This is a genomic window from Sphingomonas aurantiaca (assembly GCF_003050705.1).
GTDB lineage: Bacteria > Pseudomonadota > Alphaproteobacteria > Sphingomonadales > Sphingomonadaceae > Sphingomonas > Sphingomonas aurantiaca.
In genome coordinates this window covers 286,788-339,061 of record NZ_QAOG01000005.1, presented here as the reverse complement: position 1 = coordinate 339,061, position 52,274 = coordinate 286,788, and the positions used below count along the sequence as shown (strand labels likewise).

The 52,274-nt window shown below is 62.3% G+C and carries 44 protein-coding genes, 1 tRNA gene, 1 rRNA gene and 1 pseudogene (1 of these 47 only partly in view); 25 read left to right on the top strand and 22 right to left on the bottom strand.

From position 1 onward, the window contains the following. Positions 1 to 207: 207 nt before the first annotated feature. The 4 genes from rrf (at position 208) to C8J26_RS15675 (ending at position 1,105) form a co-directional block, all read left to right on the top strand. Positions 208 to 322, top strand: a 5S ribosomal RNA gene (rrf, locus tag C8J26_RS15690). An 81-nt stretch (positions 323 to 403) separates the two neighbouring features. Beyond that, a tRNA-Met gene (locus C8J26_RS15685) sits at positions 404 to 480 on the top strand. Between the two features lie 7 nt (positions 481 to 487). Then, positions 488 to 907, top strand: coding sequence for a hypothetical protein (locus C8J26_RS15680; RefSeq protein ID WP_107959178.1), 420 nt, complete (start codon positions 488 to 490; stop codon positions 905 to 907). 3 nt (positions 908 to 910) lie between these two features. Further along, positions 911 to 1,105 carry a hypothetical protein gene (locus C8J26_RS15675; RefSeq protein WP_107959177.1) on the top strand — a complete coding sequence of 65 codons (195 nt, stop codon included), beginning with the start codon at positions 911 to 913 and terminating at the stop codon, positions 1,103 to 1,105. Between the two features lie 186 nt (positions 1,106 to 1,291). Here C8J26_RS15675 and C8J26_RS21195 read toward each other — a convergent pair. Then, positions 1,292 to 2,095 (bottom strand): annotated as a pseudogene (locus C8J26_RS21195) (recombinase family protein); the annotation flags it as partial. Between the two features lie 2 nt (positions 2,096 to 2,097). Continuing rightward, positions 2,098 to 2,244: a hypothetical protein gene (locus C8J26_RS20940; RefSeq protein WP_156359562.1), complete on the bottom strand. Its 147-nt coding sequence runs from the start codon at positions 2,242 to 2,244 to the stop codon at positions 2,098 to 2,100. Positions 2,245 to 2,442: 198 nt separating this feature from the next. Here C8J26_RS20940 and C8J26_RS15655 point away from each other — a divergent pair, with 198 nt between their 5' ends. Beyond that, on the top strand, positions 2,443 to 3,114 hold the full coding sequence (locus C8J26_RS15655; protein WP_146168867.1) for a hypothetical protein: 672 nt from the start codon (positions 2,443 to 2,445) through the stop codon (positions 3,112 to 3,114). Here C8J26_RS15655 and C8J26_RS15650 read toward each other — a convergent pair. The 3 genes from C8J26_RS15650 to C8J26_RS15640 all read right to left on the bottom strand — a co-directional run bounded on the left by C8J26_RS15650 (position 3,067) and on the right by C8J26_RS15640 (position 8,822). Beyond that, the gene (locus C8J26_RS15650) at positions 3,067 to 4,074 is read right to left on the bottom strand and encodes a hypothetical protein (RefSeq protein WP_107959173.1); all 1,008 of its coding nucleotides are present in this window, start codon (positions 4,072 to 4,074) and stop codon (positions 3,067 to 3,069) included. The genes C8J26_RS15655 and C8J26_RS15650 overlap by 48 nt on opposite strands. Positions 4,075 to 4,704: 630 nt before the next feature. After that, positions 4,705 to 7,860 (bottom strand): DEAD/DEAH box helicase, encoded by a 3,156-nt coding sequence (locus tag C8J26_RS15645; protein WP_107959172.1) that lies wholly within the window; start codon positions 7,858 to 7,860, stop codon positions 4,705 to 4,707. Then, positions 7,860 to 8,822 (bottom strand): aminotransferase, encoded by a 963-nt coding sequence (locus C8J26_RS15640; RefSeq protein WP_208631415.1) that lies wholly within the window; start codon positions 8,820 to 8,822, stop codon positions 7,860 to 7,862. The genes C8J26_RS15645 and C8J26_RS15640 overlap by 1 nt, the downstream gene beginning before the upstream one ends. Positions 8,823 to 9,279: 457 nt before the next feature. On the opposite strand from C8J26_RS15640, the gene C8J26_RS15635 reads away from it, so the two are divergent. Genes C8J26_RS15635 through C8J26_RS15620 form a run of 4 tightly spaced genes read left to right on the top strand, consistent with a single transcriptional unit; the run spans position 9,280 to position 13,028 of the window. Continuing rightward, positions 9,280 to 9,849, top strand: coding sequence for a hypothetical protein (locus C8J26_RS15635; RefSeq protein WP_146168866.1), 570 nt, complete (start codon positions 9,280 to 9,282; stop codon positions 9,847 to 9,849). Continuing rightward, the gene (locus C8J26_RS15630; RefSeq protein ID WP_107959169.1) at positions 9,846 to 11,234 is read left to right on the top strand and encodes a 7-cyano-7-deazaguanine synthase; all 1,389 of its coding nucleotides are present in this window, start codon (positions 9,846 to 9,848) and stop codon (positions 11,232 to 11,234) included. The genes C8J26_RS15635 and C8J26_RS15630 overlap by 4 nt, the downstream gene beginning before the upstream one ends. After that, positions 11,225 to 12,406, top strand: a complete 1,182-nt coding sequence (locus C8J26_RS15625; protein WP_107959168.1) for a helix-turn-helix domain-containing protein — start codon at positions 11,225 to 11,227, stop codon at positions 12,404 to 12,406. Before C8J26_RS15630 ends, C8J26_RS15625 begins: the two co-directional genes overlap by 10 nt. Further along, a complete protein-coding gene (locus tag C8J26_RS15620) occupies positions 12,381 to 13,028 on the top strand; it encodes a PIN domain-containing protein (RefSeq protein ID WP_107959167.1) in 648 nt (215 codons plus the stop codon). The genes C8J26_RS15625 and C8J26_RS15620 overlap by 26 nt, the downstream gene beginning before the upstream one ends. A 408-nt stretch (positions 13,029 to 13,436) precedes the next feature. Here the strand turns inward: C8J26_RS15620 and C8J26_RS15615 are convergent, their stop codons facing one another. The 4 genes from C8J26_RS15615 to C8J26_RS15595 form a co-directional block, all read right to left on the bottom strand. After that, complete coding sequence (locus tag C8J26_RS15615; protein WP_107959166.1) at positions 13,437 to 14,366, bottom strand: DUF2971 domain-containing protein; 930 nt, start codon at positions 14,364 to 14,366, stop codon at positions 13,437 to 13,439. Positions 14,367 to 14,787: 421 nt separating this feature from the next. Next, positions 14,788 to 15,720, bottom strand: a complete 933-nt coding sequence (locus C8J26_RS15610) for a restriction endonuclease (protein ID WP_107959165.1) — start codon at positions 15,718 to 15,720, stop codon at positions 14,788 to 14,790. Positions 15,721 to 16,835: 1,115 nt separating this feature from the next. Further along, positions 16,836 to 17,234 carry a VOC family protein gene (locus C8J26_RS15600; RefSeq protein ID WP_056679234.1) on the bottom strand — a complete coding sequence of 133 codons (399 nt, stop codon included), beginning with the start codon at positions 17,232 to 17,234 and terminating at the stop codon, positions 16,836 to 16,838. Positions 17,235 to 17,285: 51 nt separating this feature from the next. Then, positions 17,286 to 17,984 (bottom strand): glutathione S-transferase family protein, encoded by a 699-nt coding sequence (locus C8J26_RS15595; RefSeq protein WP_056679237.1) that lies wholly within the window; start codon positions 17,982 to 17,984, stop codon positions 17,286 to 17,288. A 129-nt stretch (positions 17,985 to 18,113) separates the two neighbouring features. On the opposite strand from C8J26_RS15595, the gene C8J26_RS15590 reads away from it, so the two are divergent. The 4 genes from C8J26_RS15590 to C8J26_RS15575 all read left to right on the top strand — a co-directional run bounded on the left by C8J26_RS15590 (position 18,114) and on the right by C8J26_RS15575 (position 23,274). Continuing rightward, positions 18,114 to 18,689: a TetR/AcrR family transcriptional regulator gene (locus C8J26_RS15590; protein ID WP_107959163.1), complete on the top strand. Its 576-nt coding sequence runs from the start codon at positions 18,114 to 18,116 to the stop codon at positions 18,687 to 18,689. 244 nt (positions 18,690 to 18,933) lie between these two features. Beyond that, complete coding sequence (locus C8J26_RS15585) at positions 18,934 to 19,422, top strand: YfiR/HmsC family protein (protein ID WP_167398865.1); 489 nt, start codon at positions 18,934 to 18,936, stop codon at positions 19,420 to 19,422. 2 nt (positions 19,423 to 19,424) lie between these two features. Further along, positions 19,425 to 21,464 (top strand): TonB-dependent receptor plug domain-containing protein, encoded by a 2,040-nt coding sequence (locus C8J26_RS15580; RefSeq protein WP_107959161.1) that lies wholly within the window; start codon positions 19,425 to 19,427, stop codon positions 21,462 to 21,464. Next, positions 21,454 to 23,274 (top strand): methyl-accepting chemotaxis protein, encoded by a 1,821-nt coding sequence (locus tag C8J26_RS15575; RefSeq protein WP_107959160.1) that lies wholly within the window; start codon positions 21,454 to 21,456, stop codon positions 23,272 to 23,274. The genes C8J26_RS15580 and C8J26_RS15575 overlap by 11 nt, the downstream gene beginning before the upstream one ends. A gap of 664 nt (positions 23,275 to 23,938) precedes the next feature. On the opposite strand, the gene C8J26_RS15570 is transcribed toward C8J26_RS15575, so the two are convergent. The 4 genes from C8J26_RS15570 to C8J26_RS15555 form a co-directional block, all read right to left on the bottom strand. Beyond that, positions 23,939 to 26,281: a xanthine dehydrogenase family protein molybdopterin-binding subunit gene (locus tag C8J26_RS15570; RefSeq protein WP_107959159.1), complete on the bottom strand. Its 2,343-nt coding sequence runs from the start codon at positions 26,279 to 26,281 to the stop codon at positions 23,939 to 23,941. Beyond that, entirely contained in the window at positions 26,278 to 27,267 is a 990-nt protein-coding gene (locus C8J26_RS15565) for an FAD binding domain-containing protein (protein WP_107959158.1), read from the bottom strand. The genes C8J26_RS15570 and C8J26_RS15565 overlap by 4 nt, the downstream gene beginning before the upstream one ends. Further along, complete coding sequence (locus tag C8J26_RS15560) at positions 27,264 to 27,782, bottom strand: 2Fe-2S iron-sulfur cluster-binding protein (protein WP_107959157.1); 519 nt, start codon at positions 27,780 to 27,782, stop codon at positions 27,264 to 27,266. The genes C8J26_RS15565 and C8J26_RS15560 overlap by 4 nt, the downstream gene beginning before the upstream one ends. A 251-nt stretch (positions 27,783 to 28,033) precedes the next feature. After that, entirely contained in the window at positions 28,034 to 30,427 is a 2,394-nt protein-coding gene (locus C8J26_RS15555; RefSeq protein ID WP_244185344.1) for a TonB-dependent receptor, read from the bottom strand. Between the two features lie 210 nt (positions 30,428 to 30,637). Between C8J26_RS15555 and def the strand changes: the two genes are divergently transcribed. From def to C8J26_RS15540, 3 genes are read left to right on the top strand one after another with little or no spacing between them, the layout of a single operon-like run. Next, on the top strand, positions 30,638 to 31,180 hold the full coding sequence (def, locus tag C8J26_RS15550; RefSeq protein ID WP_107959156.1) for a peptide deformylase: 543 nt from the start codon (positions 30,638 to 30,640) through the stop codon (positions 31,178 to 31,180). Beyond that, a complete protein-coding gene (locus C8J26_RS15545; RefSeq protein WP_107959155.1) occupies positions 31,180 to 32,472 on the top strand; it encodes an APC family permease in 1,293 nt (430 codons plus the stop codon). Before def ends, C8J26_RS15545 begins: the two co-directional genes overlap by 1 nt. Beyond that, entirely contained in the window at positions 32,430 to 33,323 is an 894-nt protein-coding gene (locus C8J26_RS15540; protein ID WP_107959154.1) for a TauD/TfdA dioxygenase family protein, read from the top strand. The genes C8J26_RS15545 and C8J26_RS15540 overlap by 43 nt, the downstream gene beginning before the upstream one ends. Positions 33,324 to 33,428: 105 nt before the next feature. Here the strand turns inward: C8J26_RS15540 and C8J26_RS15535 are convergent, their stop codons facing one another. The 5 genes from C8J26_RS15535 to C8J26_RS15515 form a co-directional block, all read right to left on the bottom strand. Further along, positions 33,429 to 34,133: a phosphate/phosphite/phosphonate ABC transporter substrate-binding protein gene (locus C8J26_RS15535; RefSeq protein ID WP_244185343.1), complete on the bottom strand. Its 705-nt coding sequence runs from the start codon at positions 34,131 to 34,133 to the stop codon at positions 33,429 to 33,431. Between the two features lie 110 nt (positions 34,134 to 34,243). Next, a complete protein-coding gene (locus C8J26_RS15530; protein ID WP_244185342.1) occupies positions 34,244 to 35,257 on the bottom strand; it encodes a fatty acid desaturase in 1,014 nt (337 codons plus the stop codon). Between the two features lie 72 nt (positions 35,258 to 35,329). Beyond that, entirely contained in the window at positions 35,330 to 35,899 is a 570-nt protein-coding gene (locus C8J26_RS15525) for an alpha/beta hydrolase (RefSeq protein ID WP_167398864.1), read from the bottom strand. Between the two features lie 279 nt (positions 35,900 to 36,178). After that, positions 36,179 to 37,603: a M20/M25/M40 family metallo-hydrolase gene (locus tag C8J26_RS15520; RefSeq protein WP_107959151.1), complete on the bottom strand. Its 1,425-nt coding sequence runs from the start codon at positions 37,601 to 37,603 to the stop codon at positions 36,179 to 36,181. Between the two features lies 1 nt (position 37,604). Then, positions 37,605 to 39,908, bottom strand: coding sequence for a TonB-dependent receptor (locus C8J26_RS15515; protein ID WP_167398863.1), 2,304 nt, complete (start codon positions 39,906 to 39,908; stop codon positions 37,605 to 37,607). 314 nt (positions 39,909 to 40,222) lie between these two features. On the opposite strand from C8J26_RS15515, the gene dinB reads away from it, so the two are divergent. Both dinB and C8J26_RS15505 read left to right on the top strand, forming a co-directional pair. After that, positions 40,223 to 41,317 (top strand): DNA polymerase IV, encoded by a 1,095-nt coding sequence (gene dinB, locus C8J26_RS15510; protein WP_107959149.1) that lies wholly within the window; start codon positions 40,223 to 40,225, stop codon positions 41,315 to 41,317. Continuing rightward, positions 41,314 to 41,913 carry an alpha-ketoglutarate-dependent dioxygenase AlkB gene (locus C8J26_RS15505; protein ID WP_107959148.1) on the top strand — a complete coding sequence of 200 codons (600 nt, stop codon included), beginning with the start codon at positions 41,314 to 41,316 and terminating at the stop codon, positions 41,911 to 41,913. Before dinB ends, C8J26_RS15505 begins: the two co-directional genes overlap by 4 nt. A 135-nt stretch (positions 41,914 to 42,048) precedes the next feature. Here the strand turns inward: C8J26_RS15505 and C8J26_RS15500 are convergent, their stop codons facing one another. The 3 genes from C8J26_RS15500 to C8J26_RS15490 all read right to left on the bottom strand — a co-directional run bounded on the left by C8J26_RS15500 (position 42,049) and on the right by C8J26_RS15490 (position 43,614). After that, entirely contained in the window at positions 42,049 to 42,231 is a 183-nt protein-coding gene (locus tag C8J26_RS15500) for a hypothetical protein (protein ID WP_056024507.1), read from the bottom strand. Further along, complete coding sequence (locus C8J26_RS15495; RefSeq protein ID WP_235532437.1) at positions 42,182 to 42,352, bottom strand: NAD(P)-binding protein; 171 nt, start codon at positions 42,350 to 42,352, stop codon at positions 42,182 to 42,184. Before C8J26_RS15495 ends, C8J26_RS15500 begins: the two co-directional genes overlap by 50 nt. A 158-nt stretch (positions 42,353 to 42,510) precedes the next feature. Next, positions 42,511 to 43,614 (bottom strand): aldo/keto reductase, encoded by a 1,104-nt coding sequence (locus C8J26_RS15490; protein ID WP_056024510.1) that lies wholly within the window; start codon positions 43,612 to 43,614, stop codon positions 42,511 to 42,513. A 95-nt stretch (positions 43,615 to 43,709) separates the two neighbouring features. Here C8J26_RS15490 and C8J26_RS15485 point away from each other — a divergent pair, with 95 nt between their 5' ends. The 3 genes from C8J26_RS15485 (at position 43,710) to C8J26_RS20670 (ending at position 45,446) form a co-directional block, all read left to right on the top strand. Then, on the top strand, positions 43,710 to 44,597 hold the full coding sequence (locus tag C8J26_RS15485; RefSeq protein ID WP_107959147.1) for a LysR family transcriptional regulator: 888 nt from the start codon (positions 43,710 to 43,712) through the stop codon (positions 44,595 to 44,597). 388 nt (positions 44,598 to 44,985) lie between these two features. Continuing rightward, positions 44,986 to 45,123, top strand: a complete 138-nt coding sequence (locus C8J26_RS21190; RefSeq protein ID WP_208631414.1) for a VOC family protein — start codon at positions 44,986 to 44,988, stop codon at positions 45,121 to 45,123. 29 nt (positions 45,124 to 45,152) lie between these two features. After that, entirely contained in the window at positions 45,153 to 45,446 is a 294-nt protein-coding gene (locus C8J26_RS20670) for a VOC family protein (protein ID WP_208631413.1), read from the top strand. 304 nt (positions 45,447 to 45,750) lie between these two features. On the opposite strand, the gene C8J26_RS15475 is transcribed toward C8J26_RS20670, so the two are convergent. Beyond that, positions 45,751 to 46,158: a response regulator gene (locus tag C8J26_RS15475; RefSeq protein ID WP_107959146.1), complete on the bottom strand. Its 408-nt coding sequence runs from the start codon at positions 46,156 to 46,158 to the stop codon at positions 45,751 to 45,753. 234 nt (positions 46,159 to 46,392) lie between these two features. Between C8J26_RS15475 and C8J26_RS15470 the strand changes: the two genes are divergently transcribed. From C8J26_RS15470 to C8J26_RS15455, 4 genes are all read left to right on the top strand, one after another. After that, positions 46,393 to 47,934 (top strand): PAS domain-containing protein, encoded by a 1,542-nt coding sequence (locus C8J26_RS15470; RefSeq protein WP_107959145.1) that lies wholly within the window; start codon positions 46,393 to 46,395, stop codon positions 47,932 to 47,934. 411 nt (positions 47,935 to 48,345) lie between these two features. Further along, complete coding sequence (locus C8J26_RS15465; protein WP_107959206.1) at positions 48,346 to 50,172, top strand: DUF885 domain-containing protein; 1,827 nt, start codon at positions 48,346 to 48,348, stop codon at positions 50,170 to 50,172. A gap of 368 nt (positions 50,173 to 50,540) precedes the next feature. Beyond that, positions 50,541 to 51,077 carry a J domain-containing protein gene (locus C8J26_RS21185; RefSeq protein WP_107959144.1) on the top strand — a complete coding sequence of 179 codons (537 nt, stop codon included), beginning with the start codon at positions 50,541 to 50,543 and terminating at the stop codon, positions 51,075 to 51,077. A gap of 344 nt (positions 51,078 to 51,421) precedes the next feature. Continuing rightward, a protein-coding gene (locus C8J26_RS15455; RefSeq protein ID WP_107959143.1) for an SDR family oxidoreductase crosses the window boundary here: on the top strand, positions 51,422 to 52,274 show its 5' portion. 149 nt of this gene lie beyond the right edge of the window; 853 of the gene's 1,002 nt are visible here — the first part of the coding sequence; the start codon lies at positions 51,422 to 51,424; the stop codon falls past the right edge of the window.

Here is a 52,274-nt window from a genome sequence, read left to right as displayed (position 1 = left end):
ATGACAACACTGGGTTCGCCCAGCACGTCAGACGATAGTGCGGATGATTAAGACGACGCCAGATTGCCAATCCCCTCGCCGTCGAGGGATTGGTCGAACACACTACAAACCTTGCACGGTATCGATTTTAAAACCCTCAAGCTTCGCCGCAAGGCGACGCTCGAGGGACCCAGATATTCACGTACGCATGTCGCACCGGCTCCATTGCCTGGTGGCTATAGCGTCGGTGTCCCACCCGATCCCATTCCGAACTCGGCCGTGAAACCCGACTGCGCCAATGGTACTATCGCTCAAGCGATGGAAGAGTAGGTCGTCGCCAGGCATTGAAGCCCGTGCGACATGCAAACACACGAATTCAAAACCCATTCACAATTGTCTCATACCCCTTCGCTAACGCGAATGTCGCGGGGTGGAGCAGCCCGGTAGCTCGTCAGGCTCATAACCTGAAGGTCACAGGTTCAAATCCTGTCCCCGCAACCATCTTGACTTGTCGAACCTCGGAAGCATCCGCTCCCGGGGGTTTCTTTTGTCTGGTCGGCTGGCTGATCAGAAGCATCGCTGCAAGCTCACCGGTCATTTCCACCTGCAATGCCCCATCGACCGATGTCAGCACGATGCGTCCGATAAGTCCGCGGATTACTTCCTGCGCCTCCGTGCGGCTGGCCTCGTTGGTGCAGGCAGACAGCAGATTCTCGACGCTGTGCCGGTAGATCTGCGCGAGCCGCGTATGGAACATCACGGGTCCAGACGGTTCGGCACTAGCGCCCAGAATTTCCTCCAGCGCTACCTTGCGTTGGCCCAAACGGCTCAGCTCCTCACGTACCAGCGATGCATCGACCCCCTTGACGATGGCGGCGGTCAGCCGCTCGATGCCCGAGATGATGCCTTTAAGTTCGTGGCGGTGTGAACCATGATCACGCTCGCGTTCGCGGGCGAGCCGATTGCTCTCGGCGACATATTTCTTGACGAACGCTTCGACCACGTCGGGCTGCAGCATGTCGTCCTTCAGCGGTGCCAGCACCTGCTCTTCGAATTCGCCGATACGCATCGTCAGTTTGTTGGTGCAGCCGGCGTCGGCGGAGTTGGTGTTCGCGTGACAACCTGAACGGAGCTTGCCGACCTTGCCATAGTTTGACCCGCACACTCCGCACATAACCTTACCCGTAAGCAGGTACTTCGGGCGTTGCTTGGCCCATAAGGGCGTCACATCGGAGCCGTGCGGACATGCAGTCTGCTCCTGGCGCGCCTTCACCTGTCCCCATAGCTCGTCGCTCACGATGCGCAGATGCAGGGCTTCGGCAGTCTTCTTCACTCCCTCGGCCGTCGCGAAGGCGTGTCGCTTGCCGGTTTCCGGATCCTTGCGGAACGTCTGACGCTGATGCTCGGGGCGACCGACATAAGCTTGGTTGTTGAGGACGCCGGTGCCTCGCTTCTTGTTGCCGTTGATCGTGGAGGCCGACCATTTGCCGCCCCGTGGGCCGGGTACGCCGCGACGGTAGAGGTCGGCTGCGATGGCCTTGGCAGAGCGGCCCATGGCATATTGTTCGTAGATCGACACGATGTGCGCTGAACCGGACGCATTGACCTTGAGGTACCCCGGGATGCGGTCGCCGCGTGCATCGAGCTGAAAATCCAGTTCGTAGCCATATGCTCGCCAGCCGGCATTGAGACCTTTCATGTGCCTATCGGCAAGCGCGTCGCGCGTCTTGCGCGACGTCGCCGAGATCTGCTCGGCGTTCATCGTCCCTTTCATGCCGACGTGCAGCCGCGTGATCTCCCCTTCCGCTACCGTCACCAGGCGGATACCGAGGAACTGCAACCGCTCGTAAACCTTGGCGGTATGTGATTGTCCACGCGATAAGCGGTCGAGTTCGTCCGCCAGCACGACATCGACTTCACGCCGTCCGCAGGCGGCCAGCAGTGCCTGAATGCCCGGACGGTTCAACGTTGCGCCAGAGATGGCCTCGTCGGCCCACGCACCGATCTCCTGCCAGCCGGCCTTGGCAAGATACGCCCGCATGTTGCCCTTCTGCACCGCGATGGTCTCTCGCTTTTGCATGTCGGTCGAATAACGGGCGTATAGCGCAACTCTCATCACTACATCTCCGTGTCGGTGCGGCTGTGCTCGCCAAGATGAGTCCGGGCGAGGTCGCGCGCAAGCAGCCGTGCCAGCGCCAGTGCCGCCTTCTGGCGGGCAGGTTCGGCAGGGAGGAGCGGCGGAGTAAGGCGGGGATGGTGTGCCATCCAACAGCCCAAACGAAAAAAGCATCGATCAACCCACGCGAGTCGTGGCCGAAAACGCAGGACCAGCAGCCGAAATCGGCCGCCGGTCCGATAGCGTCACATCCCCATGCCGCCGTTCATGGCTCGCGTCGCCATCAGGCTCAACTTCGTCTTTGGTGGGGTCCACGTTGCACGGTCGAACAAGGCGCGGCCATCAGCATGCCGACGACCGAGGCGGATCAAATCCTCATCGCGGTAATCACGGCCATCACCGTCCACCCGGTACCGCGCGATAAGGCGGCCTCCCGATCCGCGGAGCGCGAGCGTTTCCGCTGTGGTCATCGCACCGTCGGCGTCGATCTGGGACGAGTGGAACCGCACTCGCTCGCCCGAATGCGCGACCTGTGGCTCGAACGCGGCAAGTTCCTTCGGCTCGAAACCGGCGCGGCCGTGAGCACCAAGATAGATTATTGGCGGCGCCGGTCGAGCATAATGGGTTCGGCATTTCTGCAGTGCCGACACGGCCTGTTTGAGCGCGGCGCTGATCAAGTCTTCGCGGGCCTGGCGCTCCAACCACCTCACCGGATCTGTCGCAGTACCGCCTTGCGGGTGCGCGAAGCCACGGTCCGCTGCGCGCTGTACGGCGAGACGGCTGCTTGCAGCGATTTGGCCGTCGACCAACGAGTCGTTGAAGCGGTGCAGATCAAGATCGAGTTTGGTGCCACGATTTGCCGATACAGCGCGCCGCGCCGCATCGCGCACCTGATCGTGCAGCGCCTGCGGGCGCAGCTGTGGCTCGTTGCGGGCGCTCAGGTGCGCGAGACCGACGTGTCCCAGCGCGTGCTACGCGCGCTCCTGGGTTACCATGAGGATTCGGACATCTCCGGCTGAGGCAGTGCGGTCGCATCCAACCGCCCAGTTGATGAGAATCATGCGCGCGCTGTCGACGACCGTCGCTGCGTGTTCCTCTCCAGCCGCCATGGCATCGAAGTGGCGGCCTGCCGCGCCTGTGAGGCCTTTGAGCTGCATGCGCCAGCCACGCTGGCTCACCGTATCGCAGATGTACTGGATCGTCAGATTTGCAGCCTGCTCTTCCCAGCTGTTCGCGCGGCTTTTTGACGTCTTCATTGAGCTTAGTCGGTCCAGCTGAGCTATGCCGGTGGACGTCAACTCTTCCAACAGCAACGGCTCAAGCACCCGTTCGAAGTTCTTCTGTGGGAAGAGACGCGTCGATGCATCGCGCTCTGCTGCATCAGCGCGCCGCCACCACTCGCCATCCGAGCAAGACGAGGGCGCGATGATGCGACCGGCTGCCACATCAGCCGTGCGCGCAGCAAGTGCGCGCTGGTCCGCGGAACCGCTGTCTGGCAGGCCTGCCACCCCGGCCAGTTCCCGGTCGAGCCACGTATCGCCGTCGAACATCGCCTGCAGCAGTGCCGCCGACACCACGCAGTTGCGAACATCGTAATTACGCGAATTGTAGGTCGTACCGCGTAGCAGGTGCGGTACACCTAGTGCGGTAGCTATCGTATGAGCGAGATGGGCGCTTTGCCCAGTGGCCGGCTGCTCCGGATCGTCGCGTATTTCCTCGATCGTCATGCACCACGATGCCAGCACCATCCGCGCGCCATCCAGCGTGCTCGCCGCATGTACAGCGCCGTCGTCGATCTGGCGCGCAATGCCGGCGGCAATTCGGTCCGTCAGCCGATAGTCGATACACGGGTCATTTTGAGCATCGTCGAAGGCGTTGCACAAGTAGGCGTAGGCGATGCTTGCAGCCGTCTTCATCAGCTTCGCCGACGTCGTCGGCTCCTTTACGCCAGCGTTGTTATTGCCGATCGTATCCATCATTGTCTCCGTTCGTCCACGGAGCCTGACTCGGCATATGCTGACGATTGATTAAATGCGCCTGCCCGCCATTGATCAGCACGCCTTCAACATCGTCGAACCCGAGTCTCGCAGCACCAACGAAGGATCTAGTGCAAAAGGATCGAGGAACCTACGCACGTGAAACGCGCGCACGATACAGCGGCGGTGCGAGCGCTCGAAATTTGGAAGCGGAAAGGCCGTTTTTGGTGGAAAGCGGCCTGTCCGCTATCGGGCAGCGATCCACGTAAACGGACGTTCGTTCAGAAGGTGGGGCAGGGTGGCGAAGGGCCGGTTCCTGGTGGATAGCGGCCCGTCCGTTTTCGGGCGGCCCGTCGCTGTAAGCTGCCATTCGTTCAGGTGGCGGGGCAAAGGCCGGAGGTCACTCCCTGGTGGATTGCAGCCGGTCCGCTTTCGGGTGCTGAGATGGCGTAAGCGGCATGTCGTTCAGACGTCGCCGGCCGACAGCTGTGCGTCCTAATCCCGGTCGTTCACGGACCACGCGACCTAATCCGAATTCTGCCAATCCTTCAGTTCGCGTTGATCATCCCCGTCAACGTCACGAGGATCGCGGGGAGAGATGTCGCGGGTCACACCGGGCGCGCCACCCGCGGTTCAACCCGGGCGGAAAACCCGCTCGACCGACGCTTGGCCACCCCCCACGCGCAGCTCGAAATCGCTGCGAAACCGATTGACCCGCCCAAGCCGCGGATCGACCGTCACAGCAAGCTGGAAGCCGGCCGGATCAAGCCATTCGGTCTCATGGCCGCGCGCGATCGGGATGACCGAATAGCGCCCGCGACCGCCGTCGGTCCCGGTCAGCCGCGCCTGGGTGTCGAGCAAGGCTGCGGCCGGACGGACGCGGAACCCGAAGCCACGATCGCCCTGCAACAAGGCCCCGATGCTCTCGAACACATCGATCCGCGCGGTCGCATCCAGGTCGCCATAGCCATTGGCCCCCGCGATGATCGCACGGATCTTCGCCGCTACCGCGTCGAACCGGCGGCCGACCAGGGGCGTGAAGCCATAATGGTAGAGCCGGCGGCGCTCGGCCGGGTCGGGGTAGATCGTCTCAACAACACCGACACCGCGCTTGATGAAGGCGGCTTCGAGCCAGGCTTCGCGCGCGGCCGACACCGCGGTGAACGTAGTCGCCCACAGGGCCTTCAGCGCCTCCTCGGCGCGCGGCCGCGTCATCTCCGTTTCTTCGATTCGGGCGATCTCCTCGAGCGCGGTCAGGACGACGCCGTCGAGCTCATCCATCACATCGGCGAGCCGCGCGCGATCGTCGGTCGAGCCAGTGCCGGCATCCTCGCTCACCGCGCCCGGCGCCGTCTTCTCGAGCCATTCCAGGAAGTCGTCGGGCTGCACGCCCAGCAGCCGATTGGCCTGGGTCCAGATCCGGTCGAGCAACAGCGCGAGCGGGCCGTCGACCGCGTCGGCGTCTTGCTCCTCGATCAGAAGCTGCTCGCGCAAGATGTCATAATCCTGCTCGCGCTCGCGCATCTGCCGCCGCTGGGTGCGCTCATCGCCTGCCGCGGTCGACGAGATGTCGCGCGGCAGGGCGACCAGGGTCATGCCTTCAATCCCGCGCGCGGCCCCCGGCCTGCCGGCCCGCCCGGCGAGATTGCGGAACTCGGATGTTGAGAAACGCGTGATGATCTGCTCCTCCTTCGCCGCGTCCCACGACCGGCGCTTGAGCGACGTCAGGAAGATCAAGTCGAAGGGCAGGTTGACGCCTTCGGTCAACGTCGCGGTCGCGACCGTGATCGCGCAGATCTTCTTGTCGATCATCTCGATCATCAGGCGACGCAGCCGCTGCGGCATCTGGCCGTGGCTGGTTGCGATGCCCCGTTCGAGCAAGAACAGCTCGAACGAGTCCGGCCCGCAATAATCAAGGCAAGCCGCGCGCGCCTCCCCATACCGCGCCAGCAGATCGTCGGTCGGCGGCGTAAACCCGACCAACGCCTGCCAGGCCTCCAGTTCGAGCGCTTCCTTGAACCAGCGCATCGTCTGCTCCGGCTCCTGCGCGACCGAGATCAGGATCCGCTGATCCTCCTCGACGAGATGGAGCGCGGTCCAAAGGACGTTCAGGCAGTTGTACCGGTTGAGGCTGTTGCGCCACTGCGCCTTCAGCTGCGGCATTGGTGCGAAGCGCAGCGGCAGATAAACCGGGTCTTCCTCGCCGCGGAGGTAGAGCCTGCGCCCGTTCATCAGGTCGAGCAGAATCTGGCCGGGCGCCCCGGGCCGCGCCTCGAGCACGCCGATGACCTGACGCGTGCTGCGATAGCGCACGCCGACCGCCTGCGCGTCGGCGCGCCCCTCGATCCAGCGCGCCACCGGACCAGACGCGCCGCCCGCAACCGCGGTCAGCGCAATCCGGACGACGTCCGGACGCTGAGACAGAACACGCGACACCAAGGTCTCAAGTCGGATCGAGCGGTTGTTGTGGTCCGAGAAGCTGACCCTGACCACCTCGGTCGGCTCGGGCACCACCTGGTGCGCCTCATCGACGATCAGCAGCGCGAGGCGCGCCGTCAGCAGCGCACCCAGATAGCGAAGCAGCGCTTCCGCTTTCTCGACCGTGACGATCAGCACCACCGGCTCTTCGCTGGTGAGCCAATAGTCGGTGATGCCCCAGTCGGCGCCCCCGTAGAGGCCGGTCACGATCACATCGCCACGGAGTTCGGCGCTGAGCTTCGCCTCGACCTCGCCGGCGAGCGCGCGCGACGGCACGATGTAGAGGGCCAGCGGCCCAAGCGCGGTGTCCCGCTCGCGCAGCAGCAGTTCCTTGATGATCGCCATATTGGCTACGAGCGTCTTGCCCGAACCGGTCGGCGTGCAGAGCGCGAATGACGTCTCGTTCAGCAGCCGGTCGAGCCCGTGGATCTGCGAGACCCACAGGATGCCGCGACCCCGGCTGAACTGCTCGCGCGCATAAGTCAGCAGCTTGCCCTCGCGCTCGGGCCGTAGAGCGGCCAGCGCACGCAGCGGTTTATAGATGCTGGCGGCGATGAACCCGTCCGCCACCTGGCGGAGTAATCCGACGACGAGGGCCGCATCATCGCTGAAGGTCCGCGCCGCCATGGCGTCGAGCGCGTGCAGCTTGGCCATCGCAGTCTCCAGGCGAACGTCGTCGCCCCGGCGCAGGCAGTCGGCGACGAGCCCAAGAGAACGGATGAGCTCCACCGTGAACGCCCAGGAGACGCCGCGCTCGGCATCCTCGCCCGCCATCGCGTCTAGCAGGAACCGGCCAGCGCCGCGCCCGGTTAGATCGCCATTGGCGCGCCAGAATTGGGCCGCCCTGCGCAGCACCTGATCGAAATTCGCCTGTAGGAACGCTGCGTAGAGCTGGACGCCGTCATGCTCGGAGTCGATCTCGGCGAGTAGCCCCGTAGCCATCGCGGGCAGGCCGCCAAGCTGATAGGCTGCCGCCGCCAGCAGCTCAATCGGCACGATGCGGCGGATGCCGTCGTCGGCCCGCGACAGCCATTCGAGGATCTCGCCGGTGCGGCGAAAACAGTCGATGGCGCGGGTCGAGCCCGGCCCCTCGATCGAGCGAAAGATATGGGCAGCATGCAGGAGCCGCCGTGCGTCGCTGAGCTGCTGGACCGACTCGCGTTCGCCCCACGCGATCGTCGGCACTTGCCACGTCGTCTGGAGGCAGCGCACATAAGCGCGCGCCTGCGGGCGGGTTAGCTCGTTCTCGATTCCCAGCGACTGGCGGACCTCGTCCGCCAGCGCGAGGCGGTCCGCGTCCCGTTCGGGCATTATTTGCCTTCCCACAATGAAGCGTACAGCTGGGCGATGAGATCCTCGCCGCCATTGAGGATCACCTCGACGACCTGAAGATCATATCCCGCGGTGTAGTCCGCCGGCAGCTCTTCCCAGTCGATCAGACAGTCGCCGTCGCCGCGCCGCCTAGCGCCGTTCCCCACGATCAGGACCATATCGGTCCGCTCAGGCTTGTCGCCATCGCCCAACACGGCATGGTCGATCGAATAGATGGCCGAAGCATGTCCCTCGGGATCCTTTTCCTCAAGCAGCTTCTGCAGCTGGCGTAGGCCCCAGGGGATCGGGGAATCGCGATTGATCCCGTACCAGATGCCTTTGCCATTATGCTGGGAGACCCCGGTCTCCTCGTCCTCGACCTTTGGGCCGTACAGGAGCGACGCGACCGCCGACTTGGTGAGAGACAGGCGCCATTTGCATTCGCCGACGATCATCCGCGCGACCTCGCCGTCGGGGTTTAGGGAGATGCCCACGAAATCCGTACCGTGGCGCCCGTAAATTTCCCGCTCGCGCCCGGGGTCGGCCTTCAGCGCCCAGAGATAATTTTCAACGTCATCATGTTCTCGGAACAGGAAGATCGGAACTACCCAGGCGTGGCCGCCGACGAACTTGCCCTGGTAGGCTTCAGTAACCAGGCCGGCCATCACCTCGCCGAACAGGCCGCGCTTGGCCGTATTGGGCAGGCAATTGGGATAGCAGACCTCGGCCGGCCGTCCGCCGTCAGGATGCAGGTCGATGCCCAGCTGATCGTGAAAATATCCACGCGCGTCGAGATGGGCAGACTCGAAATAGGGGCGTAGCGCGGCTGCCAGCGTCGCATCGCACGCGCTGATCTGCTCAAGCAACAGATGCCCGTAGGTTCCGTTCGCCTCGATCGAGCCCAGCGGCTTGAGCCAAGTGTTCAGCGCTGCCATCGGCGGCGTAACGTTGTGCAGGGACATGACGGCCTATCATTTAAAAGACTGTGCTAGAATCCGCGTCTTAGTATTCGATCCAGAATGGAGGCTTCTAAGTCTCGCTCGCGAAGAGGAAGCCGAACAGCCGACCGAGCCAGCCAGAAACGTCCGGTCTGTGACTGTCTCGCACGCGCTCGTCGATTTAAATCGTGCAGCAGCGGCCCCCGATTGCATTTTGCCATAAACGTCGACGCCCCCATTCAACGCTCCTGAAACTTGCTCATACTGACCCCTGCCAACGCTCTATTAATGTGACTGACGCGGAAACAAGCGCAAGGCAACTACCTCCTGCAAAGCACCATCAAATTGTGTTCCGCGAAGTCACAGGCAACCGCACGCTCGCGGTGGTCGCGGCGTTACGCTACGCAATGACAGGTCTACATAGTAAGGCTATTGACAATGTCAGGTTTTGGCAACATGTAGGCTGATAGGAGGGAATCCTATGAGCGATGGTCCGTACCGTTCGTTGCCGATGTCACCTAAGTGGAAACAGGCTGCCAAGCGCGCCTATCTGTCATCTTTCTCGGCGCCTGAGATTTCCGAAGCCCTCCAGCAGGCGGTGGAGCGCGACTGCCGCGCAGAGCTCTCTGCCGGCCTCGTGCGACGCGTGACGGCGTTGGTCATTGGCCCGGAAAACCCGGGGCTCTTCCGGGATTTACCAACTGCCGATCTTAACGCGCTCCACCGCGACTGTTCTTCGACCATGGAGCACGGGCTCGTGAGCAACGCGATCGACGCTCTGCAGGACGGGCTTCGTGGGCAACCAGCACTGCAGCGGGCGGCGGAATCCAGCGTCTCGGATCGCCTGCTCGCCGGCAGCCGCCAGATTGAGGAGCACATGCACCGCGAAGCCCCCGATCAAAGAGCACGAACCACGCGCTCGCGGCTCCAAGACGCGTATGGCGGCGTCGATGTGTCCGGTGTTGCTCGGTCACTGTTGCGTGCACCCGACGCGCCGACGCGGACCGCCACCGTCGTCTATTCCGGTCTTGATGATGGAGTTCCGTTTTGACCGCCAAGGCCTATCACGTCGCAGACGCGGTGCCGCATCGTGTGGATGCCATTGAGCCCGGCGAAGTGCCGCGCGATGGCGCGCGCATAGCGACGCTCGGAGAAACCATCACATTGTCAATCGAAGGGCTGAAAGACTTCTTCTTCGCCAGTTGGCGGTACGATCTGATCGATCTGCTCGTGATTGCCGCTGCCGTCGAATATTGCGATCTCAGCATACGACGGCCGGCGTGGGGCTGGGCGCGGGCGTTCGACATGCTTGTTGCAGTGCATGAAGAGGAGAAATGGAGCACGCCGCCCGTGCGGCACGCGCTCGAGGAAGCGCTCGCCTTTCTCACCGGAGATCGGTGGAGTGTCAGCTTCACGAAGCGCCGCAATTCCGTCGTGAAGATAACTCCGCGCCGCCTCGATCTTAACACGCCCGACAAAGTGATAATGCCTTATAGCGATGGGCTCGACTCTAGGGCCGTCGCCGCGATCGTAGAAGAGCAGGAGAAAGGCGGCCTCGTCCGCGTCCGTCTCGGCTCCAAGGGAGTCGACAGCGCAAAGGTCCCGCGCAAGAAGCGCCGCTTCGCGACGGTTCCGTTCGAGGTAAAGCTCGGCAAACGCCAGCGCGTCGAGTCTTCTGCGCGCTCGCGCGGCTTCAAGTTCGCGGTTATCACCGGCATCGCCGCTCAGCTTGCGCCTGTCGACCGCATTGTGGTCACCGAGAGCGGACAGGGCGCTCTTGGGCCCGTCCTTGCCTCGTCTGGACAGAGCTATCCCGATTATCGCGTCCATCCCGCATTTACCCGGCGCATTGAGCACCTGTTCCTCGCCCTCACCAACAAGGCCCCGACCTATGAATATCCGCGTATCTGGAACACCAAGGGCGAAACTCTCGCCATGGCAAGCGCGCTCGCCAACCCACCCACCTGGCATGATACGCGCTCCTGCTGGCAGGATTCGCGCCGCGTCAGCTTCGAGGGCGAGCGCCGCCAGTGCGGTGTTTGCGCAGCCTGCATGTTGCGGCGCATGAGCATCCATAGTGCTGGGATCGACGAGCCAGCATCGCGGTATATTTGGGAAGATCTTGGCGCCGCCGAGATGGAAGACGGCGTCGTGGCTGGCTTCTCCGGCATGTCGCCTGCATTTCGTGACTATGGGCTAGCCGGCATCCTGCATCTCGATCACCTTGCGGCGCTTAGCGGTTCTGCCCTGCATGAGCGGACCGTCCGCCGTGTCGCGCGCGAAACCGCCGATGCGCTCGGGATCGAGATGGCCGAAGGCGAACGCGCTCTCACGGGTTTGCTCGAACGGCACCGGGCGGAGTGGCTTGGATTCTTGAGCAGCCTTGGCAGTCAATCGTTTGTCGCCCGTGTGGCCATGGTGTCGCCATGGCACTAATTCCGGGCGGCCTGTCGCCCAAGGATTTGGGAGACCTACTGCGTCAGGCCCGTGAGAACGCCAAGATTACGCAAGCTGCCGCGGCGGCTGCCCTTGATGTCGCGCGCACCACTCTGGTCGCGATGGAACAGGGGCAACGTCGGCCGCGGGTCGACGAATTGCAGAAACTCGCCATCCTCTACGGCTTGTCGCTCAACGAGTTGCTGCGCCAGGACAGCATCCGCGTCGATCTGCGGCCGCGCTTCCGTCATACCGGCGAGCAGAGCGATAAGCTGCAAGCCGCGATCGAACTGCTCAACCGCCTCGTACAGGCCGAGGTCGAGTTGGAAGATCTGCTGGGAATCCAGCGCACGCGGCTCGATCCGCCCGAGCGTCCGCTGCTGCTAGGTAATGTGGGGCTTCAGGCCGAACAGGACGCTGCCGAATTGCGGCAGTGGCTTGGCCTTGGACTGGCGCCGGTCCATGACATCGTGAGCCTGCTAGAGTTGCAGCTCGGCGCGCGCGTTTATATTCGCAAGCTCGACCCGAAAATTTCCGGACTCTACGCTTTTGATGAGCGCGCGGGCGCCTGCGTCCTACTTAATGCAGACCATCCGCGCGACCGCCGCACCCAGACCGGCGCGCACGAATTGGGGCATTTCGTCTCAACGCGCCACGCGCCGGATACGCTTCACGACGGGACGCCCCAATCGACCCGCGAGGAGCGCTACGCGAACACCTTCGCGCGTTGCTTCCTAACCCCAGCGCGGGCCGTGCATGTCAAATTACAAGAGCTGACAGCCGGTGCTTCCAAGCTCACCCGTCGGCACATCATCCTGCTCGCCCATGTCTTCAGCGTATCAAGAGAGGCAATGGTCCGCCGCCTCGAGGAACTGGGGCTAGTAAAGCCCGGCACTTGGGACTGGTTCGTTCAGCATGGTGGGATCACCGACGCACAGGCGCAAGAGGTGCTCGGTGACCTGATCCCGCCGGACGACGCGAAGGTAGACGCCCGGCGCCAGATCTCGATGCGTATGGGCGTGATGGCCAGCGAAGCCTGGCGCCAAGCGCTGCTCAGCGAAGGCCAGATTGTCCGGCTCCTCCACATTGACCGCGTTGATGCCCGGACCCTCATCGACGAGTTCGAAGCGGAAGGAGCTGAGACGGATGGATCCCGTTCGTTTTCGGCCTGAACCGCCGCTCGTCGCCGACGCCAGCGTCTGGATCAACCTCGTCGCCGGAGGCCGCGCAGTCGACGTGCTGCGCGCTTTGGCGAAGCCCACAATCATACCCAGCATCGCGCTCGGCGAACTTGAGCGCGGTCGCGACAAGGGGCGTAGCGCCTACGCCGGCATCACACCGCTGATTGCGGCAGGCTACGTCACTGTCATTGATCTGCCGGAGGCGGCGGAGAACAGTTACCTGAGCTTGGTCGCAGGACGCGCCAGCCAAACGCTGGACGATGGAGAGGCGGCCACGCTCGCGCTCGCGCTCCATCTCGGAGCGACCGCCTTGATCGATGAGCGCAAGGCGATCGGCATCGCCGCGGCGCGCTTCCCTGATTTAACCGTCGCGACGACCACCGATCTCCTTTTGAGCGCGCTTGTCCGCTCGGTCATGGACGCTGACACGCTCGCCGCTGCGCTGTTCGCCTCGCTCACACAAGCGCGCATGCGGGTTCCCGACCATCTCTTTGATGAGGTCTGCGATTGCCTCGGAGCTGATAGGGCACGTCTGTGCCTGAGTCTTCCCGCGCGCGTCCGGACCGGCCTCAGTGATATAGCCGCAGCGCCGTTCGTCTGCGATCTGGATTGAAGAACATTGACGTGATTACGGGCAGATGGCCTGCTTCTCTCGCCTGTGAGGGTAGGGGCTCGCTTGCCAGAAAATCGGGATCGGGGATCGTCGACGCGATGTGTGAAAGCTCAGGGCCACGCTGGGTGAGTGTGCTGCAGCTTGCCGCTCGACCTCACATAGTAGCTGCCTGGCCGCAACCGGCCCGCTTCGATCGTCGAGTAGTACATGAACCAAAGACGTTTTCGAGGAGCATATGAGTGCCGATGAGTCACCGGGGATGGGCTCAAAGCGGTCGGTCGGCTCGGGACCATTTTGCTAATTCGCTACAAGATATTGAACACCTGTAATTAGCCATAAGCCAATGTCACTCCTTGGCTGCTAATTTTAGTATATCCGGTACTATAAGGTCAGAATTAAACGGAGAACCTACTTGTATGGGACGCGCGGTCGTCGGGGGAAGCTATCAATGTATCCATCGAGAAGTCCGTGGTTATCTAACATTCTAAGTGGGTTGTTTTTGGCGGCGTTAAATCGCTCGGCATCATCGATCGAACACCACGCGCACCGCTTCCCATTGGACTTGAGCGGCTCAGAGCATTCTTTGCACGTCCCTTTGGGCGCGACGATCTCCCCCTTGGTAAACACGCTGGCCGTGCCGGTGCCGGCGACGAGATAGGGCGTCGGGAAACTGCGACCTATCTTCTCGTCGTAGAAATCCGCCCCTAGTTTGGCCGCTGCCTCGCTCAACGCCGCTTTCGTCTTATCGGCGGATTTAGCACCTGCAACGATGGCCGCGATGCACTTTTTGGGCACGTAGAGTATCTTTTGGTCTCTGACGTCCTCGATGTAGTCCTCAAAATTTACCGCCCGAACCTCTTGTTCGTAGCTCCATTCCTGGTACTTTGAAAAGTAGCTGTGATACCTCACAGCCTCCCGCAAAAACATGGCGTCTCTTGGCTTCCTGCGGCGGGCGGCCATCTCCGTGAACCGGACCAAGTCCTCGCTTGGTTGCTCAAGGTAGGAGACTTCCCTTACTAACAAGTGCGGGAATGCTTCTTGGAACAGAGTTACATCAAAGCCGATAACGAAGCCTCGATGATTATTTGCGTAATGAGCCCACATGGGAGCCACTACTGGCGACTTCGAGAAGCAGGTGGTCAGCAGGGAGGGAACCTCCTGAACAACCTCACTATAAGTCGCTAACAGTTCGGATCCCTGATCGAGGTCGATTCCAAGGAAAAGCTCATATGGATCGTTATAGTCCTGTGGAAATGCGCACTTGATACCGACATGGTCATCGCGCGCGAGAACATGGTCGAGGTTAATCTCTGAAAAATATTTGAATATTAGTTTCATGAGTCTCCGCCAGCATAAGTTCGGAATCGGTTTCCCGCTATCCGAAGGCAATTGTTGTGCTAAAAAACAAGATTGTGTGCAAGCGCAACTGAATGGCTGCTATCGAACTCCGTGGCCACAGAAGCGGCCAGTCAGGACGCCACCACGTATCGCCGTTCAGCTCCAGATTGCCGGTATACAAAGCGGTCGTGGCATCGACATTAATGAACGACAGAAGTCGGGAAGCGTGTGGAGCGGCTTGAATGTCGTATTGTGGATCGCCAATGCTTGAGGCTGTCGAACGGCGCGCCGAAGCTCGAATGTTCTGGTGATCGCAGCCTTGCCTCGAACATGGGTGAGCCTGCCTTCTCGTTTTAACCTGCTGCCTCATCACTGACGCACATAGTCACAGCGCATACTTCACTTTGCGCAGCGACAGCAGTCAGAGGCGTGATGCCGGCAGATAAGCTTCACCCGTCTCATCGGCGTGGCGCCAGAGGCGCTCGAGGAGGGGTGGCAGGCCGTCGTCGCTCGACAAAGCACGCATCAAATGCGCGCCGTCGAGGCAGACGAACTTAAGTGCCCCCTTGCCGTTCATCCCGGTAATGGCCTCGGGCGAGTAGCCGTTCACCGAGATGAACATCCCGCGCGTATCAGCTGTCTTGCCCTCGATCTTGTAGTTGAATGCGCCGAACTCCTTGCCGGCGGCCGAATCCTTGGTCCATTTTGCTTCGACCAGATAGGTGCGGGTGCGCCATACGAACGCGCCGTCGATCTGTTCGCCGACGAGCTTGAATGATTTGCGCGGATCAAGGCCCTCGAAGGCGAACAGATCGTTGAGAAACGTTTCGAACAGATAGCCGCGGCTTTGCGCGTTTGGCTCCTGCATCAGGGTGAGGAACCGGTCGCGTAACGCGTCGCGTTTGTCGACCCGCGCGGCACGGGCTTCTTCTTGCGCCCTTTCCTGCGTCCGCTTGGCATCGGCCACCGCGCGGTCGCGGTCAGCACGTTGCTCAGCCTTAACTTGCTGGTCGGTTTTGATCTTGACCTTGAGCGCGGCGATCGCCGCTTGAGCCGCCGCGCTTGCGCCGATGAGCGGTAGTTGCGTGAGGCTCGTGATCATCGCGGCGATCACGCGGTCGCCGGCATCGCCGGCTGTTCCAAGATCCTCGATCACCATCTGGGCGACGAAGCGCTTCGGTGCCTTGTCGAACCGCGATCCCGCATTCTTCGCCTCGGCGCGATCCCGCGCCGTTTTGAGCTGCGTCGCACTCAGTCCGCAGCGCGAAACGAACGCGTCGAGCCCTGAATGATAGGGGAACGCCTCACTCAACGCATCCTCCAGATGCTGCAACGTGACCGGATCGAACGCCATCTTTCTCCCTTTTGATACCTGAACGAGTCTTCCGATCAATGCCGGTTAACGTTGGATGTAGGGATTGTCGCCGCCGTTTGCTGCCTTTCCGCCGAGGGCAAGGCCGAAGCATCTGAGGACTTAGCTGCCCTGGCGGGGCCACCCGGTCATGCGGAAGTGGGCGGTGCGCCCTGCTAGGTGCGGCCGCAGTCGCGTGGCACCTGAACCAACGACCGCTTTAGGGAAGCGGGTAAGTGTTCGTGAGTGACCGGGTATGGGTCACGGAGGCGCGGCAGCTCACGACCAACTCACGCCGTTCTTCAGCAAGGGTGTGAACGGCGGCTTCTCCCACAATCAGACGCCCCGGCGGGCGATTTGCGCCCCCGAAAGCGGACATCCGTTCATTCCGATGATGTCCGAGCATCGCCGCCATAATAGACTTAATATTCAATACTATAATTAGTGCTTGTAATTATACACGATGTTTACCGAATGACCCGGCGCATACGTTAAACTAAAAGATTGCAATCCCTTAGGATTTTCTTTTTTCATTATTTCGTTCAGGTCAAAAGATAGATCCATGATATCAAGACTCTCTATCCCAAGTAGGATAATATCTTTTCTTCTTTCGAATTTATCAATATAAAAAGTAGTGTACCTGTCCGAGTTGTCGAACAATTCCTCGTGAAACTCGAGAGACCTGTATTCTTCATTGATCGAGCCGACCAATATAATCCGTATTTGCTCCAATATATCTTTCTGTGCGCTTATGTGGTCATCAATCATTTCAACCTACCGCAGAATTTGGAATATCCTGACGGTTGTAACCCCATTTTCGTATATGTCACTGCAGACACATCTGTCTCGCGCAGGCACTTCGGCGCTCACCCGCATTCCCGAAAGCAGCCTGTCCGCTTTCCTTCCCATTCACGACATCCATGACGGTCGATCATCCGGCAAGGCCATTCAGCGCGGAGATGAATGAATGTCTGAAGATGGGGAGCGGGAGAGGGGGCGCGAGTGTCCGGGTTTGGGTCTTCAAAGCGGTACCGTCTACCGCACATCCTTCGTGTCGAGCCTGCCGCCCGTACATCCTAGAACGGGCGGCCCTTTAAGCCTGACGTGCGGCGGGAATATCACTTGGGGAAATGGATCCCACAAAGCTTATTGCCATCGGGGTCGCGAAAATAGGCGAGCTCGATCGTCCCCATCGACGCAGTCTCGCGTGGGCCAGGCGGGGCTTCGATCGAGGTGCCGCCATTGGCAACCGCGGCATCGTGAAGCTGCTTCACCTGCTCAGGTGAGTTGCATGAAAAGGCGACGGTACTGCCGTTCGCGACGGTCGCAGGTTCATCGTTTATCGGCTGGCTGACGATGAAGTTCGTTCCGTTGCCATTATTGTAGATGAGCCGGGTGTGGCCGCTGTCGGCGATATTTCGCATCGGTTCACCGACGCCGAGTGTCCCGAGCACCGTATCGTAAAAATTCTTCGATCGTTCGATGTCGTTCGATCCGACCATGGTATGAAACAGCATGCTTGTTCTCCTGCTTAAGGCGTTATTCTATAGATACGGGTGAAGTGGACGCTACGGGCGGTCATCCAGTTCCGGAACACCGCTTTGCCCGTCGGCGTAGGCAGCCATGAAGGCCGGCCTGGTCTGCCACCGCCGCCAGAACGCGTCGATATGCTCGAAACGCTCGTCCAGTGGGGTGGCGTTCACCGGGTACTTGGAAAACGCGATCGCGGTGGCCAGCGTGATGTCTGAGAAAGTTGGATGGTCTCCGCCAAGTAGCCACGCCCGCCCGTCAGCAAAATGCCGGTCGACCAGTGCAGCATGCGCTAGCGCCACCTTGCGCGAATGCTCACCCCATGCGGGGTTGTGCGTCAGCTCCAACTTGGGCCCGAGGCCCTGGTGCAGGACGTGGAAGGCGGTGACGATTGGATAGAGGATGTGGACCCAGACCCGGTTGTCCCACATCTGATCAAGGCCGCGCTCGATCGGCGTCTGGCCCATGATCTTGCGGCCTTCGAAGCTGTCGTCGAGGTAGCGCGCGATAGCCGACGTCTCGCTCAAAAAGGACCCGTCCGCCAGCACCAGCGTCGGCGTCTCGCCCCACGGGTTCATCTTCAGGTGTTGCCACCCGCGCTGCTCACCCCCAGGCGACATGTCGTACACCGTCTCGGCAAACCGGTCGGCGATGCCTTTCTCGTGCATGAAGATGCGCAGCCGCTGCGGATTGGGGAAAGCGGAGGGGGAGGTATAGAGCGCCAGCTTTTCGGCCATTGGAGGTCTCGCTTTCATCGATCAGATTGTCGATCACATCACCTGCCTGTCAGATGACAGGTTTACATCTGTGACGCAAAACTTGCCCCGTCAACCCCTGTCTGCCATATGACAGGTGGAGGCGTGATTATGGCGGCAACGACGAAGGAGAATGCGCGGGAGGCCATCCTGCTGGCCGCACGCGAGGCGGCGATGACGCGCGGCTATGGCGGCATCAACTTCCGCGACCTCGCCGCGAAGGTCGGCATCAAGGCCGCCAGCCTCAACTATTACTTCGCCAACAAGGCGTTGCTCGGTGAGGCGGTAGCGCGTCGCTATCAGGAGGATATTGCCCGCGACCTCGAGAAGATATCCACCGACGCGAAGGACGCCTGGGACGCGTTACGGCGATACCCGAGCATTTTTCGGGCGTCGCTGGAGCGTGACAATCGGATGTGCCTCAGCAGCTTCATGGCAACCGAGCGTGACGAGCTGCCTGAGCCGGTTCTGAAACAGGTACAGGCTTTCGCTGACGTCAACGTGGCGTGGCTCAGTAAACAGCTTGCCGCCGCAGCGATTGGCTTGCCTGAAAGCGTCGAGGCAAGAGCGCGAGCAATCTACGCGGCGGTTGCCGGCGCGCAAATCATTGCCCGCAGCAGATCCGACATCGCCGTATTCGATGCTCTGATCGAAAGCTACCGCGCGGCGGGGCCGCTCCCGAGCTAGCTCCTTGTGCTGTCCTAAATCTCGTAGCTGCACGCTCGACAGACATGAACCAATGACCGGTATGGGGATTGGCGAGGTGAAGGCTAAATGACCGTTTCTGGGTCTTGTTTAGGGGTGCATAGCCACTGTCAGGATCGGAAAATCACGGTGTCTCACTCGTTAACTAATTGAACAATAATGGTTGTTATCTGTCGCCTTACAGTTGGGGGACAGAGTGTTTAAACTACAGATATGGATGTGCGTCGTGGCCGCGCTGGGCAGCGCGACGCCGTTGTCTGCGGAACTGAACGTGCCGATCGCGGCGCGAGTCGTGTCGTTCCTCCAGCCCGGTCCCGCGGGGACGGTCGCCGCCGCGATCGTATTCGAGCCGGGCAATGCTGCATCGGAGGCCGAGGCGGCGGCGATCGAGCGGGCGATCGGATCGGGACTGGCCGCCGGACGCAGTGCGATCCGCGCCCGCCGCGTGCCGGTCGGGTCGATCGGGTCGCTCGCCGGATTCCGGCTTGCCTTCGTCACGACGGGATTGCGCCCGGAGTATGCCGGCATCGCCGCCGCGGCCACCAGATCGTCGGTCCTGACGATCTCGTCGGATCCCGCCTGCGTGCAGACCGCGCGGTGCGTGGTCGGCATCACCTCGGGTCCCAAGACCCAGATCACCGTCAATCGCGCCGCGGCGCGGGCTGCCAATATCAGATTCGGGTCGGCATTCCTGATGCTGATCAAGGAAATTTAACGATGACCGTTTCGACTTTCGCCACCGGATTGCGCGCCATGCTGACGGCCGGTGCAGTGCTCTGCCCGGCCGTCGCAGGTGCGCAAGCCGTCGATTACCAGGCGTTGCAAGAGACGATCGGCGAGCCGGTGACGACCAGCGTCATCGGCAAGCCCCAGCGCGCGTCCGAACTGCCCGCGTCTGCGATCATCATCACGCGCGAAGATATCGCGCGGTCGCCCGCCCGCGACGTGCCCGGGCTGCTGAAGACGCGTGCCGGCATCGACGTGAACCGCTGGACCGCGGGGCAGAGCGACGTATCGGTGCGCGGCGGCGTCCAGACCTATAATGCGCGGCTGCTCGTGCTGGTCGACGGACGCCAGGTCTATCTTGATCATTATGGCATGACCGACTGGAATCTCCTGGGCGTCCAGCTCGAGGAGATCCAGCAGATCGAGCTGGTGCGCGGGCCGGCAAACGCGCTGTTCGGGTTCAACGCCGCCAGCGGTGTCGTCAACATCATCACCCGGCGCGTCGGCCAGACGCCGACCGTCACCGCGATCGCCGAGCTGGGCAATCACGACATCAGCCGGCTCGCCGGGTCCGTGACGCTGCCCGTCACCCCGGCAATCGGGATCCGGCTTGCCGGGGTCCGCGCGCGCGAGGACGAACGTCGCATCCCGGCGACGCTGCTGCGCCCGGCGATGGTCAGCGACGTCGCGAGCGACCAGGTGTCGGGCGACATCACCGGTTCGTTCGACGGACTGGAGACGGTGCTGGGCGGCGGCCATTCGACCAATCGGCAGGTCGAGTATCTGCCGAGCCAGCTGCTGTCGAACCAGCGCTATCGCAGCGACAACGTCCATGCCTCGGCCACGCGCGACACGGGCTGGGGCGGCGTGACGCTGGGCGGCTATGTCAACTGGCTCGATGTGCAATATGGCGTCGGCGCGACGGCGGATGCGACTGAGCCGCTCGGGTTCAAGAACCGGATCATCGTCACTCAGGCGTCGACGCTGGTCCGGCTGGGCAAGAGCGATACGCTGCGGCTCGGCGGCGAATATCGCAACAACCGGCTGCGCTCGGCCTACCAGTTCGCCGAGCGGATTTCCTATGACGTCGGATCGGCCAATGCGATGCTCGACCTGCATCCGGACGAGGCGATTTCGATCACCGCGGCGGCGCGGATCGACCGGCTCTGGCTGCACCAGGCGGGCGCGATCGCGCAGCCGAGCTATGAAGTGGCGAGCGATTTCGACCGCGCCTTCACGCGGTTCAGCTTCAACGTCGCGCTGCTCGTCCAGACCGATGCGCGCGGCCAGCTGCGGATCAATGGCGGTCGCGGCTACCAGCTGCCGTCGCTAGTGAATTACGGGATCCGCCTGCCGATCATCACCCCGGCGCCGGTACCGATCTTCGTGGCAGGATCGCCGCGGATCGATCCGGTCGGCGTATGGAGCGGCGAGGTCGGCTATGCGCGGACGGTCGGCGGCACGCAGATCGAGGCGAACGCCTTCGTGACGAAGACGGACAATGCGATCGCGTCGCCGGGCGACGGCCTGCAGACCGAGCTGTTCCTGACCCCGCTGCCCTCGCTCGTCGCGCGGTTCACGGCGATCGGCGACTATACCACCTATGGCACCGAGGTGTCGGCGTCGGGCGCGGTCGGTGCGCTCACATGGCGCGCCAATTATACCTGGACGCACACCGACGAGCAGCTGGCGTCGCTGACGCTGCCAATCCCCTATGCGCTGTCGCCCAAGTCGACGACGCCGGTCCACAAGGCCAATCTGGCGCTCGGCTATGACATCGGGCGACTGTCGCTGTCGGGGGTCGCGCGCTACACCTCGTCAACGCGGCAATTCGCCTTCTCGTCGACGCCGCAGCTGCTGCTCTACCGGGTCGACGACGCGGTGGCGCTCGATGCGCGGGCGGGGCTGCGGCTGACCTCCGCGCTCGAAGTCTATATCGCGGGCGAAAATCTGGCGCTGGCGGACGGTGCGGCGGTATCGCCGATCCCGGCGGATCGTCGCGTGCGCGCAGGGGTGCGACTTGCACTTTAACGCGTTCTTCCGGCTGTCGGACCGGCTCGACCGCAGGCTGGCGCTCGCCGACCGGCCGATCGCGGTCAAGGTCGCGGCGACGCCGGTCATCATGCTGGTGCTGTTCGTGGTGATGGCGCTGGCCAGCACCGTGGCGCTGCTGATCACCGGGAGCAGCGTCGACGACATCGTCAACCGCGACATGCGCGATATCAAGCAGCTCAACGCGATCACGCAGCGGTTCGGTCTCGCCAACGCGAACGTCTATCACCTGCTGGTGACGAAGGCGGCGACGCCGACGATCGCGGTCGATGGGCAAGTGGCGGCGATCCACCTCGATCTGGCCCGGGTCCGTACGGCGCTGGTCGGCTACCGCCGCAGCCACGCCGGGCAGCGCGCACAGCTGGGCCCGGTGCTCGCCGATCTGGACCGATATACCGCGACCGTCGACGTGCTGACGTCGATGCTCGAGGTCGACTTTGCCAGCACCGCGGCGATGGTCGACCCGTTTCGTGCCAATGCGCAGCAGATCGATACGCGGATCCGGCGCGTGACCGCCGCGGGTATCGGCCGCGCCGGGCAGGCGGCATCGGGGGCGCTGCTGGTCACGCATGTCACGATCGCGATCCTGCTGCTCGTCCTGCTCGTCGGCACGGGCGCCAGTCTGGTGATGGCCTATGTGATCGGGCGATCGATCATCGGCTCGATCACCGATATTGCGGCGGCGACGGATGCGGTAATGCACGAGGCCGCGATCGATCTGTCGACGCTTAAGCGGCATGACGAACTGGGGCTGGTCGTCACCGCGCTGACGACGTTCCAGACGCAGCGCGAGGATGCGAAACGCCTCGCGGCTCAGGCCGAGTTGCTGCGCCGCCATGCCGAGGAGGAAAAGACGCGCCAGGCTAGCGCGATCGCCGAGGTCGAGGCGCAGGCGCGGCGCGATCGCGAGGCCACGCTGGCCGCGCTGGCCGAGGCGTTCGAACGCCAGGTCGGCGGCATAATTCGGGAGGCGCAGGAGGCGATGGTGCTGCTCGAGGCAAATGCGATTAGCCTGCACGAGACGATCGAGGGCAATCGCCGGCTGGCGCTAGAGCTCGACGCGATCGCGCAACTATTTGCGACCGAAATGCTCGAGGCAGGCAAGGAGACGCATCTACTGGCGCACACCTTCGAGGAGATCGACCGGGAAGTGGCGGGGACGAGCCTCGCCGCCCGATCGATCAGCGATCATGCGCGCAGTGCTAACGATACTGTCGCGCTGTCGCAGGAACAGGCCAGTAGCATCGAGCAGATCGTCGACGTGATCAGCGCGATTACCAAGCAGACCAACCTGCTCGCGCTCAACGCGACGATCGAGGCGGCGCGTGCGGGCCCCGCGGGCGCAGGCTTTTCGGTGGTGGCAGCAGAGATAAAGTCGTTAGCAACCCGAACGGGCGCAAGCGCGGGCGACGTGCGCTCGAAGATTGAAGCAGTCCAGGACCAGATCCGGTCGGTGGTCGCGAGCACAGGCAGTCTGGGTGCGTTGATTGACAGCATGGATGACGGCGCGGGCCGGGTGGCGGCGATGTCGCGCGAGCAGGCGCAGGCGATAGAACAGCTCAACGGGCGAATCGAGGCGGTCGAGGACCGCAGCCAAATGCTCACCGAGGCGAGCCAGCAGATTGCGTCGTCGGTTGATCGCAACCTCGCTTCGGTCGACGAGGTCCAGCAGACCGGCGCGATGCTCAAGCGGACGCTGCAGTCACTTGCCGACGACGCGCATGCCTTCACCAGCCATTTCCTCAGTGATCAATCGACGCTGCAAATCGGCGACTTCAAGATCGCGTAATCATGCCGTTGCGACGAGATACTTTGATCAAGACCGGCCCGCCGCATAGCCGGGTCAATCAAGTCTCTTGGCGTTCCGATTGACCCATTCCTTGCTCTCCTTCCCGCCTTAAAGCATCCAAGCAATGTAGCCAGCAGAGGGATTTGTATCTGATGCCCATTGGGGTGCTTTGCCACCTTTATCGGACTTATCGCGAGCGAGATAGCTGTACATCGATATCAAGTCGTCAGCCGTAAGACTTTTCGGCGCGGGAAGCTGCTCGGCCCGTTCGACGCCAACATTAGTGCCACCGCGGCCAAACACTTCGTTGCGCGCATACATTGAGGCTTAGGAAGGGGGTGTTAACCACCAAAAGCGGCCATTCGGTCGGCTCGATGTTCCCGTTCCTCCCAGTCCTGCTGGCGCACGAAAGCGAACCGGGGACGATTGGAACCGTCCGGTTGTAACATCAATGCACAAATCTCCGTTTCCCGCGAACCCCGCGGTGTTGGAAGGCCGCGTTAGATCTTTTACGTGCGGAATGCCCGACCATCTGCTGTACAGCCACCACCTGCCCTGGATCCGTACCTGTCGAGATTAACAGACGTCCGGTTCCGGGAAGAGGAAAGATGCCGCTGAACGACCGGAAGTGGGTCAAAGCAGTGCGTTTCCGCTAACCAACCACCTACATCAGCTTATCGAGCGTGATTGGCAGATCGCGCACGCGCTTGCCAGTCGCGTTGTAGACGGCATTGGCAACGGCCGCCGCTACGCCAGTGATACCGATCTCGCCGATACCGTGCGCGCCCATCGGCGTGTGAGGGTCGGCGATGTCGGTCCAGATAACGTCGATGTCCGGCACGTCGAGGTGCACGGGAATGTGATACTCGGCGAGGCTAGGGTTCATGATCCGACCACTGCGTTCGTCGAACTGCGTCTCCTCCATCAGCGCCATGCCCAGTCCCATGATGATGCCACCGCGAAACTGGCTCCTCGCCGTCTTGGGGTTGAGGATGCGGCCGCAATCGAATGACCCAAGGATACGGCTGACCCGTGTCTCGCCGGTAACCGCGTTGACGTGCACTTCGCAGAAAATCGCGCTGTGCGAGTGCATCGACCAGTGCATCAGTTCGAGGGGCTGGGACGCCGCCTCAGTGACGGTGACGCTGTCGCGTTGCGCGCGTGTCAGGATCGAGGCGTAGCTTTCCCGCCGCGCAGGATCGTCGCGCTTGGCGAGCCCGCCGTCCTCGCTACCTACCTCGTCCGCTGACAGCCCGGCTAGAGGCGAATCGTTGCCGGCGAGCTTGAGGAGTTCGCCGACCAGCGCGTTCTGCGCGGCGATGACGGCGGCACCGATTGCTGCGGTTTGCTGCGATCCGCCTGCCATGATCGCGCCCGGGATCGATGCGTCGCCGTAGCCGACCTCGATCCGGTCCATCGGCAGGGCCAGTCGCTCCGCTGCAACGATCGCGGTGGTGGTCGACGTCCCCATGCCCATCTCGGCGGCTGCGACCTCGATCTTCGCGCGCACCGTGTCTCCGTCACGCGCAAGGGTGATGCGTGCTTGGGCACCCGGCATCCGGTAATAGGGATAAGTGCCGGTCGCGCAGCCCATGCCGACCTGCCACTCGCCGTCCCGGCGCCCGCCCAGCACCGCCGAACGATCCGCCCAGCCGAACCGCTCGGCGCCGGAGAGCCACGCGTCGACGATGTGCCGCGAGGAGAAGCTGAGGCCTGAGGTCGGGTCCTTGTCCGGCTCGTTGCGGATACGCAGCTCCACCGGATCCATGCCGAGATCGGCGGCCAGTTCGTCGATCGCGCATTCTAGCGCGAAGGTGCCGACCGCCTCTCCCGGCGCGCGCATGAAGGTGTTGGCCAACATGTTCATCCTGGCGATCTCGACCTGCAGGGTAATGTTGGGGCAGGCATAGGCCGTGCGCGTGCCGAGGATAAACGGTTCGGGCATGTTGTTGTGCGGGGTCATGACCGACAGGCCGGTATGGATCAGCGCTTCGAAGGCGCCATCCGCGGTCGCGCCGATCGCGACGCGCTGCTCGGTTAGGCTTCGCCCGCCGACGACGCGGTATACGCCCTCGCGCGACAGCGCGATGCGCACCGGCCTCTGCGCTAGCTTCGCCGCGGCAGCGCCAATGATCTGGTGGTCCCAAAGGCCCTTGCTGCCGAAGCCGCCGCCGACATAGGGCGAGGTCAGATGGACCTGGTGAAGATCGAGATCGAAGACCTCGCCTATCGTCTGCGCCTGCGCGGTGACCATCTGACTTGCGTCATGGATCACCAGTTCGCCATCGACCCAGGCGATCGTCGCGGCATGCGGTTCGATCGCATTGTGGTTGTGCCGCGGCGTGCGATAGACCTGATCGACGACGTGCGCCGCGGTGGCGAGCGCGGCCTTGGCATCGCCGATCTCGTTGAGCAGCGGCTGGCCCATGAACAAGCCCTGTTCAATGCCGTTGGCCTTCGCGCCCGCCAGACTGGTCGTCGACGGCTCCTCGTCATAGGTGAAGCGGACAAGCGACGCGGCATGATCGGCCTGTTCCTGCGTCTCGGCGAGGACGCAGGCGATCGGCTGGCCGTTCCAGTGAATTCGGTCGTCCTGCAGGATTGGCAGGTCGGCAGGGCCCACCGCGGTCGGCGACGAGCCGAACACGCCCGGTTTGTTCATCCGAGGCGCGTTGAGGTGGGTCATCACAAGCACAACACCCGGCGCGACTTCCGCGGCGCCGCTGTCGACTGCCGTAATCCGTCCGCGCGGGATCGTCGCATAAGCGAGCGCTGCATACGCCATGTGGTCGAAGCGGAATTCCGCCGAGAAGGTAGCCTCGCCCTTGACCTTCAGCGCGCCGTCGAGCCGGGATACGGGTGTGCCGATCAGGCCGTGCTTGTGCGCGATCAGAGGATCGGGACGGCCACCGGGAATCCAGCTGTCGGGTGCTAGCGGCACGAGCTTCTCCATTGCGCCCTGCATCAGGCCCTGCGCTGCCTGCTTCGCGGTCTCGACGATGCTCATGCCACTTCTCCCTTCGCCAGGTCCGCCATCACCGCAGCCAGCGTCCGCGCCGCCAGTTCCGGCTTGAACGCATTGTCGCGAAGAGGCTGCGCGTCGGCGAACTCCGCGGCCGCTGCCGCGCGGAACGCGGCTTCGGTGGGCGATGCGCCGCGCAGCGCTGCCTCAGCCTTGGTCGCGCGCCAGGGCTTGTGCGCGACGCCGCCGAACGCGATCCGGACGTCGCCGATCCGGTCGCCGTCCATCTCCACCGCCGCAGCGACGGAGATCAGCGCGAAGGCGTAGCTCGCCCGGTCGCGCACCTTGCGATAGGTGGAATGGGCCGCGAAGCCGAGCGGCGGCAGCGCGACAGCCGTTATGAGCTCGCTTGGCGCCAGCACCGTATCGAGATCGGGTCGGTCGCCCGGCAAGCGGTGGAGGTCGCCAAAGGCGAGCTTGCGCGCGCCGTCGGGTCCTTCGATATGCACGGTCGCCTCGAGCGCGGTCAGCGCAACGCACATGTCGGATGGATGCGTCGCAACGCAGGCGTCGGAGGCGCCTAGGATCGCATGGATGCGGTTGAAGCCCTCGCGGGCATCGCACCCGGTGCCGGGCGTGCGCTTGTTGCAGCGCGATCCGTCCGTATCGTAGAAATAGGTGCACCGGGTCCGTTGCAGCAGATTGCCTCCCACCGTTGCCATGTTGCGGATCTGCCCCGAGGCGCCCGCCAAGATCGCGCGCGACAGCACCGGATAGCGTGTCCGCACCGCATGGTGCTCGGCCAGCGTGGTATTGCGGACGGCCGCGCCAATCAGCAGCCCGCCATCCGCGGTCTCGGTGATCGCGTTGGACAGGCCGGTCACGTCCACCAGCCGCTCTGGCTGCACTACGGTCTCGCGCATCAAGTCGACGAGGTTGGTACCACCGCCAAGGAAGGCCGTCGCATGGCCCGCACCTAGTTGCACCGCATCCGCCACATCTTCGGCGCGCGTGTAGCTGAAGGGGGTCATGCCGTTACCTCCGTGGCGCGTTCCGATGTGATCGTCGCCTGGATCGCATCAATGATGCCGTTATGCGCGCCGCAACGGCACAGGTTGCCGCTCATCCGTTCCTGAACCTCCTCGCGGGTTAGCATCACGCTGTCGGATAGGTCGGCGCTGACGTTGCTGGGAACGCCGCGTCGCGCCTCCGCCACCATGCCGATCGCCGAGCAGATTTGCCCCGGCGTGCAGTAGCCGCATTGGAAGCCATCATATTCGATGAAGGCCGTCTGCAACGGGTGGAGCGTCTCGACCTCGCCCAGGCCCTCGATCGTCGTGATCTCACGGCCGTCATACTGGACCGCCAATGCGAGGCAGGACAGGATGCGTTCACCATCGACCAGCACCGTACACGCTCCGCATGCGCCCTGGTTACAGCCCTTTTTTGTGCCCGTCAGGTGCAGCGTCTCCCGGAAATAGTCGAGCAGTGATACACGAGGGTCGACCGGTCCTGCGACGGCATTTCCGTTGACGATGAATGACATGGCGATCTCCTTTGGCGCACCGCGCCAATGGCAACTTATACCACTTTATATGTCGTGCTGATGTCTTTTCCGCATCGGAGTGGCGAGCCCTTCAACGTGAGGGTCGTAACGTCTATGCAGCGGTCGTTGTCGCAGCGTGAATAAATGGCGGAAGTTGGGGAGCTGAAAACCGCCCGCAGGTGACTGCTGCTGGGTCATGGAACATTGCGGTTTCTTGGTGGGCTCGGTCCGGGCTCGTCGACATAACCCTCTTAAAACCGCAACGAACTTTCGACACCGAACTCCCGCGGCCGACCGGGTGTATATCGGTCAATGCCAAAGCCGCCGAAATACCCCGTACGGGCCTGCTGCGTCACCTTGTCCAAGACGTTGGTCCCGTAAACGCCGATCCGCCAGCGCCCGTCCGCGTCAGGCGAATAGTCGAGCCGGAATCCAACCAGTGCATAAGCCGGCAAGCGGCAAACATAGTCGGCACCCGACTGACACGCGGGCTTCTTGCCAACACCGCGTACGTCGACACTGGGTGTCACAAGCCCACCTCCAACATGCAGATCATAGGCTACGGCCGCGCTGTAGGTGTATTTCGGTGCGGAATTGACCGGCGTATCGAGCGTTAGCGTTACGGCGTTCGGGCGAATGCTGTCATAGCCCTGCGTCAGATACGAGACGTTGCCCCGTACCGTCAGATCCCGCACCGGCCGCAGCACGAATTCGCCTTCGAACCCTGCCTCGTGAGCAGACGCCGCGCTCTGAACCTGGCGCGTAGAGACGTTGCCGACCAGGACGTTCACGCTCGCCTGGATGTCGGTGTATTTCTGATAGAAGCCGGAAAGGTTGATTACTGCTCGCCTATCGAGAAGGTCGAGCTTCACGCCGGCTTCGTATGACCACAGCTTTTCGGGGTCGTAGGAAGACGGGAAGCGTCCGTCGGCTGAAGGGCCGCCCAATTGCTGGTTGAAGCCGCCGGAATTGTAGCCGTGTGCGGCAGTTAGATAGGTGAAGACCGTGTCGGACCAGCGATAGGAAAGCTGAAGCTTCGGATCGAAGCCGTCCCAGTGATCGGTATCGCGCGCTGTGAATGGGGCACCACCGCAGTTGGCGATCCCTCCGAGAAAATCACCGCTGAAATAGCCGCACTGCGTCGGCACGCCGTTGTAGAGGAACGTGTTCTCCCGGCCGGCGAAGAAGACATAGCTGGAGCCCGTTTTGCGATCATAGGTGTAGCGCCCGCCGAGTGTGGCCTCAAGTTTCGGCGTGATCTTGTACGACGCCTGCGCGAAGGCTGCGTAGCTGCGATACTTGAGTGAGGCGTCGTAGACGTAGCCAAGCGGATCGATCCAGTCGGGTCCGGTATCCTGGAGGAAGTCGGTCTTCTGCTGGAAATAGAAGGCGCCCGCGAGAAACGTCAGGCGGTCGTCCAGGATGGTACCACCGATCGTAAGCTCCTGCGTGAACTGCGTGCTGCGAGTGTCATCATATTCCGCGTAGATGTCGTTCGGGGCGTTGTTCACTGGCGTGTAGAACTGGGCGTGCGAGCGGCGATACGCGGTGATCGAATGCAGGGCGATGCCGCCGCCCAGATCATATCCGAGACGGCCGTTTAGTGTCGTTGCGTCGGTGTCGTTGAAGGGGCCGCGGCCCGCATAACGAGAGATACCGCCTGCATCGCCACCGCGCGCGATGTCTGTCACGGCCGCGCTCGTAGGCGCGAGGAGAGTGGCGCCGCCATAGACGGTGTAGTCCTTCCCCAACACGGGATAGGCCGTGCAATAGGGGACGGCGTGCAGGGCATCGTAGTTTTGAATGTATCCCGCCGTGGAAAGGCAGCCGACGGGTATGGTCGCGCCGCCATCAGTCTTCGACCGGTTATACTCGCCGAGCAGATCGATCGTGAGGGGCCCGCCCTTGTCGACACGCAGCTGAAGGCGGCCCGACTGACTGTTGACGTTCCCGCTGCGGTCGTCGTCCAGAACGTGCTTGATATAGCCGCGTACGCTCTGCGTGCGAAAGCTTGCCCGGGCATAGATGCCATCGGTCAGCGGCACGTTGAGCGCACCCTCGGTATCGATCCGCCTGAAGCTGCCAGCGCGGACCTGCGCATAGCCTTCAAACCGATCGGTCGGACGCTGCGTCGTGAGCAACACCGCGCCTGCCGTCGTGTTCTTACCAAACAGCGTTCCCTGCGGGCCTTTTAGGACCTGCAGCGACGCGACGTCGTAGAAGTGAAGGTCGTTGCCTTCCTGCCGGCTGACGTACATCTCGTCGACGTAGAAGCCGGCCTTTGTGTCCGAATTGACCTGATTGAACGTCTGTCCGATCCCGCGAATGGTGAAGCTCGTGCCGCCGGACAGCAGGGGTACCAGTTCGAGATTGGACACGGCGCCGCGCAGATCCTGGAAGTTGCGGATGTTCTGCTGGACGAGGTTCCTGCCCGACAGGACCGTCGCGGAAACCGGCGTGGTCAGCAGACTCTCTTCCCGGCGGCGAGCGGTGACCGTGATCTCGCCGACGTCGTCCGTAGGGGCGGCTTCAGCCGCGTTGGGCGACTGCGCGATCGACTGCGCGGTAACTGGCGAAGCTGCCATGCCGGCAATCAATGCAAGCGCCGAGAGCGCGCGCGTCGTCGATGACGGATGTGCTGCCATGATACCCCTTTATGTCAGCGTTTGCTGCTGCTTGCCCTGTATGGCGATATCCCTATGCTGACAGTGGGGATTGTGGACAGAGCTTTTGTTTTGCGCTGCATCGCTCGGCTTTCGGTGCCTGGCATGGCATGATTTTCATCCTGCAGATCAGGTTGCAGGCAATCGAGTGGGTGAGGGCTGAGAGATGGTCACCAAGCTGGTGGTGTTGCTGTGATCAGGCCGATCTTGAAGATGGGGGATCCGCTCCTTCTCCGCATTGCGCGGCCGGTGGTCGACCTCGCCGACCCGAAGTTGAGAAAGCTTATTGCTGACATGCACGATACGATGGCTGCGGCAAACGGCGTCGGCCTGGCAGCGCCGCAGATCGGGGTTGAGCTGCGCGTCATGGTCTTCGGCTTCGACGACAACCCGCGCTATCCAAACGAACCACCGGTGCCGAAGACCACGTTGATCAACCCGCAGGTCGACATCCTGACCGACGAGACCGATGAGGGGTGGGAGGGATGCCTTTCGATCCCGGGCCTGCGAGGATCGGTGCCCCGCTCGACGCACATTCGTTACCGTGGCATCGGCGAGGACGGTCGCGAGCTCGTACGAGAGGCCCGGAGTTTTCACGCACGGGTCGTCCAGCACGAGCTCGATCACCTGAACGGCGTGCTGTATCCGCAGCGGATTGCCGACATGACGAAATTCGGGTTCATCGACGCTTTGTTCCCCGACAGCGACCTGGCCGCGCTCGAGACGGATCGGTGATGAGACCGGGTTCGAAAGACGCGAATGAGGTCGTCAGTCCAGACCGGGTCGGTCTCGTTCGCTCGCTCGGGCGGTGGGGGCTGACGACGCTTACGATAAATTGCGTCGTCGGTGCAGGGATCCTCGGACTGCCAGGCAAGGTCTACGCGCTTGCCGGCGCCTCCACCGGTTTGGTCGTAGCCGGTGCAGCCATCCTCGCGTTAGCGGCCGCGCTATGCCTTGCGGAGCTTGGCAGCCGCATGGACGGAAGCGGGGGCCCTGTCGAATATTGCACGGCGGCCTTCGGTCCGGTCGCGGGGTTCGCGGCAGGCTGGCTCTTGTGGGCGGCGACCGTCTTGGCTGCAGCGTCTTTGCTCAACCTCTTCGCGACCATGGTGGCACCTGACGCACACACCATGATAGTGGTCGGTACGGGACTCGGACTCACCGTCCTGACCTGTGCAGGCATGGGGCGCTCGGCAATCGCGAGCGGTGCGTTGACCGTCCTCAAGCTCGGTTTGCTGGCGGGGGTGGCCATCGCTGGCCTTACCACATCAGCGGCTCCCGCTACCTTACCCTCTACAGCTGCACAGCCCGTAACGGCGCTGATCCTGATGTTCTTCGCATTCGTCGGGTTCGAACGACCAACCGCGGTCGCAGGTGAGGTGGTAGACCCGCGCCGCGCAGTTCCGTTCGCCCTGCTTGCCGGTATGGCGGTGGTCACCGCGCTGTATGCAGGCGTGATTGCCGCATGCTGGCGCGGCGTGCCGAACCTCGCGCTGAGCGAGCGTCCTGTCGGAGATCTGCTCGGTCGTCTGTTTGGGAGCGAGGTCGCGCGCGGCGCCGAGCTTGCCGCGGCGGTGATCGTGCTCGGTACGCTCGTCAGCCAATGGATCACGGCGCCGCGCCTTATGCTCGCGCTGTCGGAAAGCCGCCAATTGCCGGCGATATTCGGCCGCATCGCGTCAGGCAGGGGGACGCCGGACATGGCCATCGTGACGACGGGCATCGTCGCCGTTTTTCTGGCGCTCGGAGGCGATTTCGTCACGGGCATCGCAGCGTCAAGCGCATCACGGTTGCTGATCTTCATGGGGTGCGCCGCGGCGCTGCTGCGTCTTCGTCGCCAGCGCGGCATTCCGGAAGCGCGCTTTCACTTGCCCCTTGGAGCCGCAGTCGCCACCTGCGTGATCCTGGTGTGTGGGGCGCTGCTCGTTGTGGCATCGGCCGAGCTTGCGCGGCTGGGTGTTCTGATCGTCGTTGGAGGATTGCTTTGGCTGATATCGAACGGGAAACGCTGGTTCCAGCGGATGTGACCGACAGCGCGGGTCTATCGGTCGCACCATCCGGTCCGATCCTGGGTGCGGAGATCGGTGGCTTGCGCATCGACGGATCGATCGATGCTCAAATGGCCGCCGCCCTACGCACTCTGCTGCTGCGCTACAAAGTCCTGTTCTTTCGGGATCTCGATCTCACCCATGAACAGCATTTGACGCTGGCCAAGGTGTGGGGTGACCTTGAAGGTCACCCGGTCATCAAGCATGTGCCGGGATATCCCGAGATCCTCGACATTCGTGGATCGGAGGGACGCGTCGAGGACAACGCCGGCAACCAGCGCTTCCAGACGCTCGACAAGTGGCATGCGGACGTAACCTTCCGCGCCGCACCCTCGATGGGGGCGGTGTTGCGCGCCCGTGAGATCCCGGAGATTGGTGGGGATACGTTGTGGGCCGATGCCGCCGCTGTCTACGCTGGGCTTCCCGATGACGTGAAATCCCGGATCGCAGGGCTGACCGCTACGCATGACCTGCTCTTCGATTTCGGAGACCGGATCGCGCCCGAGCAACGGGCGGCGTTCGCTCAGGACTATCCGCCTCAGCACCATCCAATCGTCCGCGTGCATCCCGAAACGGGTGAGAAGGTCCTGTTCGTCAACGCGAGCTTCACCAGTCAGATCGACGGGATGGATGAGGCTGAGAGTGCAGAATTGCTCGGGTATCTGCTCGATCGGTTCAAGGTGCCCGAATATCAGGTTCGCTTCAGATGGTCGGCGAACGCGGTCGTCATCTGGGACAATCGGGCGACGCAGCACTATCCCGTCGCAGACTATTGGCCTGCGCGTCGCAGGATGGAACGCGTAACGATACGCGGTGACATTCCGGTCTAAACACTTCTTCGCTTCCAGCATCGATGTGCTGCAAAGCAGGGCGGGTGCCGGACAGGCTCACGATGACGCAACCGAGCTTAGCCGCCTGATGACGGGGCGGGGTGGTCATCGCAGGTTCGGATAGCCGAAGCGGATCGCCGTTTGTTGCAGCGCGTGGATCGGGGCCAGCGCGTCGAAATTCGCGGTGATGATCCCCGCCAGCCCGAGGCTGGCACGAGCCTCCGCAAGGCGTGGGTCCGTCATGACCTCTTGCAAGGCAAGTCGCAGCGCTGCGATCGTCTCGACGCCCGTCGCAGCGGACGTCACGAACGGCAGCGTCGGAGAGGCCGGGCTACGGGCGACGATCTTGAGGGGGGCGGTCAGATCTGGTTCGTGACGCACAAGCGTCGCGTAGGTGACGGTGTCGATCGCCGCGATATCCGCGCTCCCTGCGGCGATCGCCGCGATGCTGCCGCGATGCGATCCGGTCTGCACAACGCGAGCGAAGAAGGCACTGGTCTCGGCTATCGGCGCTAACGTCGCGCGGAACAGGTTCATGCCTGTGTTCGACTGCGGATCGTTGATTGCGGCGCGGGTGTCGCGGTAGTCGACCAGCGACCTCCGTCCATCGTTCGCGCGCGCCACCAGTACGCTGGCATGTGTCGCGTCGCTACTTGTGAACCCCGGCATATCGTAGATCGGTAAGGCGATCACTTGAAGAGCAAGGCTATCGTCGGCGATCAGCGGGTAGCCGCACGCTTGCCCGAACAGCAGGTTCGGGTCCCGCCAGAGATCATGGACGTGGCGCGCCCGGTCGAGGACGTCGGGCATGCGGTCGACCCCCCGTTTGCGCAGGATGCGGACGATCTCGGACCAGATCCGGTCGTTGGCGGACTGCTGCGCCGGATGATCGTACATTCCAAGCGATGCGACCAGGCGGCTCATGCGGTATGTTGCCGGGCACCAGGATGGAGCATGTCGTCATGCGATCGAAACGCGAAACGCCGGACGATCTCACCATAGCCGCGATAGACCGGCGCGCCCTGCGCCACGAACCGGTCACGGTGACTGCTGTGATAGGACGGGAGGCGATACCAGGGGAGCCCCGGCCGTTCGTGATGCGCGGCATGGAGATTGTTGTTGAGGTACAGCAGCGCGAACAGGCCGCCGCGCTCGACGATGGCGGCGCGTCCGGGACTCGTGAGGTCGGCACGATGCTCGGCATAGGAGCGCAGCATCGTCAGCGCGGTGCCCGGATAGACGAATGCCAGCACATACTTGGCGAGGCTCAGTCCGACATGATCCAGCCACCACAAGATCGCAGCTACGCCGATCAGATGCGGCACCCAGTCCCGCGCGACAGCAACAGGGTTGCGAACGGCGCGGCGCGCCTCGCTGAATAGGAATCGGCCGATCGACAATGCCGGGCCGAAGATCATCTGGCCAACCACGGTCGATTGTAGCGAGGCGATGAGGGCGTCGTGTCGGGAGAGGTGGTAGCGCGATTCAGGATCGTGTCGGGGATCGGTGATCACCTCGGCACCGTGATGCGCAATATGGCTTCGACGATACAGCCGATACGGCAGCCAGAGTGACAAGGGGGCAAATCCAATTGCACTGTCGATCCGGCCGATCCCGGTCGGATGGCCGTGGATCGTCTCGTGCTGCAGCGATCCCTGCCAGGCGATAAACCATCCGCCGAGGACGATCAGTACGGGCATCGGAACCTGCGCGTGAAACGCGGTAAGCGCGATCCAGCTGGCGTAGATCAGCGCCGCGACCGTGAGCGTGGGCCACTCGATGACGGACATCCTTGCGAAGAGATTACGCATATCCAACTCCTTGGCTGATGCTAACATCCCCCAGAGTGATGGGAATTCAAAGCAAGCAAAGGTGCGCGGCTGGGATAGGTTTGCTTCGTCACGAAGATACGCGGGCCCGCCGACCCCAAACACGAAGTATGATCTTCGACAGAGCGCTCACATTGCCTGACGTTCGGCAGGTCTTACTGGGCAGCCGGCGTCCAGCTAGGCGTCCCCGATTGCCTGGATGATGCGATACGCGGCAACGACGTCGCGCTCGACGACAGCCGAGGTGAAGCGTTCGATGATGGCGCGCAGGCGGTTGGTCGGCGCCGTCGCGGCGTTCAGGAGTGGGCCATCGATGAGGCGACTGCCCCATTCCACGCCCAGGCGCTGCGCTTCGTCATCGGCGCCGACGACGATCGATGGGAAGGGCAAGCCGATTTTTGGCGCCGCGAAGTTACGGTGGTCCAAGCTCGTGCCTTCGGGGGCGACCAACAAGGCACCGGCAACGTTCGCGGTATAGGCTTTCGGCGACAGTCGGGCCCACCATGCGGCTGCCGCGCAGGCACTGCCCTGCGCCAGGAGCATGACGGCACGATCGGATGCCGATACGGCGGCATCGATCCGCGCCGCCAGCGCCGTTCGCTCAGCAGCGGTACGGCTGCGAACAGCGATATGCTGCGCATCGCCAAACCGCGGAAACTCCCGGAACCGTTCGAATATGGAGACGGCCTTGTCGGGGACGAGCGCGATGAGCGACAGTCGATGGCTTTCCAAGACAGCAACAGACACAATCCGGTCTCCTTTTCTGCAATCACGTAAGCTGCCTTCTTCGGGTCAGCGGTGCAATGCAGCTTCTGAGATACGCGGCAAGCCGTTCTATCTTGGGTTTCGGTTGAGATCAGAGCGATCAGATGTCACGCAAAATACCATCCTAGTCGCCAAGTTATTTTAAACGGCGCATTCTCCCTTCTCATAAATAACGGAGTTAGAAAAACCTGCGTCTCGTTCTAGATTAAATGTTGAACGTGACCGTGTTGCGCTGCCCGTTCACGTTGAACCTTCTGTCTCTCAATGTAATGCGAAGTAGGTCGCAACATCATAAATGTAGTCGCGACCACGATACAGGGCATCCGACGAGATGCGCTCGTTCAGTCCATGCGTGCCAGCCGTCGCAGGATCGTTCCACAGCCCGGGAATGCCGTAGGTCGGGATGTTTAGCTTGCTCAGGTACGTTGCATCCGTTGCCCCTGCCGACTGCGTCGGGATTACGGGAATGCCTGGGAAGTGTTTCGCGCCGATCGCCGCGATCGGTTTGAGTATCGCGGGGTCTAGCGGCGGTGTCACTGCGACAGGGCGTTCCTGGATCTTGCTGCGGAGCACCTGCACCTGCGGGTCAGCGATCACTTGCTCGATGGCAGCCTTTGTTTGATCCGCGGTCTCGCCAGGGGCAATCCGACAGTTGATCGAGGCTGTGACGCGCTGGGGCAGGGCATTGGCGGCATGCCCACCATCGATCAGGGTCGCCACGCAGGTCGTGCGGAGCAGAGGATTCAGACTCAGGTCCGACGATACCAGCGCTGCAGCCTGCGCGTCGTTCGGCTGCTTCGAAAGCTGGACCATCGCAGCCCCGATGGCATCCTTCCGCAGGGCGCCGGCCTGCGCCAGATACGCCGTCGAGACGGGGTTGAGGTTTACGGGGAATTGCAGTGTGCTGACCTTGGTGAGAGCCGCAGCCAGGCGATAGATCGCGTTATCTGGCTGCGGTTGCGAACTGTGTCCGCCGCGGTTGGTGACCTCGAGGTTGAAGTTGCGCGGCGATTTCTGCGACACTTGGACGCCGAGCGTCTCCGGGCCTCCGCCAGGTGCCGTTCGGCCACCGCCGCCTTCGTTGAACGCAAAGCCGGCCTTCACCAGTTCCGGCCGGTTGTCGACCAGCCAGCCAGCACCATTGAGCACGCGTTCGTTCGTCCCTTCTTCGCCGCAGGTCAGCGCGAGTTTCACGGTACGGCGTGGCTTGAACCCCGACTGCTTCCAGCGGATCAGCGTGTCCGAGAAGATCGCAGCCTGAGCCTTGTCGTCGCTACTACCGCGCGCGTAGAAATAGCCGTCCTCCTCGATCAGCGTGAAGGGGTCGCGGACCCAATCCTCGCGCTTGGCCTCGACGACGTCGATATGCGCGAGTAGCAGCAGCGCTGGCTCCTTGGCGTTCGATCCTGCGTAGGTCGCTACGAGGCCCCCGTCGCGCGGGCGGCCGTCTGGCACGTACAGTGTGAGATCACGGTCGGTGAAGCCGGCCGTGCGCAGCCGGGCCGCAACCTGCTGCGCGGCCTTCGTGCAGTCGCCGACCGACGAGGTCGTGTTCGTCTCGACCAGTTCCTTGTAAAGGCTGCGAAAGGCCGTTCGATCGGGACGTTCCGTTGCTCCCTGAGCGGTCGCAGCGAGTGGCAGGATCAGGGCGACGGTCGCCATCAGGGCAGGCGCAATGTGCTTCATGCTATGTCTTCCTGGTCGATGAGATTGGGTAAAGGGCCGGGAACGGTGACGCCGTCGACCCGGCAGGTGGTCTTCGGAAGCTCTTGCGGGCGTTGATGCCGATCGTCCGGGGTCGCGAACTGACGTAATAGTCCGGTACGCCGGTAGCGGAGGCAACCCGGTTCAGGCCGTATTTGTTGAAGACGTTGTTCGCGAACAGCGAAACAGCAAGCCCGTTCTGCGCATCGACGCCGATGCGCGCGTTGAAGATGCTGAAGTTGCCGATCTCGCGATAGAACGCATTGGTCTCTCGCAATTCGGTGTTCATCCGCCCGGTATAGGTCCAGTCGAACCGTACCAGAGCCGTCAGCGTATCCGTCAGGGGCGGGGAATACTCGACACCAGCCGACGCCGTCGTCTTCGGGATGTACGCAAGCGTATCGCCGATGCGGCCGGGAGCATTGATGAACCCGGTGGAATCGACCTGGTCCGAGGTCAGCTTGGCGTCGTTGTAGTTGACGCTGCCATTGATGGTGAGGTGGCGGACGGGGCGAACGATTGCTTCGACCTCGACACCCTCGACCCGAACGCCGGCGAGATTGTAGATGAAGTTAAAATTGCCACCGCCCTGCTGGAGCGTCGATACCGAGGTCTGTACCTCGTCCCAGTCGGTCCGATAGATCGCGACGTTGAGCGTTGCCTTCCGGTCGAACCACGACGTCTTCGCGCCGAGCTCATAATTCCACAGCGAGTCCGGACGGTAGACGAGATACTGCGCCGGCAGATTGGGAATGTTGTTGGCGCCGCCGGGACGAAACCCCTGCGCTGCGTTGGCGTAGACCAGGGCGTCACGCGTGACGCGCAGTTCGGCGTTGAACTTCTTTACCCAGCCCTTGGCATTGGCCTTGGTTTCCTCATAGGGGCGCGGTTCCTGCCCGTTGGTGAAGTTGTAGCCGAGATACTCGCCGCCGACGGTCTTGGTATAATCGAAGTGGCGCAGGCCGACCGTCAGGGTCAGCGGCGACAGCAACCGGTAACCGACTTCGCCGAAGAACGCGGTCTGCTTGACGCTGGTCAGGATGTTGCGACCGCCCAGATTGTCGACCGGATCGCGCTGCCCTCCACTGACCGGGTCGCCGGCAAAGGGCCGGGTGTCTACCCGGTCGAAGCGATCCTCGTGAAACACGCCGACGGTGTAGCTGAGTGGGCCATTCCCGTTCGAGCCGAGCCGTGCTTCCTGGATGAAGTTCCGGACATAGCGCGGCTGGTAGGCACCGAACGGTGCCTTCGACCGGGCATAGGCCTGATATGCGGTACGTTGTGCAGGGGTACAGGTCGTCGTGGGAATGCCCAGCGCGACGCGGGTGTAGAGCGGACACCACCGTGCGCCTGAAACGACGCTGGCGAACGCGGCATTGTTGTCGTTGGTGCTCTCGACGTTCCAGCGATACCAGGACGCGCTAGTCGTCAGGGTCGCGAAGCCTAGATTGAACCGCCCGACGCCGTTGTAGAGTTGCAGCTTGTCGTGCCACGGCTGGAATATCTGGAAGTCCGCGCGGAACGGCCCGAGGACCGAGTTATACTGCGCGGTGCCGTCGATATTCTGGGTCTGCAGCAACGCGGTCGCGGTGATGGAAACATCGTCGCTCGGCGTGAAGCCCAGCATGACGCGACCGCCTTCGAGGGTTGCGCGATTGGTGTTCTTACGATCGAGCAGCGTGTAGTCGACATAACCGCCTTGCCGCTCGCGGTAGCCGACGACGCGCAGCGCGAGCTTGTCCGCGATGATCGGGACGTTGAGCGCACCCTTCACGAAATAGCCGATGCCGCCGTTCTGCGTGGTGGTCGCCTGCAGCTCCGCGGTACCTTCGTATTTGCTCGCATCGGGCTGGTTGAACAGCACGCGCAGAGTGCCGCCCATCGATCCGGATCCGTAGAGCGTACCCTGCGGTCCGCGCAGGACTTCGACGCGTTCGACATCGAAGAGATTGAGGTTCGGCGTGTTTCCGGCGGGGTCCGAATTCGTCCCGGAAGGACCGGTCAGCGGCGTTTCGCCGTAATACAGCCCGACAGTGCTTTCGCCGGCCGCCTGAACGCCGCGGATCGAAACGCGCGTGCGTCCTGAATCGCTCTCCGTCAGCTGCAGTCCCGGGACTTGCCGAATGATATCGGCAATGGTCGTCGCGCCGAGCTTGGCCAACTGGCCTTCCCCCAGCGCCGAGATGGCGATTGGCGTGGTCTGTACCGTCGATTGGCGACGGAGCGCCGTGACGACGATGTCGCCGGAAGCATCCGCACTTTCGGCAGGCGCGGGGGCTGATGGCACGTCCACGGGCACCGTTTGTGCCAGCAAGGGGCAGGGCAGGGCTACGGTCGTAAGAATTAAAAAGCCGGATCGCACGGATACTAGCATTCTGCCCCCATTTGTCATTTCAGCGTGTCCTCTTCAGGCTCACGCTCCGGGAGAATGGACTCAAATCCCATTGGCTCAATGGGATATGGAATTGGAGCTGGCGAAGATAATCCATGTTGCACAAACATGTCCGATCGAGGTCTCGTTCGAGCTGACGACGCGGCGTGGGATACACACGCCAGAAACAGTGTTCCCCATTCGTTCGTTTTGCGATATTCCGCTCGACCATGGTCGTCGAGCCCAGCCGCAAGATCATTCACGTCGATATGGACGCCTTCTTTGCCTCCGTGGAGCAGCGGGACAATCCGGCGCTCCGAGGCCAGCCGGTTGCGGTCGGCCACGCGGGGGCTCGTGGCGTCGTCGCGGCCGCCAGCTATGAGGCGCGCGAATACGGGGTGAAGTCCGCCTTGCCTTCGGTGACGGCACAACGTCGCTGTCCGAACCTGATATTCGTGCCGCCACGCTTCGAAGTTTACCAGCGGGTGTCTCGACAAATTCACGCGGTATTCTCGCGCTACACGACCTTGATCCAGCCGTTATCGCTGGACGAGGCTTATCTCGATGTCACCTACAACAAGGTGGGCCTGCCGACGGCGTGGCTCACCGCGAAAGCCATCCGTGCGGACATATTCCGCGAGACCGGACTGACGGCATCCGCGGGGATTTCGTACAACAAGTTCCTCGCGAAGATCGCGTCCGATCACCGCAAGCCGAACGGTCAGTTTGCGGTCACTCCGGACATGGGGTCGGCCTGGGTCGAAACGTTGCCGGTCGCCCGGTTTCACGGCGTCGGTCCTGTCACCGCGGCCAAGATGAAGCGGCTCGGTATCGAGACGGGAGCCGATCTTCGCGCACAGTCGCTGGACTTCCTGCGGCGGCATTTCGGCAGTTCCGCCGAATGGTATTACGGCATCGCTCGTGCGCGGGACACGCGTTCCGTCAATCCGAACCGGGTTCGCAAGTCGTCAGGTTCGGAAACGACGTTCGACCGCGATCTGACGGACGAGAGCGAGATCGAAACCGGGGTGCTGCGGATGGCGGACGATGTCTGGAACTGGTGCGAACGGCGCCAAGCGTTCGGCCGGACGGTCACTGTGAAAATCAAATACGCCGATTTTCAGCAGATCACGCGGAGCCGCAGCCAACCGTCGGTTGTGACGAACCACGATCAGTTGCGTCAGGCGGCGATCGATCTCTTGCGCTCGGTTCTTCCCGCGGCCAAGGGGATCAGGCTCGTTGGCGTAACGGTGTCGAACTTTGCCGAGGCGACGGCGGCAGAAGTGGAGCAATTGCCGATCTTCGAAGAGGCCGCGGCAGCATGATGCTCGACCTTTTCGATATGCCGGTACTACCTGGGCTTCGTGCATGTCCCGACTTCCTTGATCGGGACGAGGAGCGGGCACTGATCGCGCGGATCGATGCGACCGATCCGACCCCGTTCAAGTTCCAGGGCTGGACCGGCAGGCGCCTCACCACGTCATTCGGGTGGAGTTATGATTTCGAGGCGGGACGTCCGGTGGCTGCCGAACCGCTTCCCGATTGGCTGCTTTCGATCAGGGACCGCGCGGCACGTTTTGCCCAGCTGGACCCGACCCTTCTCGTTCAGGCACTGCTGATCCGGTATGATCCTGGCGCAGGCATCGGCTGGCACTGTGATCGACCGGTATATGAGGATGTCATCGGCATATCGCTCGGCGAGTCTGCGACGATGCGCTTCAGACGCCGGTGCAAAGGTGGCTTCGAGCGGGCTACTGCCCCGCTCGATCCCCGCGCCGCTTACCAATTAAGCGGAGCTGCTCGCCACGAATGGGAACACAGTATTGTCGAGATGGACCGACCTCGGTGGTCGATCACATTCCGCAGTCTGTCTATGATCGGGCGAAAGAATTTGGCTGGAGAACCCATATCCCGCGCTTAGAGCGTAACATGCCGTACCGCAGAGATCTGATTAACGAATGTCCGAAACCGGACGGCAGAGAGTTGCCCGCGAATGTCCATAACTGGGTCTAATGGTGCCAATGCTGAGCGCAGCGTAGCAGTTCGGCGAGTCATGTTAGGCTTCAGCGATCATCGCAATCGGCACTTTCATTCCAGCGATCCGCACTGGCATCTTGGCGCCTTGCCGTGCTGAAGGATCGGCGTCGAACCACTTGTTCCATTCTTCGGCGGCCCCCGCGAAATCCTCGTCAGGCGCGCGCGCCGTCCAGCCCTTGCGCGCCTTGATCGAACGCAACATCACCCAGCGGCGTGTCGATGCAACGGGTAGACATACGGCCACCGGGCCCGCGGCTTTTATCGAACACAATGGCATTGTGGTCCTGATGACGGAGCGCTTGGGCGTAGGACAGGCCTGCCATCCCCGCATCGATGATTCCGATCCGCATGATATCCGTCCGTGCCGGCGTGCAGCGACTGAACTTGCAGCTGACCGAAGGGCCCCAAACGCCAGGCTCGTCGATTGGAGCCGGCCCAGGCGCAGACTTTAGGCTCTGGCTGCCGGCTCGAGGATGAAGTTTCAGCTTCGAACGTCTCCGCCGCCGAAGACGACTTGATTGCGCACGGCAGGGGCGAACAGGCCGTAAAGAAACGGCAGGTTGCCACCGCTCGCCGCATCGAGAGCCGCACGGTGCTCGGGTGGCAGGGTGAGGCTGAGTGCGGCGACATTGTCGGTTACCTGCTCCGCCCGGCTCACGCCCAGCAGCGTTGATGCAACCCCGGGCTGCCCGACCACCCAGGACAGCGCGACGCGCGCCGGCGTCTCGTTAATCTCTGCTGCGATGCGCTTCAGTTCGTCGACGATCTGCCAGTTGCGCTCGGTGAACAACGTGTCGCCGAACGGATTGTCGCCATCGAGACGCTTGTCGTCGACGGGCCGCGCCGTGTCGTCCTGCCCGGCCTGGTTGGGGACGCCGCCCGCGCGCTTCGGACCCGCCTCGACGGTCGCGCGGTCATATTTGCCGGTGAGCATGCCATAGGCGAGGGGGCTCCAGGGCACGAAACCCATGCCCGCCGATCGCGCGAGCGGCAGATGCTCGGCTTCGACCCCGCGTTCGACCAGCGAATAGAAATATTGCAGACCGATCGGCGCCGGATCCCCCTGGACTCGCGCCAGCGTCGCAAGTTCGGCGACGTACCAGGCCGGTGTGTTGGATATGCCCCAATAGCGGATCTTGCCCGCTGCAACGAGCGCGGTCATCGTCCGCAGCAGTTCCTCGGCGGGGGTGACGCCGTCCCAGACATGCACCCAGTACAGGTCGATGAAGTCCGTCCGGAGGCGGCGGAGCGATCCTTCGACGGACGCTAGAATGTGGCGCGCGCCATTGCCGCCTGCATGATAGCCATGACCGGTCGCAAACCCCGATTTCGTCGCGATCACCAGCCGATCGCGCGACGATTGTGCGGCGACGAAACTGCCGACCATCTCTTCCGATCGCCCGCCTGCATAAACGTCTGCGGTGTCGATGAAATTTCCACCGAGATCAGTGTAGCGATCGAACACCGCACGGCTGCCGCTCTCGTCCAGACCCCATCGCGGCGTACCGAAGGTCATCGTGCCAAGCGCCAGCGGGCTGACGAGAAGGCCGGAGCGGCCAAGCGGGAGATAGGTGTCGAGGGTCATGGTGGCATCCTGCGTTGTGTTACCTCCAGATGGACGCCGGACCGCCCGAGGATTAGATCGTCTGCGGCGCATGGGTTGCTGAAGGATGTTCAGGAATGGATCGTGATCTCTGGTCCGGTCTCGCGGTGTTCGAAACTATCGTCGAGGCTGGCAGCTTCGCACGAGCGGCAACGCGTCTTGGATTGTCCGCCTCCGCCTTGAGCCATGCGATGCGGTCGCTTGAGACGAAACTGGGCGTCCGGCTGCTCGACCGTACCACCCGGTCGCTGGCGCCGACGCCCGCAGGCGAGGAACTGCTGGTGCGGTTGAGGCCGGCGATCGCCTCGGTCGCGGGCGCGCTGGCCGATCTCGACAATGCCCGCGAACGGCCGGCGGGGCGGATCCGGGTCAGCGCGCACCGGGTCGCGGCGATCTACGCCATCCTGCCGCGGCTGGCCGACTTTGCGCGCGCCTATCCCGACATCGCCGTCGAACTGGTGGTCGACGACGGGTTCGTCGACATCGTCGCGGACCGATTTGATTGCGGGGTCCGGCATGCCCAGACCCTGCAGGCCGACATGATATCGGTCCGTATCAGCGCGCCGGTGCCGCTCGTCTTCGTCGCCGCGCCGGCCTACCTCGCCGATCATCCCGCTCCCGTCGATCCCGACGGTATCGCCGCTCATCGTTGTCTGTGTTACCGATACACGTCCTCTGGCGTCGTACACCGCTGGGAATTCGAGCGGGATGGCCGAAAGGTGGAACGGTCAGTCCGCGGCGACTTCATCACCAACGATATCGACGTGATGCGCGACGCTGCAGTGGCAGGGCTGGGGGTGACTTGCCTGCCGCTGCCACATGCCGCGCTGCAACTGGCCGCCGGTACTCTGGTCGAAGTGCTGGCCGACTGGGCACCCACCTTGCCCCCGAATCACCTCTATTATCCTAGCCGACGTCAACCGACTGCCGCCTTTCAGGCCTTCGTGGCGGCAATGCGCATGTGATTGCAAATGTGCTTTGACAAGATTGAGAGCAGTTGATGGTCTGGATGACCACGAGGCGCTTTGGTGAGCGACGTCGCCGTCAACTTTCAAAGACCTAAGGGCATGAACGAGTGTCTGAAGCTGGGAAACGGGACGGCCGGTCCGAACGCCTGTAATTGGGTCTCCGCGGCCGCTGGTTGCCTGATCGCGGCATGACCAAGCTCGTCTGCTCCCAAGGTCTTTCACATCCTGGAACCCGCTGCTTTAAGAGGCTCGAAGACTTTCCGTTTCTCCGTGTCCACCAGCCCATATTGGGAAAGTTTATGCGGGGAAGGGTTTTGGGAAAGCGGTTTACTATGGTGAACGGTCGCGTGGTAAGCACGGCCGGCATACCAGTGAGAGGGCAGTAATGACGGACGCCGCAAACGTAATTGCCGTGGACCACACAGGCTTCGCTGTGTCGTCTTTGGACGAAGCCGTTCGGTTCTGGACGGGAGCGCTCGGTTTCACACTTGAGCGGCAATCGGAGATGGGGGCGACTTCCTGAATCAGGTGACAGGTGTCGATGATCCGAGTGTGAAAACGGCGATCGTCAAGGCACAAGACGGTCACGTGGTCGAACTGTTGGAATATTCAAACGGGCTCCAGAACGGGACGGTGCCCAGCGGCGCGGGATCGATCGGAGCGGCCCACCTGGGTCTGACCGTAAAGGATATTCACGTCGCCATTGCCCGCGTCGAAGCAGCAGGATGGAAGGCGAAAGGCAATCCGCTGCCGGTCCCGGGTGGTCCACGGAAGGGAACGTTGGTGGCCTACGTTTCAGGCCCCGATCATATCACGATAGAGCTTATGCAGTCGACAGCCAGTTAATGGGTCGGTAAAAGCTTTGCCGCCTCATCATCCTTTTGAAAGCTGGCGAGGCAGCGGGCAGGGCCAAGGCTCAGCACCTTCTCTGCCGCAATCCTGAATGGATGGCAGAAATTGGGGAGCCAGAAAGAGGCCGCGAATGACCGCAAGTGGGTCTCGACAGCAGCCCGAGCCTCTCAGCCTCGTACTTGCAGAGCGTTTTTAGGCCTGGTCTTGCAATAGCCTCATCGGCTCGATCGTTGTCCGCTAGAGAGTTACGCTGGTTGTCCCGTTCAAGCTCATCTACGCCAATGAGTTGTACAGTTGATCAGACCGCTCTCTTGAGCGGCTCCGGCAATTTATTGTCCGGGAGCATGTTCCGCAAATGCTGGTGCACCATTTGCTTGTTGAACGGCTTAGAGATGAATGTGGCCTTTTCGGGCATCTCGCCCGCTTTTGGTAGAACATGACCGGACGCGATCACGATCTCGATCGTGGGCCAGCGTTCAGCGACATGCCGGGCGAGCGCGAAGCCATTAGTGTCGCCGGGCATGTCGACGTCAGAAAACAGCAGTACGATGCTTTCCCAGTTGGTGGCTAAGACACGCTTCGCCTCGTCGCCATCCATGGCCTCATAGAAGCGGAATCCGGCGTCTTCGAGGATGCCAGTCGTATCCATCATGATGAGCGGATCATCATCGACAACGAGCGCGTAAGGTACGGTTGAAAGGGTCATGGAGCTCTAACCCGCCCGCCATGGGCCGAGTTGCGGCCCGCGAGGATTTTACGCTCGTTTTCTTGGAATGCGACCGCGGCATGGCCGTATTTGCGGGCCATGCCGGCGTCGTTTGCAGGCTGTTAACCCAGTAGTTTTGTCGCAATAGCCATCTTAGCCTACTGACATTAAAGAGCTAAAAACGCGTAGCGTCCAACGACATAAGGCCCGTTGAGCGCGCGAACGGAGTGACGTGTGCGAGATATCCAGGAAGAAGCGCGGATCGTACGCGAACTGACGCGCGGCGATAGCGGGTCCGACCCTTTTGCCTCGGCTGTCCGCGCGACGCGCATGCCGATGATCATCACCGACCCCCGGTTGCCTGACAATCCCATTGTGTTTGTGAACGACGCCTTTGGGAAGCTGACCGGATATGCCCGCAGCGAGATCATGGGTCGCAACTGCCGGTTTCTGCAGGGACCGAACACGGACATAGCCGACGTCGGCCGCGTTCGAGACGCGATACGTGCGCGGGAGTCGATCGAACTCGACCTGCTGAACTACAAGAAGGACGGCACGCATTTCTGGAACCGGTTGCTGGTTTCGCCGGTGTTTAACGACGACGGGGTGCTGCTCTATTTCTTCGCCTCGCAGTACGACGTCACTCTTGAGCGCGAACGCCTCGTCAATCTTCAGCTCGATCGCGATGCCCTCGAAGCAGAGGTAGAGCGCCGCATCGCCGAGCTTCAGGAGAGCGAGCAACGGCTTCAGTTTGCTCTTGATGCCGGCCGTCTCGGGTCCTGGAGCATCAATCTCGATACGTACAGGCTGACGGCATCTGCCGAATGCAAGAGGATATGCGGTCGTGCCCCGACCGATCCTCTGACCCTCGACGAACTGCGGGAGTCGATCCATCCGGAAGACCGGCAGATGCAGGTCGATGGCATAGAGCGCGCCGTACGCGACCGATCGCTGCTGGATATCGAGTACCGCTTGCGGACGCCGGCAGGCGAGGAACGTTGGGTACAGATCCGGGGGCAGGCCAGCTACCGCGCCGATGGCACACCATTGGCAATCGTCGGGACAACCCAGGATGTGACTGCGCGGAGACGCGCTGAGGAGCATCGGACCCTTTTGGCTAATGAGCTAAGCCACCGGGTGAAGAACACGCTGGCGTCCTTGCAGGCGATCGTCTCGCAAACGATGCGCCGGGCGACCTCTGTGCAGGAGGCCGGCACGACGCTGGAAGCACGCATACATGCGATGTCGGCCGCGAATGACTTGCTGATCAGTGGCAGGTTCGAAAGCACATCTCTGCGTGCGCTGGTCGAGCGTACCCTTACCCCCTTTGGGGTGGAAGACGGGCAGAGGTTTAAGCTTTCCGGCGAGGACCTTCAGCTCCCGCCCCGCCTCGTCGTCGCCTTCGCCCTTGCCCTCCATGAGCTTGCAACCAACGCCGCAAAATACGGCGCGCTATCGACCGCCGAGGGCGTGATTGATCTGAGCTGGAAGGTCATGGACGGCTGGCAGCCACATGATCTCCACCTCACCTGGATTGAGTCAGGAGGCCCACCGGTTGAACCGCCAACGAGGACCAGCTTTGGCACACAGCTCATTCAGCGTGTTTTGGCGCACGAAACCGGTGGAACGGCTCGTATCTCATACCTTCCTGGCGGCGTCTTATTTGAAGCCGTGGCCCCATTGATCGACAGCGCCGACAACGACAACGACAACGACAACGACAACGACAACGAGCAGCAGGATAGAGCGGAAGAAAGGGGCGTTCCCAAAATTTGATCCCTTTCGAGAAATTCGGCGTGCCGTCAGGCAGGGGGAATGCGTGCCGCTTGAGCCCCGCCTCGACATGAGCAAAGGGCTGAAGTTGGGAAGCAGAGATTGCCCTGTGAACGTCCACAACTAGGTCCTGTTCGCAATTCTCTATGATCTGAGCAGTTCGACGTTCTCAAAGTATCGGTCCGAAGGGATAGTGGACCAAAATGCCGGCCTGAGCCCCCCGGCTATTCTCGTTGCGGAACCTGCCTTGATGACCTCGCTGCCGACCCGACGTTAAGCGAGGTAATCCGACCTCCAGTGGCCCATTTGGACTTGACGGCGCGCGTTAACCCTCGCGCGCTTGCGGGAACCATGGCCGCATCCTAACCCTCGCACCGTCGCATCCCAAGGAGCCGCATATTGTCCGTCAAACTGATGCTCGCCGCTCTACTTTCCACCACGCTGGCGACTGCCGCGGCGAGGGGGCAGGCGGTACCCGAGCCGGTCGTGCAGCCGGGTGAGAGCGCAGACGACGCGCGTTTGAAGCACCTGTTCTACAACAGCGATGAGGCGAGCTTGGAGCGTCATCCCATCGAGGCGGTTTTCCGTGGCGACCTGCGCTACGCCGACCAGTTCGGCGACTATCTGACCGATGGGTATCTCGCGGCCGAGCGCGCGGCAGTGGAGCATGACCTCGCGACCCTGAACACAATCGATCGTTCCCGGCTGACCCCGACAGATCAGATCGCCTATGACGTCTTCAAGACGCGAAACGAGACTGATCTCGCCGGTTTTGCGCCCGCGCTCTTGAAGGTGCAGCGCGACCTGCCGATCGACCATATGAACGGGTTTCAGAGCTTCTATCCTGATTTCGCGTCGGGCAACGGCGCCGCGCCGTTCAAGACGCTCGCCGACTATGAGAACAATCTGAAGCGCAACGCGAAATATGCCGTTGTCCTCGACCGCGCGATCGGCCTGTTCCGGCAGGGGATGAAGGACAAGATCGTCCAGCCCAAGCTGGTCGTCACGAACATGATCCAGGAGTTCGAAAACCTCATTGCGGAAGGGGTCGAGGGCTCGACCTTCTACGGCCCAGTGAAGACGTTTCCGGCAACGATCCCTGCAGCGGACCAGGCGCGTCTGAAGGCGGCCTATGCCGCGCAGATTCGCGACGTGATCATACCTGCGCATCGGCAGATGCGCGATTTCCTCGTTAACGTCTATCTGCCCGCCGCGCGCGACACGGTAGGTCTTTCTTCCCTGCCCGGCGGCGACGCGTATTACACCTTTCTGATCCGGCAAAACACGACGCTGCCGATGACCGCGGAGCAGGTTCATCAGCTCGGCCTAACCGAGGTCGCGCGCATCCTGAAGGGTATGGAAGCGCAGAAACAGGCGGTCGGGTTCAAGGGCAACCTGCCGGCGTTCTTCGCCTTCCTGCGTACCAACAAGCAATTCCAGCCGAGCTCGGTGGACCAGCTGCGCAACGGTTACCGTGGAATCGAGGCGCGTATCTCCAAGCTAATCCCCGAGCAATTCTCGCTGACGCCGAAGACGATGCTGGAGATCCGGCCGGTCCCGGCGTTCAAGGAGAAGACCGAGGCGGCCGGATCGTACAACGGCGGCACGCCCGACGGGTCGCGACCGGGCGTGTTTTACTACAACACCTACGACCTGCCCTCGCGTTACATGTGGGAAATGGAGACGCTGTTCTTACACGAAGGCGTGCCGGGGCATCATTTCCAGATCAGCCTCGCGCAGGAGAACACCGCGCTGCCCGCGTTCATGCGGTTCGGCGGCAATACCGCCTATGTCGAGGGCTGGGCGCTCTATGCCGAGAGCCTGTGGAAGGAACTCGGCATGGAAACCGATCCGTATCAGCGGATGGGCGGGCTGAACGACGAGATGCTGCGCGCGATGCGGCTGGTCGTCGACAGCGGAATCCATGCCAAGGGTTGGACGCGGGATCAGGCAGTCACCTACATGCTCGCGAATTCGCCAATGGCGCGGACCGACGCGACGGCTGAAGTCGAACGCTACATCGCTATTCCGGGACAGGCGCTCGCCTACAAGATCGGCCAGCTGACGATCGCGGGGACCAAGGCAAAGGCGCGGGCGATGCTTGGCCCGAAGTTCGATCCGCGCGATTTTCATGCGCAGGTGCTTGATACCGGAGCGCTGCCGATGCCGGTGCTAGAGGCTAAGATCGACAAGTGGATCGCTGCTGGCGGCGGTGCGGCGAAGCGAGCGGCCGCCCGATAGCCAAGCGGGCTCGACGTGCCCTGACGGCTAAACAGGCTTGCCCGTATTGAATCCGCAGGGACGGCGGCACGGTCTCGAAGCGTAAGTTCTATGCAGTCAGCCCCTTGGTAAACCAGTCGACACCGTTGAGATTTTGTCCCGTCCGCATCCGGAATTTGGATCAGGGCACAGTGACTGGTGGCCGTTGAGCTGAGCGGGACGAAGATGAATGAGCGACCGTCTGGGGGAGCGGCGGGCGCTGCTTGAATGTCGCTTCCATCCGACTGTTGGCCCCTAAAGCCACCCTTTGGATCTCTGAGAAGACGAAGTTAAGATCACGCGACGGGCGGACTTTCCTTTTTCGCGTTTTAGCCGCAAGTAACGGCTAGATGGCTCTCTCACCCGACTATTATTCTGTCCTAGGGGTGCCCTCGACGGCAAGTCGAGAAACTATCCACGCCGCGTGGAAAGCGCTGCTCCGTCAATATCACCCCGATGCCAATCATGGTGCGGATGTTTCTGCTCGTGCGAAAGCGATCAACGAGGCGTATTCCGTTTTGGGAAAGAAGGAATCACGCGCCGCCTACGATCGCTCGCAGATCAGGCCGTCTGCCCACCGAGCGACTGGGGACCGTCCGTTTCACCCCAGGAAAGCCGGCAGGCGCCCGATGCGACCTAGCCCGTCGATGCAGCCCAGCGGTAGCTTCTCGCAGCCGCTAGAGACCAACGAATGGCTGATGGGCCTTTTCCTGCTGATCCTCACCGCCGCACCCATCGCTACAATCCTAGTTCTGTGGAATGAGGAATCTGGATTGGCACCTACGGTTCGACGTAGCGTCGCCGCTCATCCCGTGCCTGAACCTCCTGCAAATGGCGTCCAAAGCTCATCGGGCACAAAACCCGGACTCGGACAGCCTGCATCCTAAACTATCGCCCAACCGCGACATTCGAATTCGCAGGGTTAGCCGCCAAAAGCAGTCGTAACGCGGAGATGAACGAGCGGCGGTAGTTGGGAGGCTGGGCAGGGGGCGGGGACGTCTGCTTCTGGGTCGCGGTAACCGTCCGAACTCCGATTGAGTTTCAATCCAAAACTGGTCGCTGGCTACATCAGCTTAATGACTCGACGGTCGCGCGGCCTTGTTGGGTCTCACCATCGAAGGCCGCAGCGTCCGCGCATTTAACTGAAGAGCAAAGCAGTAGGCGGCGACCAGTTCGCCACTTGGGCGTTTAGCGGTCGAGCAAGCTTTTTGTTAGGAACGAGACCAACCTTATGAAGACCGTCGTAGTAACGGGAGCGAGCGCCGGCATCGGCCTCGCGACTGCGGATCGCTTTGCACGTAGCGGATGGCAGGTTGCAATCATCGCAAGGGACCCGACACGTCTTGATGAGGCTCGGGCGATGCTCGAACAGCATGGTGGTCGAGTCCTGGCGATCCCGGCAGACGTTGCCGATGCGAAAGCCGTCGACGAGGCCGCCGATAAGGTGGTCGCCGAATTTGGCGCGATCGACGCCTGGATCAACAACGCCATGTCGACGGTGGTTGCTCGCGCGCACGACATCACGCCGGATGAATATGCCCGAGTCACCGCCACAACCTATCTGTCGCAAGTCTACGGAACGCTTGCCGCGCTGCGTCACATGCGTACGCGGGATCAGGGGGCAATCATCCAGGTGTCGTCCGGCCTCGCGATCCGGGCCGCTCCCTTGCAGGCCGCGTATTGTGGCGCGAAGGCTGCGGTGGGCGGGTTTACGGACTCGCTGCGCTCGGAGCTGATCTCGGACAAATCAAAGATCACGCTCAGCGTCGTGTATCTGCCCGGCGTAAACACGCCGCAGACGAGCTGGGCACGCACCCACACGGGACGTGAGCAAATCATTCCCGATCCACTTTTCGACCCGCGCCTCTGTGCCGAAGCGATTTGGACCGCAGCGCGCGATCCTCAACGTGAGTTCTGGGTTGGGCGTTTGACACTGATGATGGCGCTCGGGCAGTCGGTCGCACCAGGCTTCTCCGATCGTGAGGCAGCCGAAATGCTCGACAAGCAGCAGGGCGATCCGATGCCCGATCGCATTGGCAATCTCGACGAGGCGGTTCCAGGACCGGCGCAGATCGACGGCGACG

Excerpts from the sequence above, each read along its gene's own strand:
- C8J26_RS15645 (WP_107959172.1), bottom strand. The coding sequence starts at position 7,860 with ATGCCCGAACGGGACGCGGACCGCCTCGCGCTGGCGGACGAGGTCCGC.
- C8J26_RS15505 (WP_107959148.1), top strand. The coding sequence starts at position 41,314 with ATGATGCTCGACCTTTTCGATATGCCGGTACTACCTGGGCTTCGTGCA.
- C8J26_RS15485 (WP_107959147.1), top strand. The coding sequence starts at position 43,710 with ATGGATCGTGATCTCTGGTCCGGTCTCGCGGTGTTCGAAACTATCGTC.
- C8J26_RS15545 (WP_107959155.1), top strand. The coding sequence starts at position 31,180 with ATGAGACCGGGTTCGAAAGACGCGAATGAGGTCGTCAGTCCAGACCGG.
- C8J26_RS15570 (WP_107959159.1), bottom strand. The coding sequence starts at position 26,281 with ATGAGCATCGTCGAGACCGCGAAGCAGGCAGCGCAGGGCCTGATGCAG.
- C8J26_RS15560 (WP_107959157.1), bottom strand. The coding sequence starts at position 27,782 with ATGTCATTCATCGTCAACGGAAATGCCGTCGCAGGACCGGTCGACCCT.
- C8J26_RS15610 (WP_107959165.1), bottom strand. The coding sequence starts at position 15,720 with ATGGCGTTCGATCCGGTCACGTTGCAGCATCTGGAGGATGCGTTGAGT.
- C8J26_RS15500 (WP_056024507.1), bottom strand. The coding sequence starts at position 42,231 with ATGTTGCGTTCGATCAAGGCGCGCAAGGGCTGGACGGCGCGCGCGCCT.
- C8J26_RS20940 (WP_156359562.1), bottom strand. The coding sequence starts at position 2,244 with ATGGCACACCATCCCCGCCTTACTCCGCCGCTCCTCCCTGCCGAACCT.
- C8J26_RS15465 (WP_107959206.1), top strand. The coding sequence starts at position 48,346 with ATGCTCGCCGCTCTACTTTCCACCACGCTGGCGACTGCCGCGGCGAGG.
- C8J26_RS15535 (WP_244185343.1), bottom strand. The coding sequence starts at position 34,133 with ATGCCCGACGTCCTCGACCGGGCGCGCCACGTCCATGATCTCTGGCGG.
- C8J26_RS21190 (WP_208631414.1), top strand. The coding sequence starts at position 44,986 with ATGACGGACGCCGCAAACGTAATTGCCGTGGACCACACAGGCTTCGCT.
- C8J26_RS15490 (WP_056024510.1), bottom strand. The coding sequence starts at position 43,614 with ATGACCCTCGACACCTATCTCCCGCTTGGCCGCTCCGGCCTTCTCGTC.
- C8J26_RS15615 (WP_107959166.1), bottom strand. The coding sequence starts at position 14,366 with ATGAAACTAATATTCAAATATTTTTCAGAGATTAACCTCGACCATGTT.
- C8J26_RS15635 (WP_146168866.1), top strand. The coding sequence starts at position 9,280 with ATGAGCGATGGTCCGTACCGTTCGTTGCCGATGTCACCTAAGTGGAAA.
- C8J26_RS15640 (WP_208631415.1), bottom strand. The coding sequence starts at position 8,822 with ATGTCCCTGCACAACGTTACGCCGCCGATGGCAGCGCTGAACACTTGG.
- C8J26_RS15595 (WP_056679237.1), bottom strand. The coding sequence starts at position 17,984 with ATGGCCGAAAAGCTGGCGCTCTATACCTCCCCCTCCGCTTTCCCCAAT.
- dinB (WP_107959149.1), top strand. The coding sequence starts at position 40,223 with ATGGTCGTCGAGCCCAGCCGCAAGATCATTCACGTCGATATGGACGCC.
- C8J26_RS15495 (WP_235532437.1), bottom strand. The coding sequence starts at position 42,352 with ATGGCAGGCCTGTCCTACGCCCAAGCGCTCCGTCATCAGGACCACAAT.
- C8J26_RS15650 (WP_107959173.1), bottom strand. The coding sequence starts at position 4,074 with ATGATGGATACGATCGGCAATAACAACGCTGGCGTAAAGGAGCCGACG.
- C8J26_RS15555 (WP_244185344.1), bottom strand. The coding sequence starts at position 30,427 with ATGGCAGCACATCCGTCATCGACGACGCGCGCGCTCTCGGCGCTTGCA.
- C8J26_RS15520 (WP_107959151.1), bottom strand. The coding sequence starts at position 37,603 with ATGAAGCACATTGCGCCTGCCCTGATGGCGACCGTCGCCCTGATCCTG.
- C8J26_RS15655 (WP_146168867.1), top strand. The coding sequence starts at position 2,443 with ATGCCGACGACCGAGGCGGATCAAATCCTCATCGCGGTAATCACGGCC.
- C8J26_RS15590 (WP_107959163.1), top strand. The coding sequence starts at position 18,114 with ATGGCGGCAACGACGAAGGAGAATGCGCGGGAGGCCATCCTGCTGGCC.
- C8J26_RS15675 (WP_107959177.1), top strand. The coding sequence starts at position 911 with ATGATCACGCTCGCGTTCGCGGGCGAGCCGATTGCTCTCGGCGACATA.
- C8J26_RS15600 (WP_056679234.1), bottom strand. The coding sequence starts at position 17,234 with ATGCTGTTTCATACCATGGTCGGATCGAACGACATCGAACGATCGAAG.
- C8J26_RS15475 (WP_107959146.1), bottom strand. The coding sequence starts at position 46,158 with ATGACCCTTTCAACCGTACCTTACGCGCTCGTTGTCGATGATGATCCG.
- C8J26_RS15620 (WP_107959167.1), top strand. The coding sequence starts at position 12,381 with ATGGATCCCGTTCGTTTTCGGCCTGAACCGCCGCTCGTCGCCGACGCC.
- C8J26_RS15580 (WP_107959161.1), top strand. The coding sequence starts at position 19,425 with ATGACCGTTTCGACTTTCGCCACCGGATTGCGCGCCATGCTGACGGCC.
- C8J26_RS15625 (WP_107959168.1), top strand. The coding sequence starts at position 11,225 with ATGGCACTAATTCCGGGCGGCCTGTCGCCCAAGGATTTGGGAGACCTA.
- C8J26_RS21185 (WP_107959144.1), top strand. The coding sequence starts at position 50,541 with ATGGCTCTCTCACCCGACTATTATTCTGTCCTAGGGGTGCCCTCGACG.
- C8J26_RS15565 (WP_107959158.1), bottom strand. The coding sequence starts at position 27,267 with ATGACCCCCTTCAGCTACACGCGCGCCGAAGATGTGGCGGATGCGGTG.